At 53.0% G+C, this 46,644-nt stretch carries 39 protein-coding genes; 7 read left to right on the forward strand and 32 right to left on the reverse strand.

Going from position 1 to position 46,644, the window contains the following annotated elements; all coding sequences use genetic code 11:
- Window positions 1-260: 260 nt before the first annotated feature.
- From SBI19_RS24805 to SBI19_RS24820, 4 genes are all read right to left on the reverse strand, one after another.
- The gene (locus tag SBI19_RS24805; protein ID WP_317972213.1) at window positions 261-947 is read right to left on the reverse strand and encodes a zinc ribbon domain-containing protein; all 687 of its coding nucleotides are present in this window, start codon (window positions 945-947) and stop codon (window positions 261-263) included.
- Window positions 948-1,048: 101 nt separating this feature from the next.
- Window positions 1,049-2,671, reverse strand: a complete 1,623-nt coding sequence (locus SBI19_RS24810; RefSeq protein ID WP_317972214.1) for an ABC-F family ATP-binding cassette domain-containing protein — start codon at window positions 2,669-2,671, stop codon at window positions 1,049-1,051.
- A gap of 63 nt (window positions 2,672-2,734) precedes the next feature.
- Entirely contained in the window at window positions 2,735-3,739 is a 1,005-nt protein-coding gene (locus tag SBI19_RS24815; protein WP_317972215.1) for an N-acetylglucosamine kinase, read from the reverse strand.
- A gap of 190 nt (window positions 3,740-3,929) precedes the next feature.
- Window positions 3,930-5,009: a Gfo/Idh/MocA family protein gene (locus tag SBI19_RS24820; protein ID WP_317972216.1), complete on the reverse strand. Its 1,080-nt coding sequence runs from the start codon at window positions 5,007-5,009 to the stop codon at window positions 3,930-3,932.
- Between the two features lie 388 nt (window positions 5,010-5,397).
- Here SBI19_RS24820 and SBI19_RS24825 point away from each other — a divergent pair, with 388 nt between their 5' ends.
- The gene (locus tag SBI19_RS24825) at window positions 5,398-6,555 is read left to right on the forward strand and encodes a virulence factor (RefSeq protein WP_317972217.1); all 1,158 of its coding nucleotides are present in this window, start codon (window positions 5,398-5,400) and stop codon (window positions 6,553-6,555) included.
- A 1,133-nt stretch (window positions 6,556-7,688) separates the two neighbouring features.
- Here SBI19_RS24825 and SBI19_RS24830 read toward each other — a convergent pair.
- The 6 genes from SBI19_RS24830 to SBI19_RS24855 all read right to left on the reverse strand — a co-directional run bounded on the left by SBI19_RS24830 (window position 7,689) and on the right by SBI19_RS24855 (window position 16,220).
- Window positions 7,689-8,870 carry a transglutaminase domain-containing protein gene (locus tag SBI19_RS24830; RefSeq protein WP_317972218.1) on the reverse strand — a complete coding sequence of 394 codons (1,182 nt, stop codon included), beginning with the start codon at window positions 8,868-8,870 and terminating at the stop codon, window positions 7,689-7,691.
- Window positions 8,871-9,393: 523 nt separating this feature from the next.
- A complete protein-coding gene (locus SBI19_RS24835; protein WP_317972219.1) occupies window positions 9,394-11,667 on the reverse strand; it encodes an AraC family transcriptional regulator in 2,274 nt (757 codons plus the stop codon).
- Window positions 11,668-11,856: 189 nt separating this feature from the next.
- Window positions 11,857-13,464, reverse strand: coding sequence for an extracellular solute-binding protein (locus SBI19_RS24840; RefSeq protein WP_317972220.1), 1,608 nt, complete (start codon window positions 13,462-13,464; stop codon window positions 11,857-11,859).
- A gap of 118 nt (window positions 13,465-13,582) precedes the next feature.
- On the reverse strand, window positions 13,583-14,470 hold the full coding sequence (locus SBI19_RS24845) for a carbohydrate ABC transporter permease (RefSeq protein WP_317972221.1): 888 nt from the start codon (window positions 14,468-14,470) through the stop codon (window positions 13,583-13,585).
- 196 nt (window positions 14,471-14,666) lie between these two features.
- On the reverse strand, window positions 14,667-14,918 hold the full coding sequence (locus tag SBI19_RS24850) for a hypothetical protein (RefSeq protein WP_317972222.1): 252 nt from the start codon (window positions 14,916-14,918) through the stop codon (window positions 14,667-14,669).
- A gap of 378 nt (window positions 14,919-15,296) precedes the next feature.
- Window positions 15,297-16,220 (reverse strand): ABC transporter permease, encoded by a 924-nt coding sequence (locus SBI19_RS24855; RefSeq protein ID WP_317972223.1) that lies wholly within the window; start codon window positions 16,218-16,220, stop codon window positions 15,297-15,299.
- A gap of 225 nt (window positions 16,221-16,445) precedes the next feature.
- Between SBI19_RS24855 and SBI19_RS24860 the strand changes: the two genes are divergently transcribed.
- Both SBI19_RS24860 and SBI19_RS24865 read left to right on the forward strand, forming a co-directional pair.
- Complete coding sequence (locus SBI19_RS24860) at window positions 16,446-17,480, forward strand: dienelactone hydrolase family protein (RefSeq protein WP_317972224.1); 1,035 nt, start codon at window positions 16,446-16,448, stop codon at window positions 17,478-17,480.
- 182 nt (window positions 17,481-17,662) lie between these two features.
- On the forward strand, window positions 17,663-17,824 hold the full coding sequence (locus tag SBI19_RS24865) for a hypothetical protein (protein WP_317972225.1): 162 nt from the start codon (window positions 17,663-17,665) through the stop codon (window positions 17,822-17,824).
- A 14-nt stretch (window positions 17,825-17,838) separates the two neighbouring features.
- Here SBI19_RS24865 and SBI19_RS24870 read toward each other — a convergent pair whose 3' ends face one another.
- From SBI19_RS24870 to SBI19_RS24885, 4 genes are all read right to left on the reverse strand, one after another.
- Window positions 17,839-18,594: a stalk domain-containing protein gene (locus SBI19_RS24870; protein ID WP_317972226.1), complete on the reverse strand. Its 756-nt coding sequence runs from the start codon at window positions 18,592-18,594 to the stop codon at window positions 17,839-17,841.
- 191 nt (window positions 18,595-18,785) lie between these two features.
- Window positions 18,786-19,340, reverse strand: coding sequence for a helix-turn-helix transcriptional regulator (locus SBI19_RS24875; RefSeq protein ID WP_317972227.1), 555 nt, complete (start codon window positions 19,338-19,340; stop codon window positions 18,786-18,788).
- 414 nt (window positions 19,341-19,754) lie between these two features.
- Entirely contained in the window at window positions 19,755-21,134 is a 1,380-nt protein-coding gene (locus SBI19_RS24880; RefSeq protein ID WP_317972228.1) for a beta-barrel domain-containing protein, read from the reverse strand.
- Window positions 21,131-23,374: a peptidase domain-containing ABC transporter gene (locus SBI19_RS24885; protein WP_317972250.1), complete on the reverse strand. Its 2,244-nt coding sequence runs from the start codon at window positions 23,372-23,374 to the stop codon at window positions 21,131-21,133. The genes SBI19_RS24880 and SBI19_RS24885 overlap by 4 nt, the downstream gene beginning before the upstream one ends.
- Window positions 23,375-23,785: 411 nt before the next feature.
- Here SBI19_RS24885 and SBI19_RS24890 point away from each other — a divergent pair, with 411 nt between their 5' ends.
- The 4 genes from SBI19_RS24890 (at window position 23,786) to SBI19_RS24905 (ending at window position 25,230) form a co-directional block, all read left to right on the forward strand.
- Complete coding sequence (locus SBI19_RS24890) at window positions 23,786-24,262, forward strand: hypothetical protein (RefSeq protein WP_317972229.1); 477 nt, start codon at window positions 23,786-23,788, stop codon at window positions 24,260-24,262.
- Window positions 24,263-24,363: 101 nt separating this feature from the next.
- Window positions 24,364-24,627 (forward strand): hypothetical protein, encoded by a 264-nt coding sequence (locus SBI19_RS24895; protein ID WP_317972230.1) that lies wholly within the window; start codon window positions 24,364-24,366, stop codon window positions 24,625-24,627.
- Between the two features lie 29 nt (window positions 24,628-24,656).
- Window positions 24,657-24,911, forward strand: a complete 255-nt coding sequence (locus SBI19_RS24900; RefSeq protein WP_317972231.1) for a hypothetical protein — start codon at window positions 24,657-24,659, stop codon at window positions 24,909-24,911.
- 130 nt (window positions 24,912-25,041) lie between these two features.
- Window positions 25,042-25,230 (forward strand): hypothetical protein, encoded by a 189-nt coding sequence (locus SBI19_RS24905; protein ID WP_317972232.1) that lies wholly within the window; start codon window positions 25,042-25,044, stop codon window positions 25,228-25,230.
- A 186-nt stretch (window positions 25,231-25,416) separates the two neighbouring features.
- On the opposite strand, the gene SBI19_RS24910 is transcribed toward SBI19_RS24905, so the two are convergent.
- The 18 genes from SBI19_RS24910 to SBI19_RS24995 all read right to left on the reverse strand — a co-directional run bounded on the left by SBI19_RS24910 (window position 25,417) and on the right by SBI19_RS24995 (window position 46,085).
- Complete coding sequence (locus SBI19_RS24910) at window positions 25,417-26,487, reverse strand: LLM class flavin-dependent oxidoreductase (RefSeq protein WP_317972233.1); 1,071 nt, start codon at window positions 26,485-26,487, stop codon at window positions 25,417-25,419.
- The gene (locus SBI19_RS24915) at window positions 26,484-27,926 is read right to left on the reverse strand and encodes a DHA2 family efflux MFS transporter permease subunit (RefSeq protein WP_317972234.1); all 1,443 of its coding nucleotides are present in this window, start codon (window positions 27,924-27,926) and stop codon (window positions 26,484-26,486) included. Before SBI19_RS24915 ends, SBI19_RS24910 begins: the two co-directional genes overlap by 4 nt.
- Before the next feature lie 5 nt (window positions 27,927-27,931).
- The gene (locus SBI19_RS24920) at window positions 27,932-30,031 is read right to left on the reverse strand and encodes an ABC transporter ATP-binding protein (protein WP_317972235.1); all 2,100 of its coding nucleotides are present in this window, start codon (window positions 30,029-30,031) and stop codon (window positions 27,932-27,934) included.
- A 12-nt stretch (window positions 30,032-30,043) separates the two neighbouring features.
- Window positions 30,044-30,940: an ABC transporter permease gene (locus SBI19_RS24925; RefSeq protein WP_317972236.1), complete on the reverse strand. Its 897-nt coding sequence runs from the start codon at window positions 30,938-30,940 to the stop codon at window positions 30,044-30,046.
- A gap of 22 nt (window positions 30,941-30,962) precedes the next feature.
- Window positions 30,963-31,889 carry an ABC transporter permease gene (locus tag SBI19_RS24930; protein WP_317972237.1) on the reverse strand — a complete coding sequence of 309 codons (927 nt, stop codon included), beginning with the start codon at window positions 31,887-31,889 and terminating at the stop codon, window positions 30,963-30,965.
- 110 nt (window positions 31,890-31,999) lie between these two features.
- Window positions 32,000-33,670, reverse strand: a complete 1,671-nt coding sequence (locus tag SBI19_RS24935) for an ABC transporter substrate-binding protein (protein WP_317972238.1) — start codon at window positions 33,668-33,670, stop codon at window positions 32,000-32,002.
- Between the two features lie 18 nt (window positions 33,671-33,688).
- Window positions 33,689-35,041: an LLM class flavin-dependent oxidoreductase gene (locus tag SBI19_RS24940; protein WP_317972239.1), complete on the reverse strand. Its 1,353-nt coding sequence runs from the start codon at window positions 35,039-35,041 to the stop codon at window positions 33,689-33,691.
- 577 nt (window positions 35,042-35,618) lie between these two features.
- The gene (locus SBI19_RS24945) at window positions 35,619-36,875 is read right to left on the reverse strand and encodes a M20 metallopeptidase family protein (protein ID WP_317972240.1); all 1,257 of its coding nucleotides are present in this window, start codon (window positions 36,873-36,875) and stop codon (window positions 35,619-35,621) included.
- Between the two features lie 2 nt (window positions 36,876-36,877).
- Window positions 36,878-38,206: an LLM class flavin-dependent oxidoreductase gene (locus SBI19_RS24950; protein WP_317972241.1), complete on the reverse strand. Its 1,329-nt coding sequence runs from the start codon at window positions 38,204-38,206 to the stop codon at window positions 36,878-36,880.
- Window positions 38,206-38,805 carry a DinB family protein gene (locus SBI19_RS24955; protein WP_317972242.1) on the reverse strand — a complete coding sequence of 200 codons (600 nt, stop codon included), beginning with the start codon at window positions 38,803-38,805 and terminating at the stop codon, window positions 38,206-38,208. Before SBI19_RS24955 ends, SBI19_RS24950 begins: the two co-directional genes overlap by 1 nt.
- Before the next feature lie 15 nt (window positions 38,806-38,820).
- Window positions 38,821-39,999, reverse strand: a complete 1,179-nt coding sequence (gene solA, locus SBI19_RS24960) for an N-methyl-L-tryptophan oxidase (RefSeq protein ID WP_317972243.1) — start codon at window positions 39,997-39,999, stop codon at window positions 38,821-38,823.
- Window positions 39,996-41,216 (reverse strand): amidohydrolase, encoded by a 1,221-nt coding sequence (locus tag SBI19_RS24965; protein WP_317972244.1) that lies wholly within the window; start codon window positions 41,214-41,216, stop codon window positions 39,996-39,998. Before SBI19_RS24965 ends, solA begins: the two co-directional genes overlap by 4 nt.
- Window positions 41,217-41,250: 34 nt before the next feature.
- On the reverse strand, window positions 41,251-42,267 hold the full coding sequence (locus SBI19_RS24970) for an LLM class flavin-dependent oxidoreductase (RefSeq protein ID WP_317972245.1): 1,017 nt from the start codon (window positions 42,265-42,267) through the stop codon (window positions 41,251-41,253).
- A 12-nt stretch (window positions 42,268-42,279) separates the two neighbouring features.
- Window positions 42,280-43,032, reverse strand: a complete 753-nt coding sequence (locus SBI19_RS24975) for an amino acid ABC transporter ATP-binding protein (RefSeq protein ID WP_317972246.1) — start codon at window positions 43,030-43,032, stop codon at window positions 42,280-42,282.
- On the reverse strand, window positions 43,029-43,739 hold the full coding sequence (locus tag SBI19_RS24980) for an amino acid ABC transporter permease (protein ID WP_317972247.1): 711 nt from the start codon (window positions 43,737-43,739) through the stop codon (window positions 43,029-43,031). The genes SBI19_RS24975 and SBI19_RS24980 overlap by 4 nt, the downstream gene beginning before the upstream one ends.
- Complete coding sequence (locus SBI19_RS24985) at window positions 43,729-44,529, reverse strand: amino acid ABC transporter permease (protein WP_317972248.1); 801 nt, start codon at window positions 44,527-44,529, stop codon at window positions 43,729-43,731. The genes SBI19_RS24980 and SBI19_RS24985 overlap by 11 nt, the downstream gene beginning before the upstream one ends.
- Before the next feature lie 36 nt (window positions 44,530-44,565).
- A complete protein-coding gene (locus SBI19_RS24990) occupies window positions 44,566-45,417 on the reverse strand; it encodes a transporter substrate-binding domain-containing protein (RefSeq protein WP_483312334.1) in 852 nt (283 codons plus the stop codon).
- 128 nt (window positions 45,418-45,545) lie between these two features.
- Entirely contained in the window at window positions 45,546-46,085 is a 540-nt protein-coding gene (locus SBI19_RS24995; RefSeq protein ID WP_317972249.1) for a GNAT family N-acetyltransferase, read from the reverse strand.
- Between the last annotated feature and the right edge of the window lie 559 nt (window positions 46,086-46,644).

A 46,644-nucleotide genomic window follows, 5' to 3' on the forward strand; every position in this document is an offset into this window, starting at 1 on the left:
AACTGGAAATCTGCTTACGAAGCCTTCATGGATGAACTGTCGCACTTGGCTTGACAATCCGTCTAATAAAAATGAAATTACCGTTATTAACATTCGTAATAACATGAATCCGCACTTCATAGCTCGATAAGACTTCTATTTCGCAGGCACAACTGAATACCCCTTTATCCCTATAACTACCATGAATCCCCACTGAACTCAACATATTTCACCAAAACAAAAAGACCCACCCCTTCGGGCAGGTCTCGCAATTCAGTCATCTATTTGTCGTACTTATCAAACGAAAATCCGCTCCAGCCGCCATTGCCGCCTTCGTCGCGGCGCTTCGGCTGCTCTTCCTCATACGAAGAAGGCTGCGCAGATGCTCGGTCCTTCTCCTCATACGTCTCAACAATCGGCTCAGGATCAACATCCACATACGATTCCGGCTCCGAGTCTACTGCTTGAACGTTCGACTTCGTTGGCGATGGCTTCATCTTGCCAAGCTCATGTCCGCAGTCCGTGCAATAGCGAGCCATCAGCTCGTTCTCGTTATCGCAGTTCGGGCAGATGACGCGGATTTCGCCGCTCTCCATCTCGGGCTTCAGATCCTGTTCCGTCGCGAACCGCGTGCCGCAGTCCGGACAGAACTTGGCGTTTAGCGGAACTACGGTGCCGCAGGCGCAGCTTTTCTCCAGCTTGATCGCCTTAATTTTATGATCAATCGATTCGATTTCCTGCTTCATAACCATCAGCTTCTCGCAGCAAGCCTCAATGACCTCCGCCGACGCCTCATGCTCCCCGGACAGATGTGCTTCGAATACGGCTTCTCCGATTTGCGAATACAGTTTGCTCATATCTTTCTCGCGCGACGACTTCTGACCGTTCAACTTCGCGATCTCAAGCGTTTGCTGTGCTTTGCGGGCCGCATCCGAGGCACCTTGCTTCATCTTGTCGAAAATAGACATCTGTATCGCCTCCCTTTCTCTTCATATAACCGTTACGTCTGTCATTCAATCTGGTTGCACAAAAAGCCCGCAAGGCGCTTCCGCCTGCGGGCTTCAGATTCTTACTCAGCCGGGTACATACGAGCGCGCATCGCCTGCACGTCTGCATTCTCCAGGTACTCGTCGTAAGACATCGTACGGTCGATCAGACCGTTCGGTGTGATTTCGAAAATACGATTCGCTACCGTCTGCACGAACTGATGGTCATGCGACGTGAACAGCATCGTGCCGTCGAAGTCAATCATACCGTTGTTGAGCGCCGTAATCGATTCGAGGTCCAAGTGGTTCGTCGGTTCGTCCATGATAAGCACGTTGGAACCGGACAGCATCATCTTGGACAACATGCAGCGAACTTTCTCGCCGCCGGACAATACGCTTGCTTTCTTCATGCCTTCATCGCCTGCGAAGAGCATGCGGCCCAGGAAGCCGCGGATGAACGTCTCATCCTGCTCCTTGGAGAATTGACGCAGCCAATCCACGAGCGTCAGATCTACGCCATCGAAGTATGCGGAGTTGTCCTTAGGGAAGTACGCTTGCGTTGTCGTGATTCCCCATTGATAGGATCCAGCGTCTGCCTCGAGCTCGCCCGTGATGATTTGGTACAAGACCGTCTTCGCCAAGCCGTTCGGGCCGACGAGTGCGATTTTGTCGCCTTTGTTGACCGTGAACGTCAGGTTGTCGAGAATTTTCTCGCCGTCGATCGACTTCGTCAGACCTTCTACGAGCAGCAATTGCTTGCCCGCTTCGCGCTCTGGCTTGAAGTTGATGAACGGATATTTGCGGTTCGAAGGACGAATGTCGTCAAGCGAGATCTTGTCGAGCATCTTCTTACGCGACGTCGCCTGTTTCGATTTCGATTTATTCGCGCTGAAGCGCTGGATGAACGCTTGCAGTTCTTTGATTTTATCTTCTTTCTTCTTGTTCTGGTCGCGTTGGAGCGCAAGCGCCAGCTGGCTGGACTCGTACCAGAAGTCGTAGTTGCCGACGTACATTTGGATTTTGCCAAAGTCGATATCGGCGATATGCGTACATACCGTATTCAAGAAGTGACGGTCATGGCTGACTACGATGACTGTACCTTCGAACTTCGCGAGGAAGTTCTCCAGCCAGTGAATCGATTCCATATCCAAGTGGTTGGTAGGTTCGTCAAGCAGCAGGATATTCGGGCTGCCGAACAAAGCCTGCGCGAGCAGTACGCGAACCTTCTCGTTGCCGCCGAGCTCCTTCATTTGCTTGTCGTGAAGCTCCGGGAAGATGCCAAGGCCGTTGAGCATCTCTGCTGCTTCGGACTCTGCTTCCCAACCGTTCATCTCGGCGAATTCAGCTTCGAGCTCACCAGCGCGAATGCCGTCCTCGTCCGTGAATTCAGCCTTCGCATACAGCGCGTTCTTCTCTTGCATGACGTCATACAGGCGCTTGTGGCCCATCATAACCGTCTCGATGACTGGGAACTCATCGTATTCGTAATGGTTCTGCTTCAGTACCGCCATACGTTCGCCTGGAGCGATATGGACTTCGCCCGTGTTAGGCTCGATCTCGCCGGATAGAATCTTAAGGAACGTCGACTTGCCTGCACCGTTGGCGCCGATCAAGCCATAGCAGTTACCTGGAGTAAACTTAATATTAACATCCTCGAAGAGCGGTCGCTTACCGTAACGAAGCGATACGCCAGTCGTGCTTATCATTGTTTAAATCCCGTCCTCTCAAACGTGTTCATCGGGTTATTATATCACAGAAACGCCCGTTCGTCATAATGACTGCGAATGGGATAAAATGTTCTTTTGCAAATTTGTTATCCATTTCTCGCGATCCGCTTCACCTAGCAGACGGTTTAATGCATATAACGCCGCTCCTGCGACAGGCGGCAGTACCGGTTCTACAATATTGAACTGTTTCACTCGACTGGCAGCCAGCCGCTGGGTCAAGCTTGTTTTGATATATTCGCTGTTAATGACACTGCCAATATAAGAGACTTGAACAGTCTCGTCAGCAAATGCTGCACCCAGCATCCCTATTCCGGTAGCCATCTGATCAACGGCCTTATCGCATACGCGACGAGCGAGCGTGCTGCCCCGAAGGGCTGCTTTCGTAATACGAGGGGCGAACATGCCGAATTGACGATTACGACTTTGGACATCATCCATCCAACCATTCCATGCGAGCTCCCGAAGCTTGGCATCGGATGTCACGCCCCAGTGTTGGAGCATCGCCGCTGCAAGCTCCTGATCCGATTCGTCTACAAGGCCAGCCAATGCTTCATGGACCGCATCATAAGAGAGGAAGCGCGCAGCGCTAGCCGCATAATGCCCCGCATCGTAGTTACGGATCATACGTCCCTCTTCAGTCACAGCCAAGATGTTCGAGCCCGTGCCGGCAATCGCAATAATACCAGGCTGCGCAGTCAATGCGCCGTAGTGAGCCGCGACCGTATCGTTAAAATGCCACCGAGAACAGTTTATGCCTTCCACCGCCGTCAGTGCCTCCACCCATTCCCGATCGGATGGCGCATCATAACCGGCTATCCCCGCTGCAATGGCCCGAATATCATCTAAAGCACATCCCGCCTTGTCGACCGCGTCTCGTATAACCTGTTGTACATTCGCTGCAGCATTAGTATCTTTGTAGATCGATGCAGGCCCCTGCTCCGAATAGGCGAGCATATTGCCTTCCATGTCTACTGCCATAGCCCTTGAATAACTGCCGCCGCCATCTATGCCAACGACGATGCCGGACTTTCCGTCCGTACTGCTCATAGGTTTCCCTCTCCCCCGCGCGCTCTGTAACGTCCATTATCATCTATGCCGAATAGCCAAGCTATCCTCTTACAACCGCTTCTCAACCAATTACAGATTACTATCCGACTATAAAAAAGCTCTCCAGCCGATCGCTCGACCAGAAAGCTTCTATAATTAGAGAATCGATATTCAGATGCCCCCGATGCCCCTATTCCCAGCTCAGCTTCACTTCGCCGCCGCTTGCGGACGACTCATAAATCGCATCGAGAATTCGGTTGTTCGTATAGCCCGTAATTACGGACGAGATCGGCATCGTACCTTCATGGATCGACGTAATAAAATGTCTCGCCACCAGCTCACGCTCGTTGTCGCTGTCCAGCGGTTGAATTACTTGCTTCACAACCTCGTCGTTCTCGTGCTTCACCAGCGTCGCCGCGTTGCCGATGATCGATACGCCTGCTTCCGTGCCCATCAAATGAATGAACGGTTCATCGGTCAAATCCGCAGCATGCGCTGCCCAGCTAACGTCGAGCGACAATGTCGCACCGTTGTCCAGCTTGATAAGCGCAGCAGCCAAATCCTCAACGTCATACTTGCCTTCCCAGTTCGGCGTGCCCCAAGTACCAATCCCGCGCTTATGCGGGCCGAATTCCGAATACGTCGTGCCGAATACGGAGACCGGCTTCGGACTGTCAATCAGATGAAGCGACAGATCGAGCATATGAACGCCGATATCGATCAGCGGACCGCCGCCGGCCATGTCCATCTGGGTAAACCAGGAACCCCAGCCCGGGATCCCTTTCTTGCGGAGCCAGCCTGTTTTGACATTATAAATACGTCCGAGTGCACCATCATCGATCAAGGCTTTCACTGCGCGGGAGAGACCTGTGAAACGCATTTGCTGCGCGATCATAACCGTCTTGCCCGTACGTCTCTGCGCATCGACAATCTCCTTCGCCTTCGCCGAGCTGATCGCCATCGGCTTCTCCAGCAGCACATGCTTACCTGCTTCGAGTGCGGCAATCGTAAGTGGCGCGTGGAACTGGTTCGGCACTGCGACGACAACGGCATCAATGTCCGGGTCTGCAATGAGCGCCTCTGGCGAAACGTGCACCGTCTTGATCGAATGCTCTTCTGCACGTTTCTCCGCAAGCGGCAAATACGTATCGGTTACGGCGCTAAGCTCAGCCACGTCGCCCAGCTTATTCAAAGTTTCCATATGAACGGCGCCGATTGCACCTGCACCGATGATGCCGAAACGAATGCGGGATGGAGATTTTATCGTCATAGTTGTATGCCTCCGATTTGGAATATACGATTATTATAACCTTGTAAAGCAAACGGTTGCACTGTGCCTAATTGGTGTTCTTATGTCCGAATTTGCTGTTATTGTACACATTCATATTCTATGAAGACTCAAGGCAGACTCGGCTTCAAGTTCGCTTATTCGGTTGCAAATGCACCAGTCGATCGTGCAAAGAGCTCAAAAACCGTCGTTTATCATGTTATGCAATCCATAACGCCACTAGGACATCGATGAACTATCACTGGCTTATTGTAGCTTTCCATTACGATGCCTATGGTCCATTGGAGGTACATGCATCCTACATTCGCATCCCGTCCCAAGATCGGGTAAACTACTGTTATCGAACATCTAATGATCGGAGGACTAATTCATGAAATTGTTATCCATAGAACCAACGCCAAGCCCGAATTCGATGAAGCTGAACGTCGACGAAACACTGCCGCGCGGACATCGCCATACCTATCTGCCGGATAAATCAGAAGGCGCATCAGAGATTATTCGAGCATTGCTCGCCATTAATGGCGTTAAAAGCTTATTCCGTACCGCCGATTTCATCGCGCTGGATCGTAAGCCGAACGCGGACTGGCAGAGCATTCTGTCGGAAGCAAGGCGATTGCTAGCCGGTGACGACGCTGACGCTGCGGCTGCTGGCGTCGGAGCGGCTCCGTCCGCCGACGGCTTCGGCGAAGCACATGTGCTTGTCCAGTTCTACCGCGGCATTCCGATGCAGGTGCGGGTACGTATCGGCGAACGCGAAGTTCGCGCCGCTATGGGACAGCGTTACACGGATGCCGTGCAGGCGGCAGCCGGTACGACGTTCATCCGCGAGCGTAAGCTCGAGGAGTTCGGTATCCGCTACGGCGAGCCGGAGGAGATCGCAGCGGACATCGTGCGCGAACTCGAAGCGGCGTACACGGACGAGCGGCTTGCCCAGCTCGTGGAGGCTTCGCAAGCGCAAGGTCCGGATGCGGTCGTGGAAGCGCCGATCCGGCCAACGCCGCTGACAGCCGATGAGGTGCTCGCGAAGTTCGACGCTGCCGATTGGCAAGAGCGTTATGCGGCGCTTGATCGGCTGGCGGAATCGACGCCGGAGGCGCTGCCGATGCTTCAGCGTGCGCTCGCTGATGAGAACGCATCGATCCGCCGCCTGGCCGTCGTCTACCTCGGCGATCTGCGAAGCGCGGAAGCGATGCCGCTGCTGTTCACGGCGCTGAAGGACAAGTCCGTGTCCGTCCGCCGTACGGCTGGCGACACGCTGTCCGACATCGGCGATGCTGCGGCGATCGAGCCGATGATCGAGTCGCTGCGCGACAAGAACAAGCTCGTGCGTTGGCGCGCAGCGCGGTTCCTCTACGAAGCGGGCGACGAGCGCGCCTTGGATGTGCTCCGCGAAGCCGTTAATGACGCGGAGTTCGAGATCTCGCTGCAAGCGAGCATGGCCGTCGAGCGCATCGAACGCGGCGAGGAAGCGGCAGGCTCCGTCTGGCAGCAAATGACGCAGCGCAATCGCGGCGGCGACGCGGAGTAATTCGCCGACAATGAGGCTGCCGCTCAGTTGACAGCAAATGATGCGGCGCAATCGCAGCAGTGATGCGGAGTAATTGGCTGACAATGAGGCTGATTGAGGTTACCTGAGGTTGGCGACTCGTCGGCTGTAACGAACTCAGATGATCTTATTGGCAGCGAAACGTATGCTTTTCTGTTGTAACGGACTCCACAAATGCTATTCGATAAGAAATCGGAATAGGGATTGAGCAAATCACCAATTAGAGTCTTTACAGTCCGTTAGCGCGCATGATGAAGGACTACCACCGAAATAGCATCTCACCTGTCCGTTACAAAGAGGCAGTATTATGCGGCATCGGTTTGGCATCATGGATACGATCTATGTAACAATGCTGATGCGGCATTTTTACAATCTTGTAATAAGCGTTTCAGGTTCATTTCAGCTTCGCCCAGCATGAGAAAACCTCTATCGAAGCCATTCAAGATGAGCGACCGCGTCTAGAGGTAGGTTTTATCGCCAATAAGAATTTGTTCTTCCTGTTGACTCGGAATTCTTAAATTCTTATGTGGTAATAAGTTACAAGATTTCCCTTTATGTATTCAACTAAAATTGATAGCCTGCAGCGATCGCGCTGCAGGCTACTATTTTTACTTTCATAATAGATGCACCTACCCAGCATTATTCTCTGCAACAAACATGCTATCGCTTTGTTACAATCTTGTAATAAGCGTTTCAGGTTCATTTCAGCTTCGCCCAGCATAATAAGTGACAAGACCCCCCTTTATGAAATAGATATTGAAGCCTGCGGCAATCGGTGCCGCAGGCTACTTTTTTTGTCTCTCATCGTACGAGTACCATATACTGCCTATGTAACAAAGTTGATGACACAATGTCACAGACCTGTAATAACCGTTTAAGATTCATTTCAGCTTCGCCCAGCATAATAAATGACAAGACCCCCCTTTATGAAATAGATATTGAGCCTGCGGCGATCGGTGCCTCAGGCTACTTTTTTGCCTATATGAAACTACTTTTTTTAATTGGGTAGCGGCAAACGAGTTTCTGGCCCAAGATAAGATGTTCGTTCTTGAACAATAAATCAGCCTAGCCATCTCCATTAGGAGCGCGGCTAGGCTGTTTACGTTTACTCTTATTTAAGTCGTAAGCTTCACTTCCAGCAGCACCGAACCATCGGTGCCATAAGGCGTGCTTCGTACCTGATAACCATCGCGGATACCAGCCTGTCGGACGGCGGCGCGAATGTCTTCGTTCCAGGAATCGCCCCGCGTGTATCGCACTTGCAGCTCCCGCTTCCCGCGCGCCGACATATCTGCGAGCTTATTCGCCAGCGAAGTGACCGAGCTCGCCGTCCGCTCGGGCTTCAGCCAGTCGAGGCCAATCGCAGACTCGAGCTTCGCTAGTCGCTGGGCATCCTTCGGTGCGGTCTGCATCTTACTCCGCAGTGCATCCGCATACACGGTGGCTGCCTTCGGATAGGACTTCGTCCACTGGTGATCGGCTCTCAGCTGCTCATCGGTCAACAAATAGTACCGATACTGGCTTCGGAGTATCGCCCCTTGAGCTGCATCAACGCCTGCCGTTGATGCGACAGCGGCATCGTCCCATGTGGCGTCGAGATGGTACCATTGGCCATCAAGCTTCACCATATTCCATGCATGCTCGCCGGTGTTCACCGTTCCCGCTGCAATGATATTGTCCAGACCTGCCTTAGTCAGCATGTTGTACATAAGCAGCGCATATCCCTGGCAGACGGCTCTGCCTGTCGTCAGTGCCTCATAAGCGGTATATTTCTGAAGCGATTGATCGTATTCAACGCGATCGACTACCCAATCGTGGATCGCCTTCACTTTCTCGTGGTCGTTCATCCCGTCCTGGATGATGTTGCGCAGCGCTCGATCCGTGATAGCGTTAACCTCTGCAGTCTGTTCTGCCGATTCTCGATAGCGGATGCTCAGATCGACATCCGTGCGAATTGACGTCTCGCGTATGGTGTAATAGTAGGAATCGATAATATAGGCGATATAATCGTCTGTCGCTGTCGCTGCTGCTAACGCCCTCTTAAGAGCTTCCTCCGAGTGATCGGAGCCTAACATCGCAACGGACACGCGGTCGGTATGCGTCTGAAGCTGTTGTTTGATGTAGTCGGTAAGCGATTGCTCGTTCTTCACTTCAGCGGAAGCGGCGGCCAATGCTCCGGTGCCGGATACGGCGCCAACTGCTGCGGGTCGCACCTTCTGCTTCCAATAATTAAACATCTGGCTCCCTCCCAACACACCGGCAATGACGGCCAGCAGCACAATTCGAGTGGCACGCACGGCCTTCCTCTCCTTCCACCAATTTGCTCATTAGCATCATTATAACCGAACGAATCGGAACAGAAACCGTCGGGACAATGCGTGTTTGAGAAGGTGATAAACTGCGGAGATAGAAACGGGGCTGCTGCGGTGTGATAACGTAGGTGGCGGACAAGTGATGAGAATAGGATACTTTTAGGTTCTCCATTCGAGCCCATTGCCTTACTGCGACGAGTTAAGATACTTCATTGTGTTCTATCTACGCCTGACTCCGCCACCCGGCAGGATAGGATACTTTTAGGTTCTCTATTCGAGCCCGTTGCCTTACTGCGTCGAGTTAAGATACTTCATTGTGTTCTATCTACGCCTGACGCCGCCAACCGGCAAGATAGGATACTTTTAAGTTCTCTATTCGAGCTCGGCACCTTACTGCGGCGAGTTAAGATACTTCCTTGTGTTCTATCTATGCCTGACGCCGCCAACCGGCAGGATAGGATACCTAGAGGTATCCTACCCTAGCAACCAGCGTGCCCGGACAAACACGCTACCCCTTCGCCGCTGCCCCGCCTTCGTCAACGGCGATTCGGCGGCGATAGTCGGTCGGCGTAACGCCGTAGTGCTTCTTGAACATGCGGTAGAAGTACGATGGGTTCGTATATCCGATCCGTTCCGCAATCTCCGCTACGGAATAATGCGTGCCCTCAAGCAGCTCGATCGAGCGCTCCATGCGTACGGAATTGATGACATCAATCAGCGCGTTGAGCGTAATCTGCTTATAGATACGCCCCACATAACTTGGTGACAAATCCAGCTTATCCGCAATCCAGTTGAGCGATAGGTTGGAATCGCCGTAGTGCTCCTCAATAATCAAATGAATATGCTTGATGAGATCCTCGTGGCGCATGCTCCGTTTCTCGGCGAGCTTCTCCCTCACTTCCTCAAGCAGCGATTGGAAGGCAGCCTCCGCCTCCTGCAGCGTCTCGAACGGCTGGTCGCTGACCGCCAGCATATGCTCCGGGCTCCGTTCGAACACGATCGCATGACTTCGCTGGAGCGAATGGAGCACATTCGTCAGCACCATTGTCAGGTGGGACAGCAGCCAGCGCGCCACCTGTACGGAGTGACTGCGCGTTTCGTTCACCATGCAGCCGATCAGCTGCATCGCTTCCTCCACCTTGCCAGCCGCCACGCTCTCGATAAGCCGTCTCTCCTTGTCGACCGGATAGACATACTCCTTCAGCATCGGCACAATTACTTCATTGGCACGAATGAGCGAGCCATACCCAGCAAACAGTCGATGCTGCGAAGCTTCCTTCACCTTCTTATACATCGTATGCACATGCACCGCATGACTGTCCGCATCCGTGTATGCAATCGTCACGCCAATGCGCAGATGCTCAAGCACCGCCTGTTGAATATGCTTCAGCACCGACTCGAGCAGCCCCACATCATCGAACGGAGCAGCAGCCGAAGTGCCTAACAGCAGCAGCACGCCGTCCGCATCCATATCGACCGTCTCGACCTTGTACGATTGCGAGGCCAGCTCGTAGCAAATGTTCATGATCGCATATTTGTAAACACGAGCATCTGGCCCGCTCGTATCCGCGAATGACTGGAACCGATCAATCGCGAGCAGCGCCATCCGATACTCATTCTGCAAATCAAACTCGATGCCTAGATCGTCCATCCGCCTGCGAAGCGGCCTAGGATTGAGCGCTTCGCGTCCAAGCACGAGGTTGCGGAGCCAGTCCTGCCGCAGCGTCAGCAGACTGTTCCGCTTCTCCGTCTCAAGCGTGCGCATCCGGCTGGCCATCCGGTCGATCGGCATGTACAGCCGCCGTGACAGAATGAATGAAATGATCAAGCCTGCCGCGAGAATGCCCGCCGCTACCGCAATCGTCAGCGCGCGAATGCCATTCACCTGACGCGTCACATCATGATAAGGCGTAATACGTACGTACCGCCACTCCAGCGAATCGGGTTTCGTGTACGAGACAAGCGATTTGCTCCCGCCCGATTGCCCGATAAAATAACCCGAATCGGCATCGGCGACAATACGCCCAATAAGTGACGTCCCTTCATCATCAGAACCGCCGACCAGCAGATTGTCGCCGGACAGCAGCCTGCCGAGGTTATCGATAATGAACGATTTGCCTTTCGTTGCCTGCCCGCTATGACTGCCGATGTCTCGGTTAATCCATTGTGCATCAATGTTAACGATAATGGCCGAATTGACCTTGTCGGTCAGACCGATTGCATCATAGCACAAATACGTATAAACGGCCTGCCGTTCCGCGGAATCCACATCGACCGGAATCGTCCGCGGTATTGGCGTGAACGGCTTATAGTCCTGGTAATCGTCAAGCATCTTCAATATATCTTGATCGGCAAGCTCGCTTGGCGCGAGAAGGCCGCTTTGTTTCGAATTGGAGGATAAGTACACATAAGGCGAGTTCGGGTTATACACGTAGATGGATTTGATGAAGGGCATCGAGCTCAAATAGTTGTTCAGCTCTCGCATAGCTGCAACGGAGTCGTAGATGGTTGGTTTGGCGTAAAACATCAGCTTCGAGATGGTCAAATTCTGATAGAGCTGGAACGAAAGCGACTGCGCGCTGTCGGTCATTCCAACTACTTCTTTGCTCGTCTGGTTAAGCGCTGCAAGATCGGATTGGTATACCTGCTTCAAGGCGATTCGATTGAACAAGGTGAACAAAATAGCGGAAGAGACGACCAGTGTTACGACTATACAGAGCGTGATGCTCAGGAGCAATCGAATAAACAGTTTGCCATTGTCTTCGCTATGCTTCAGACGCATACGGCTCCTCCTCATCCTATATGTATACCGAGATTGTAAGAGTGAAAGGGGTTTCAGTCAATGTGATTTTAGATGTGTTTATGCTTTTCAGCAGCGTATGAGCTAATCCGGTCTGTATCCCGCTTGAAGGATGATAAGCGCCGACGCCCGCCCGAACGTTCCGGGGGACGCCGACGCTGTCAGAGCCGCTTACTTGATACCGTTAGATGTTACATATTGGTCCCATTGCTTCTTGTATTCCTCGTGGATCTTCTCAAGTCCAGCTTGCTTGGCTTTCGCCATTGCCGTCTGCAAGCCTTCTTGCACATTATCCACTAAACCTGCATAGAGCGGCGCAAAATATTGGCTCTCCACCTGCTCGACCGCCGCTTTCTCCGCTTGGTAAGGCGTGTAGTCTTCAGCGAAGCCGGTGAACTTATCCGGCGATTGAATTTTGTCCAGCGATGCGAAAATCTCTTTCACGCCATCGAAGTCCTTGTCGAATAACATAAACTCTGGATTGCGCCATGCCCATCCGTTCATGCCTTCACGAGGGAAGCCGTTGGACGTGCTGTCGCCGATCATTTGGTAGTAGCCGTCTGCTACTTGGTAGTTCGTGCCCTCTACGCCGTATTCCGTCAGCTGATTGTAGCGTTTGTCGAGAACCATTTTCTCGTAGAACGCGAGCGCACGCTCCGCGTTCTTGCTGCTCTTCGGAACAGCGAAGCCGTTATGGATCGGATGAACCGGCGTTGCATAGCCTTTTGCCAGCGGGAATGGATAGTATGCGAGCTCCCAATCCGGATGAGCCGATTTCATCTTCAGACGAGTATCATTGAAGCGTGTAGGATTGTCGCCGATAATCGCCGCCGCTTTGCCGCTGATAATCGGATCCTGCATCGTGTCCTTCACGTTGAGGACGTTCTTCGCGAAGAAGCCCTTCTGCTGCCAGCGTTGCACGATCGTCAAATCCTGTACTTGCTCGTCGGAACCCCAATACGAGTATACGTTGGACGGATCCTTATATTTGATGCCGACACCGTATGGCGCTGCTCCAATAGCGTCGTGCGTCAGGTCGCGGATCGGCGCGATCAGGTTGTCGCGAACGTTCGAGTTCATCGACAACGGCATCATGTCCGGCTCGTTCTTCTTAATGCCATCGAGGTATTCTTCGAACGTTGCCATATCGACCGGCTTCGGAAGGTTGTACTTCGCACGCAGGTCTTCACGATACACGAAGCCGAGCGTTACGTATTCTTTGTATGTCGCAGGGACGGTGTAAATTTTGCCATCGATTTTCACGGCATCCCACATGTCAGCCGGTACGTAGGATTGCAGACCAGGCGCTGCCTTAGGCAAAATATCCGTAATGTCTTGGAAGGCGCCCTTCTTCGCATACGATTGGAACTGCGTCCAGTCCGCCGTGAAGATGAGGTCGATCGGCTGGCCCGAGGAGAGCAGCAGCTTATACTTCTGATCCCAGTCCGTCCATGTCGTGTAGTTGAACTTAACCGTCGTATTCAACTCTTCCTTCGCCATCTGGTTTACGAGGTCTTGGATCTTCGACAGATCTTTCGGTGCGTCGCCCAGCATGTAGAATTGCAGCTCTACCGGCTTGGATGTGTCGATGCCCGTCTTCGCGCCGTCATCCTCCTTCGGCGTATCCGTCGTCGTATCTGTCTTTGTTTCCCCCGAGTTGTCGGTCGTGGTGGATGCTGTGTCCGTCTTGTCGTCTGATTTGCCGCAGCCGGATAGGATAACGGTTAGAACGAGCATAACGGATAAAACGGACATCCAGAGCTTTCTTTGTCTAAGCATGAATGAATCCTCCCTTTGGATTGGTTCATTGACAATATGTTAACCCCCGAGAAGCCAAGCTGTCGCCATGATTCTTCTCGATGGATGTAACCGGTGGTTACGGTATTACCTTTTACCTTTACCCTTTGACTGCGCCAATCGTAAGTCCTTTTACAAAATATCGCTGCACGAACGGGTACAGCAGAATAATCGGTCCTGTTACGACAAGCGCCATCGCCATCTTCGTCGACTCGGTCGGAATGTCCGTCCCGAGCGATACGCCTGTGCCCGCTCCCATTTGCGTCACGAACGACATCGTGTTGATGACGTTATATAAGTAGAATTGCAGCTGGTACATGCGCTGATCATTAATGAACAGCGACGATAGGAACCAATCGTTCCAGTACGCAAGCGCTAGGAACAAGCCTACCGTTGCGAGGCCAGGCATCGACAGCGGAACTACGATGCGGTAGTAGATTTTGAAATCGTTCGCGCCATCGATCTTCGATGATTCGAACAGCTCGTCGGGAACGGCGGAGCGGATGAAGTTCTTCATCAGAATAATAAGGAACGGCGTCATCAACCCTGGGTAAATGAGTACGGTGTACGTATCCGTCAGCTTCAGGTATTTCGTGATCAAGATGTACCACGGGACGAGCCCGCCGCCGAACAGCGTCGTGAAGTAGATGTAGAAGCTGAAAGCGTTGCGGTATTTGAAGTCTTTGCGCTGCAGAACGTAGCCTGTCATCGATACCAGGAACAAGCCGAGCAGCGTGCCGACGACTGTCGTGACCGTCGTGACCCAGTAGGCGCGCAGCACCTGGTCGGGGAATCGGAAAACCATCTTGTAGCCTTCAAGCGAGAACGCCTTCGGGATGAGATGGAAGCCGTCTTTGATGATCGACTCATTCTGGGTGAGCGACGCCGAGATGACGAGCAGGAACGGGAACAGGCATAGCAAGCTGCCGATGATGAGTACGGTGTAGGCTATCGTTCGAAATAGGCGATCGGTAGTGGTGATGCTCATGTGGGACCTCCTTCTGTTGTGGTGAAAAATGCTGATGGATGCTGCGGTGGTGCTAAGATGAGGCTGCTTCGCAGCAGTTCCGCTGGGCGGCCGGGTCGCTGCGCGGCGGATCATTCTTCCGATCGCTGTTGTCCCCGGATTGTCCTGAATTGGTGAGATCGTTACGATGTAACAATCCGTGGACAAAGGCGAACGCTTAAAGCTTTCCGTAGGAAAGCTGCTTCGGAAGCATAACCTTTGCTTCTCCAGAACGATTCCGCCGCTTCGCTCGCTTGCCGCCCTCCCACTCCCCCACGAGCGTCGTGGGGAGTGGGTTTGGCTCGCCCCTCTCCACCGTCGATGGGCTCGCTGCGCTGCCCTTGGCAGCGCGGGATTCCGTCGCCATGCGACGGGAAAGATTTGCAAGCGGGTGCGGTCGTTGCTTCGCAACGCGAAGCCCGGGCCACATCCGTGGCCCTCTTTTAGGTCGCTGTGCGACCGTAGCCACTGCGTGGCCGACTTGGCGTCGCTGCGCGACTTTGTTCCAGTTTTTTATGCGCTATCCCGGCTAGTTCGCTGTTTTTGGTACAATAGAGTACTTTTATGTGCCCTATCCCCGCCAGTTCGCCAGCGACGGTCGGTTAGAGCACTTTTTTGTGCTCTAACTCAGCCAGTTCGGCGTTGTTGGTACGTTAGAGCACTTTTCTGTGCTCTAATCTCGCTAGTTCGGCGACTTCGGCGATTTAGTGTACTTTTTTGTTCGCTATCCCAGCCAGTTCACCGTTTGCGGCGATTTAGAGTACTTTTTTGTTCGCTATCCTCACGCTGCACGAAGGCTGGGCTCATTTTAGAAGAGAGCGTATTCGTCGTTGATCTTGCGGATAATGTAGTTGACGGTCATGACGAGCACGAAGCCGAAGGCGGATTGGTAGAGGCCGGCGGATGTGGCCATGCCCATATCGAACGTGACTTTGAGCGAGCGATAAACGTAGGTGTCAAGGATGTCGGTCGCATTGTAGAGGACGCCGTTGTTGCCGACGAGCTGGTAGAACAGGTCGAACTGGCCTTTCATGATACTGCCGAGCGCGAATAGCAGCAGGACGATGAAAGTGGTCTTGAGCATCGGGATCGTAATATGCCACACCCTTTGGAAGATGTTCGCGCCGTCGATCTTCGCTGCCTCGTAATATTCTTCGCTTATGCCGGTGATGGCTGCGAGGTAGATGATCATGCTGTAGCCGATGTTTTTCCATAAATAGAAGATGATGATGAGCGGCACCCACACCCATGGCGTGTTGTAGACATCGATCGGCTCCATATGAAGCGCTTCCAAAGTCGTGTTCAGGAATCCGTTCTCGTAGTTGAACAAGTTGTAGACGATAACGCTTAAGATAACGAATGAGATGAAGTAAGGAAGGAACATGACCGACTGGGTCAGTTTCTTAAACCATTTGAGCTTCAACTCGCTGACCAGAACAGCCAAGGCGATGGCAAACACGTTGCTCAGAACGATAAACGCGAGGTTGTATCCGAGCGTATTGAGTGTAAGCCGCTTCAAGATGCCTGATCGCCATAGAAACTTGAAATTCTCGAAGCCGATGAATTCACTGTTGAACAAGCTGGTGTTGAAATCGAACCGGGTGAACGCATAATAGATGCCGACCATCGGGATGTACGAATTAACTAGAAAAAAGATCAGCGCGGGCAGCAGCATAATAAACATCAGCCGGTTTTTGACGAGTTCGTACATAAATCCTCTCTTGCGAAGCATGCTGGTCTCTCCTCTCCTCGATCGTGTATCGATCAGGTGCTGCACTCAGTGTAGTCGGACAGCCGGCAAGCCAGAAAGAGAAGGTTCGCGGAAAATATGAACGAATTCGCCTCTTTTGTTATGAACATTTTCGGCTTTTGTGCACAATTATGCAGTTCACACTTCTCAACTTCTCGTAAATCCCGTTATGATAAGGGCATATGCGACCAACAAGGAGGGCAAGGGATGCGCCAAGGGGATGCAGCGCTGGCACGTTGGTATGAAGAGCAGACGCTCGTAAGGGAGCGGCAAGCTGCGCAGCAAACACCAGAAGAACGGAGATCATGGCTGCTTGGCCAGCTTCGTCATTCGCTCGGAACGTTCGAACGGTCAACAGGGTTCAGTCCGGTTATGCTCGAACGAACGGTGTGTGACGGTTACATTCGGGAACGTGTCGAGTTATCCGCAGTATCGGGGCTGACGTTCGGAGCGTATGTATTGATTCCTGATGGTACGAGCGGCCGCTTGCCAGCGGTAGTTGCCGTTCATGGGCATGGCTATGGCAGCCGGCAGATTTGCGGGATGACGGCAGACGGTGAAATCGATACGTTAAGCACAGGCGGCCACTCCCATTTTGCCGTCCAACTCGTGAAGCGCGGCATGGTCGTCATTGCGCCTGACGTTATCGGATTCGGCGAACGGCGGCTTGCGAGCGATCTAGCGGGCGATCCGAATGCGCCTAATTCCTGCTATGTGATGGCCACAAGACTGCTGATGCTTGGTCGAACATTAACCGGATTGCGTGTAGCCGAAATAATCGGCGCTCTCGATTATTTGGCAGAGCGGCCCGAAGTGGATCCATCGCGGATCGGGATTGCCGGCTTCTCCGGCGGATCCGTTATCAGCTACACCGCTGCGGCACTCGATGATCGGATTCGTGCGGCGCTGTTGATCGGTTATCCGAATACATTTAAGGATAGTATCTGGGATATTCGGCATTGCCTTTGCAATTACACGCCAGGCATTCTGACCGAGGCGGAGCTGCCGGAGCTTCTTGGACTGATCGCACCTCGGCCTCTTTTTCTCGAATCGGGGCGTAACGATCACATTTTCCCAGCGGAAGGGTTTGAGCGTGCGGTGGCGGAGATACAGAAGCTGTATGAGAGGGCTGATGCCGGAGAGCGATTGGCCTACGATTTGTTCGAGGGTGATCATGAGGTCAGCGGCAGGCATTCGTTCGATTGGATGAAACGGCAATTGGAAGCGATTCAGAATTTGTAATATTTCTGTAATGTTCCACTCAGGTTCATTTCATCTAAGGTTCCTATAATAAGAGACAAGACCCCCCTTATTATATAAAACTTGAACAAGCCTGCAGCCCGTTGCTGCAGGCTCCTTTTTTGTCCGAGACCCTAGCTGTGTTATAATGCTCAGTGGCATATATATTCGAAAGGAAGATCGCTGTGTTTAAATACATTCTCAACATCATTCTAAGTCTGGCTGTGCTCGTCTTCTCATTCATCCGCATGGATGACGGCGGCACAATGATCTACATCATTATGGCGTTGGCGGCTATTTCGCTCGTTGCCAATCTGATTCTCATGATTAAGAATCCAAAAAGATAAATTTCGCACGTTACCTACTTTACTTCGATCTGAATTCCGGTGTTCAGGCTCTCTTGTACACCGGAATTTAAATCGTCATTCGCGAGTACAGAATATCTGACACCGACTCCGATCGTATAGGTTCCCTTAGGCAATTGAGCCGGTCTTGGCGTGTTCTTCATATAATCCTCGTAATCTTCGATCTGCTGTTTATTCATATTGTAGGCCAGAGGCACATGCAACGGCAGTTCCTTCATCAGCTGCTCGCCTTCCGTTACAACGCCTAATTGTCCCACTCCAGCTACTACTTCCCCATATTCAAAACCGTCAGCATCTACAAGGTAGTACGTTAATTTCGGCGCTCCCTCACCTGTATTAAACGAATCCTTGGCCGTTAAAGCCGCCCACATATGGATAGGTTCCCCGAATGCATAACTCTTCTTCTCGGAATCCAGCCTCAAAGTGAAATGACTATTCTCCGTCTCGCTATGAACGGTTGACCAAGCGGTTTTAAAATCGTTGCCGTCAATATATACGGACTTCGTCTTCGAATCATAGCTGACGAAGGATTCCAAGCTTTCATCGGCTAAACTTCTAACGGGCACGTAAGTACTGCCATTAACCGTTAGAATAGGCTGTTCGGGTGCAGGCTTCAGTACATTATTGAGATAAATGGAGACGTTGCTGCGGGTTACGCGAAAAAGCTCGTCGGCCTGCGCTGATGCAGCGAACCAAGTTACTCCGAGGAAGGACGTCGCGAGCACTACTTTGCTTAATTTCGATAACTTCAAGGGATCACTCCTTATAGAGTTGATAGAATCCATTCATAAACATAAATCTACCATATTTGTAATATCAATTACACCAACATAGTCTCACTGGTAACTTCATCTGCTGAACTACTGCCCCACTGTACTGACATAGAGAAAAAACCTCTGGCTGCTGCCACAGGCTCTTTGCTTGTCCCCCTTAACTTTCCTCATTACAAATAAATGCTAAACCGCCGAATGAATTCACCTTTATCGCCAATTTTGGTCTTGGCATATACGCGTTTAATCATGTTGCGCACCGTTCCCTCGGTAATTCCCATGTCTGCGGCGATTCGAAGCGTACTGCTATTCGTCAGCCAACCATATGCTGCTTCCTTCTCGCGAGCTGTTAATCCGTACGTATCAAATTGCCGCATGACCCGATTAGCTTTCCTCTCGGAACAACTCGACAGCAACCCACGCTCGATTTCTTCAGCAGCTTTCTCAACCATCGGAACTGCCAGCGTAATATCGAAAGTTTGATAGTAAGATAAACTTAGATACCCCTTAATGCAATCTTCCTTACGTATCGGGACGCACGCACAGCTCCAATCATGGAATAGATGGGCATCATGTTCCTCTCCTCTTACGATAGCCGTCCCCTGGATCTCCATTGCGAGAGAGACACTGTTGATCCCGAGCGACTGCACATTGAATGGAACACCTTCCTTCAGTCCTACTTGGTCGAAGTTGGAAACCAGCTTATCCGGATAATGGAGATGCAGCACTACGCCCTCCTGATCGGTTAGCATGAAGAAATGTGGGATGCCAAGGAGAGAGGACATCCTCTCTAAAACAGGCTTTGCAGATGTAATCAAACTTGCATTTCGTTGCTTACGCGCCTCGATCATTTCTTGTCTCTCCGCAACTAAGCGAATCAAACGTTCATTATTTCCCCCCTTGTTAAATTTGTTTCTTAAACCAATTAAGAAGGATGGTCTGAAGTCCCTAAGTGTCGACCAACTGCGCTCCATTTCATCAGGATTGAATATTACAAGCAATATTTACCCCTCCTATGAAACAAACGTTCATAGGAGTAATATAGTTTAAAACTACTAACATAACAACCTATTATCTGCATTTTTTAGGTTATTTTTAGTATAAATAGCCCATTCATTTCTATCGCTCGTATCTCTCATGAACTATCTCAAATCCAACTTTTTCATCAGCCAAGTCCATATTCGCTCACGCTTGGTAATCATTTGGGCTTCTGCCGTCATACCTACCTTAACGTCGACTTGCTTGCCGTTTCGATCTGTCAAGGTTAACCCCGATAAGCTTGATTGTCCGAGGTAGTAATTGAGTCCGCTCTGTGAATCCATCGTCGCATCCGGACTGATCCAGTCGATCGTTCCTCTTAGGTAGCCGTAATCTTTGGCCGGAAGCGCCGTAAAGTTATATTTCACCGTTGTTCCGGGCTCCACTGAACCGATATCCTGATTACCGATTGCAAGCTGGATGACATACGCTGAATCTTCCTCTGGCACAATCGTTAGAATGCGTTCACCCGATTGAACTAGATCGCCTGGCGCTAACTCTTGTATGACATTAATAACACCGCTTATCGGAGCGTTGAACGTATGCTCGGCTATTTGCAAATTCAGATCTACCAATTCATCGCCCAACTCTTTGGTCTGCTTATCCTGTGTTTCGATTGCCTCTTGCAGCTGCACGCGAAGATTGTCTCGTTCTAGCTGGAGCTGATCGATATGGCTGCTCCCATTCTCTATTGCGGTGTTTAAGTCGAGCAAATACTGATTGCGATAGCTTTCCAGCTCACGCTGTGCATTCGTAATGACTTCTTGCTCTTCCTTTCCTTCGCCTCCACCAATTACCGCCGCTTTATAAGCTTGCTGCGCTTGATGTTGAACGGCTTGCAGCTGCTCGATCTTTATTCTGTAATTCTCATACCGTTGATAATCTAGCTCTGAAGGCTTGAACAGATTGCTTCCCTCTTCAATCGACTTAAGTAACCGCGAATTTCGCGCTAGCGCTTGCTCTTCCTGCTCTCGCTCCAAATTGTTCTGCGCGAATGCTAGCTTCCATTTCGATTGCAGGGCGATAACATCAGACGATGAGGTCTCGCTCGCACCTTCATTCGATCCTTCAAACTTACCAGCCTTTAGATCGGTTTCGATCTGTTTCATGACCAACAAATCCGCTTGCGCCTTCTTGTAGTTGGATTGCAATCTCGATTCCCTGGCATCCATATTATCCAAATCAATACGCAGCAATATGTCGCCTTTCTTCACATGTTGGCCTGATCGATAATGGATCTCTGCCACATTGCCCTGCACATTGCTGGTCAGGGTGCTGATTTTCTCGTTAGGCCTGACCACAGCCTGCGCTTTCACGACGATATCCATGAAACTGAAATAGCTCCAAGCGACTCCTGTTCCCAATAGCACAATGCAAATAACGAGAAACCACGTAATGACCGGGCTTGTTCGCGCCTCCAGCAGCTCGCGGGTATCCGTCATCTCTTTCCATTCGTAAGTTATCCCCTTCACAGCTTTGTTCACCTCACCAATTCTGCTGCCGGCAGCACGTTATCCGATGCGTTTCCGCTTAACTGGTCTTTCCACAACGAGTAGTACTTGCCTCCTTGCTTCAGCAGCTCGGAATGGGTTCCGCTTTCGATTACTGCACCTTGCTCCAGGACGAAGATTCGGTCACACCGCATAATTGTACTTAGCCGATGGGCAATAATGATTGCCGTTATCCCCTGCAACGCATTGATCGTTTCTGAAACCGCCCGCTCTGTCGTCGTATCCAAGTTGCTCGTTGCTTCATCGAGAATGAGAACGTCCGGATTTTTGAGCAATGCACGCGCTATCGCAAGTCGTTGGCGCTGGCCGCCGGACAAGTTCGATGCGTTCTCCTCCAGCATCGTATCGTAACGCAGCGGCATCTGATTAATAAATTCATGGGCTTTCGCCTGCTTCGCTGCATCAATGACCTGCTCCATCGGCGGTTTATCTTCAGCTCCGAGTATTAGATTCTCAGCAATCGTCCCACTAAAGAAGAACGTATCCTGTGAAATGTAGGCCGAGCGAGAGCGAAGGGTGTCCATGTGAATGTCCATGATGTTGTTCTCGTTGATTAAAATATCGCCCTTCTCAGCGTTATAAAATCGGAGCAGCAGCTTCACCAGCGTCGTCTTGCCCGAGCCGCTCTCGCCAACCAACGCGATTTTCTCGCCGGCTCGAATCGAAATATTGATATCCTTCAATGTTAGCTGCCGCGTTCCATAACGAAAATCGACTTGCTGCAGCTTAATATCCCCTCGAAGCGATTGAGGGCGCATCTTCCGATCCTCTTCCGCGCTCTTCTCTGCATCCAGCTCCAATATTTCACCCAACCGGTCCGCGGCGACGATCGCCGTCTGAAGCGACGCTTGCAGATTGATCAGATTTTGAATCGGTTCGAGGAAATAGGCCAGCAGTGCATTAAATGTAATCAGCTGTCCAAGCGTCATATGACCATGCAGCACTTGCACCGCGCCAACCCATAAAATAATGACACCGCCAATCGCCTGCACAAAACCCTTCAGGGAGGACTGCACATTGAACCAAAATCCGAGTCTGAATATGCTCCTCAGCAGCACGATAAACTTCTTCTCCGTCTCGAATGACGCATGCTGCTCCGCCGTATATGCTTTGATCGTCTCAATCCCGTTGACCGACTCCACCAGATAGGAAGTCAGCAGCGCGTTATTCTCCATTTGCTTGCGGTTCATGCGTTCGAAAGGCTTGTTGAATGCCCACACGATGATTGCATATAAAGGGACCAATGTCGCAGTAATGCCGAACAGAAAGGCATTCTGCGTATACAAAATAATGCCCCCGGCCACCACCATTAAAGAGTCGATCATTATCGACAGCGTTGCGCCCGAGATCGCATCCCGAACTTTCGAAGCGTCCATAAGACGGGATAACACCTCTCCGGTTTTCCGTGTCCCGAAGAAGTTCATCGGCAGCGACAATACGTGATGGTAGTAGCCTAGAATAAGCGAAACATCGAGCTTCTGACTGAGCTGAAGGAGCAGATGGCTGCGAAAAGCCGCGAGGATGATCTTAAATAAAGTAAGCGCGATTATGCCGATAGACAATACCGTCAATGTACGCTCCATGTTGTAAGGTACGATTTCATCGAGCAGCATTTTAAAGTAAAAGGATCCTAGTATCCCTAACAACGTGAATAACAGCGAGGTCAAAAAAATGCTGAATAACATCCGGCGCTGCGGCAGCAGCAAATGAAAGAAACGCCCGAACAAGCCGCGCGTGTCGTTCCCCTTCTTAAAAGCCGGAGCAGGTACGAGGAGGATCAGAACGCCTGTCCAGATGTTGAAAAACTCCTCCGGCGTATATGTGACAAGTCCCTTGGCCGGGTCGGCAATGATAACCTTCTTCTTCGTAACGCTATGTATAACGACGTAATGAAGCAAAGACTGATCGATGATCACATGAGCAATCGCAGGAAGCGGAAACTCGCTGAATAAGGCATCCTTGTCGCCCTTTACACCTTTCGCTGTAAAACCGAGCTGCTCGGCAGCCTTAATCATCCCGTAGGCGTTCGTCCCATACTTGTCCGTACCCGCCACTTCCCTGATTCTGGCGACGGATGTCTGAAGCCCGTATTGCTTCGACACTGTAGCAAGACATGCGGCACCGCAGTCTTTCATATCATGCTGCTTAATGCAGGTATAGCGCTTAAATAAGCTGCGAATGATGAGTACCTCCCTTTGGAAAATGCATCCTATTCATAACGCCGATTGAATATTGTCCGCAACCCGCTACCAGCGAATCAATTATGCATACTACTGTCAATCTAATTACTATTAACGTCTAGCATTGTAAACGCTTAGAAGTTTGTCGTATACATCCCATATGGGATATATACATTTAAATACAGAATTATGTATGTTTAGCGTATCGAACAGAATCTACACAGCACTCTCCTAACACTGGAACAATCAGGAATTCCGCTAGTCTTCAGAACACGGGCGTTGCAACCGCCACGACTCGCTGTACCGTGATAATTGTGATTCGCGAGTCCCACAAGCGTCTGGCTTCTGATTGCTGACGGGCTATGGAAAGCGCTGCAAATTTATAAATGGATGTATATACCAATCCAACGGGGCAACGCGTCCTGATTGAAGGGAGATTCACGTATGGGAACGATGAAAATAGGAAGAGAGTTCAAAATTGAGAATGTGTTGTCCTTGAGAAAAAAAATGACTCAAGCAGAAATACAAGAGGAAATGATGGGTATTGGACAATTCCTGGAACAGAATAATTATAAAAAAAATGGTCCCGTTGTAACTGCTACCTTTGCAATTGAGCAATCAAATGGACAGCCGCTATTAGATACGGAGATTTTGGTTCCAATAGACAAGCCTGCAAAACTGTACGGTAAATATACGTTTAAAGATGTCTTTCACCTCATGAATGCGGTATTTGTTCGCCATGAGGGCAATCCCAATACGTTGCAGATTACATATAACGAGTTAAATCAGTATCTTAGCGAGAAAAACTTACAACCGATAACAGCAGCTTACAATGTAAATGTTGTTGATTTACATCCGGGACAATCCATGGATGACATGATTGTGGATGTTTATATAGGCGTGAATCCATCAATCTTATAGATGACGATTTTAGCTGTAATTCCTTGCTGCATAGTGCTAGCCTATGTGCCCGGCTTACAGTTGAAATATATAAAGATGTAAATAATAGAGGAGGATTACAAATGACTGCAATGATTTTGAAGAATAATCATTTTATTGAGTTGACTAATGACGAAATGATGTCAGTAGATGGAGGAGGCCTTTGGAAAGCCATCGTGGCGTCGGCTGGAGCCATCTGCATCGGAACTGCGCCGCTCGTGGGCATAGTAGCGGGGATCGGCGGCAGCGTCGTGGGTACGCCGCTTGTAGGAGTAGGAGCAGGCATTGCTGCAGGGGCAGGCATGGTATCTGCAGGCGCAGCAATGTTGGACTATGCTACAAAATAAATAATTTATAATAAGAAGAGGTGGAAACCATGGAACTAGCTATTTCCCGTAATTTTGTCGAATTAGATGAATTCACATTGTCCGAGATCAATGCTGGCGGTATTTGGGGCATTATTGGTGGTGCAGCACAGGTAGTTGCAGGAGCAGGGATGATCATCGGCGGAGTAGGATTGCTTCTCGTTCCCGAACCTACAATGCTGACCAAATACGGTGGAGCAGCAGGGATAGCAGGCGGAGTAGCATCTGTTGGCGCAGGTATTGCTCAGATCGCAACAAGCAGATAGTATATTACCAAGATAGGTTTTGTGTGCAAGAAGGAACTTATTTAAGATTCCTTCTTGCACACTTTTTTTGAACCTATAATAATAACCCTTGAGGAATTAGAACTCTATTTTAGAGGAGGTAATGATGATAATGGAGAAGAAAATCAAGGCTTATAAATTTTCTATGTTAATGTCTATTATATGCATTATTATTTCGGGAGTTAACTATATCGCTTTCAAGCTTCCTATAGTTGGAGTGGCGTGTATTTTAGTTATCATTGCGTTCATTATCACTTTATTTGGTTATAAAATGGAGACTAAAAACATCAATAAATCATAGTAGTTTCATAACCCTCCCGCCTATAAGAGAAATTCAGAGCTTGGAACCGTCCTCAAGGAGATCGCTTGACCTCTGTTCCAAGCTCTGAAGCAGATATAAGTTTGGTTTCGCCCCATTTCGAAGCTACCCTCTATTTAATATAACTTGAACAGAGCCTGAGGCCGCCGCCTTAGGCTCTTACTCACACTATTGCAATGTCGCCACAGAAGCCGGCTTCCCTGCTTCCTTCCACACCGTGCTCGGCACCTCGCGCCGAAGCACCGGCGCAATGTCCTCCGCGAACCGCTGCATCTGCTCCTGCTGCTCGGCTTCGGTCAGCCCGTCCACGCTCAGCGACAGCACCTGATGGCCGAATGCCTGCTGGTAGTTCAATATTTTCTCAATGATCTGCTCCGCGCTGCCGACCAGACTCGGGCCACGTTCGATTACATCCTCCAGCGATGTAAAAGGAGACTTGTTGTGCTGCGCGGCAGCCGTCGCCTGATGAGCATCGTAATACGGACGGTATCGCCGAATGGCATCCTCCGTCGTATTGGCGATGTACAGGCTGCCGGCACCTGCACCGACAACGGCTTTGCTCGGATCGTGGCCATAATAGGCCAACCGCTCACGATAATGCTCGATGAGATCCTTGTATTTCGCCTGCGGGTGGAAGCTGTTCGAGGAGAAGATCGGTTCGCCATACTTGGCGGCAAGCTCCGTCGACCGCGTGCTCGAGGCGCTGCCGTGCCAGATCGGAATCGGCTGCTGCAGCGGTCTCGGCTGCGTCGTCACGCCTTTAAGCGGCGGCCGATAGCGGCCCTGCCAAGTGACATTTTCCTCCCGCCACAATCTTCTCAGCAGCTCATACCGCTCCTCCATTGAATCCCATTGCTCCTCCTCCGTGATGCCGAACAACGGATAATGGCGCGGATCATTCCCCTTGCCGATAATCATCTCCAGCCGTCCGCCGCTGAGATGGTCGAGCGTCGCATAATCCTCTGCCACCCGCACCGGATCTAGCACGCTAAGGACGGTTACAGTCGTTAACAGCCGGATGCGAGACGTCCTTGCAGCGATTGCTGTCAGCAGAATGGGCGGCGCAGAGGATAAGAACGGCTCGCCATGACGCTCACCGATCCCATAACCATCGAAGCCTAATCTCTCTGCCAGCTCCGCTTGCTTGATAATATTCTCGAACTTCTCGCTCGTTCCGAATTGCTCGCCCGTCACCGGGTTCTTCAAATTCATGACGAGAGAGAACCAGATAAATTTCATAAGCTTTCACTTCCTTTCGGAGTTCGGAATGAGGCCGCTGTCAGCCTTCTGCCCAGCAGCATTGCAATGGGTATAGCACAAGCAACGATGAAGCTGGACAGCAGGAATACGTCATGAATGCTATGAACATAAGCTTCCTTGTATGGCTGCTTCACTTGATGCACGGCCAGACGTGAGTAGAACAACGAGGTGCATATGCCAAGCGCCATCGCATTGAATACCTGACGCAGCCAATTCAGCATGGCCGAGGCATGACCAAGCCACTGATGCGGCACCGATGACATGCTCGCGTTCGTCGCCGGACTTATCGCAAGGCCCGTGCCTACATTGCGGATCGCCAGCCAGATGACAATTGCAATGAGACTCGTCCCCGCATGAATGCCGCTGAAGTAGTAGGTCGTAATGAACAAAATACAACCGCCTGCAATGATCAGCTTCGCCGGACCTACTCGGCTATACCAACGACCAGAAGCGAAAGTAGCGGCCGTGAGGCAGCCTGCCGCGGGCAGGAAGAGCAGGCCGATCTGGAATGGCGCGAGTCCCTTCATTTCCGATAGGAACAGCGGCAGGAAGTATACGACCGAATAGAGACCAAACGATAGAATGAGTGAGGAAGCCAGACTAAGCACGAATCTAGCATTGCGCAGCAGCCCGAGCTGCAGCAGCGGATGATCGCTTCGCAGCGCCTGCACAATAAAGATTGCGAAGCAGCCCGCTCCACCAAGCAGCGTGCTCCATGTAAGCGGACTCTGCCAGCCCCAGTGACTCATATTGCCGAACAACAGGAGCAGCAATAAGCTTCCGACTGTCGCAAGCACCAATCCGAGCCAATCCAGCTTGGCTTCGGCATTGCCCCGATCTTGGGGCAGCACGGCATAACCCACTACTCCAGCTGCAGCACCAACCGGTACTGTAACAAGGAAGATAAGATGCCAGTCGACGCTTTGCAGAAAGCCGCTGAGCGTAGGGCCGATCGTCGTGCCGAGCACCGTCGAGAACGACCAGACGCTGAGCGCGAACGCCTGCCGTTCCGGACGAATCGAGCGATAAATCAGGGCAAGCGATATCGGCGAGATCAGTCCGCAGAACAGCCCTTGTATAATTCGAAACGCGATAAGCGTCTGAACATTCCATGCCAATGCGCACAATATGGAGCTGACAGTTACGCCGCCGATCGCCAGCAAGAACAGCCGCTTGCAGCCGAATCGATCCATGGCGAAGCCGCTCACCGGCACGATAATGCCGCTGGCGAGCGTGAACCCCGTCAGCATCCACTGTACAATTCGAAGCTCTGTATCAAAGATATGGATAAAGCCCGGAAGCGAGACATTAAGCGATACAACGTGGTACATCCCTGCGAAGGAGCCGAGGAAGATCGCGATAAGCACCGGCCAGAACGGCGGGTAAGTTGCAGGCCTCTCTGATGGAATTAACGGCACACGTCTCATACGAGTGAATAATGGCACGCCACATAACGGTCATCATCTAAAGGCCGAAGCGCTGGCTGCTCCTCCTTGCAGCGTGCTGTAGCGAACGGACAGCGAGTATGGAACCGGCAGCCGCTCGGCGGATTGGAGGGGGATGGAATTTCGCCTTGCAGAAGCGGCGTATTGCGGCGCTCGCCTGGCGTTGGCTGGGGAATCGAGTCGATGAGCAGACGCGTGTAGGGATGGGCCGGACGCAGAAACAGCTCCTCGCTTGGTGCGATTTCGACCAGTTTGCCTAGATACATAACGCCGATACGATCTGAGATATGCCGCACGATTTGCAATCCATGCGCGATGAACAAATAGGTCAGACCCAGCTTCTGCTGCAGCTCCTGAAGCAGATTCACAACCTGCGCCTGCACCGATACGTCCAGCGCCGATACCGCCTCATCCGCAAGAATAAAGCTTGGATTGAGCGCTATTGCCCGGGCAATGCCGATCCGCTGACGTTGTCCCCCAGAGAATTCGTGCGGATACTTGTTCGCGCTGGAGGCATCAAGACCGACAAGCTGCAGCAGCTCCTCCACTCGTTCTCTGCTCTCAGCCGCACTCAGCACGCCATGCACCTTAAGCGGTTCGGCGATGCTGTCGCCGACTGTCCATCTTGGGCTTAACGAGCCGTACGGGTCCTGGAAAATAACCTGCATCTCCCGGCGCAGAGGTCTCAGCTTCGCGGCCGATAGAGAAGTCAGCTCGTTTCCTTGAAAATGAATCTGCCCCGATGTCGCCTGCTCCAGCTGCAGCAGTACACGGCCAAGCGTCGACTTCCCGCTCCCCGATTCGCCTACTAAACCAAACGTCTCGTTCCGTCGAATCGAGAAAGACACATCGTCGACCGCCCGAACATAGGAACGCGGAGCCGTTAAGCTTTTTCGTTTGAGCGGATAGTATTTATGTAGATTCACGGCCTCGAACAATATTTCAGGCGACGACAATGATCCCTGCTGCTCGTCTGCTGAATGAAATACGCTGCTAATCGTGGCCAGCACCGAGGTTGGCGCCTCGCGTGTGATCTCTGCTGGCTCCAGCCGCTCATTCCTCTTGCTCGCTGACGCCACGCGGGCTGCATCGTCAGCAACCGCCGAAGCAATCGCATCGATATGCCAGCAAGCCGCTTCTCTGCCTTCTTCCCCAGTCAGCGGCGGCGCCTCGACCCGGCAGCGATCGGTCGCATACTCGCAGCGAGGATGAAATAGGCAGCCGCTCGGCAGCGCGGCTAATGATGGAATCGAGCCCTTGATCGCGTACAGCCTGGATCCCCGAACACTATCCAGCGGCGCGGCCGATTGAAGCAGCCCCCTCGTGTAAGGGTGCAAGGGCTGCGCGAACAGCTCCTTCGTCGTTCCCTGCTCGACAATTTGTCCCGCGTACATCACGATTACGCGGTCGGCAATTTCAGCTGCAATGCCCAGATCATGCGTAATGAGCAGGATGGACATGCCGAACTCCTGTTTAAGCTCCTGCAGCAGCTGTAAAATTTGGGCTTGAATCGTCACATCCAGCGCGGTCGTCGGTTCGTCCGCAATGAGCAGCTCCGGCCCGCAGGAGAGCGCCATCGCGATCATCGCCCGCTGCAGCATCCCGCCTGACAATTCACCGGGATACTGCTTCATCCGAAGCTCCGGCTCGGGAATGCCGACCCGCTTCAGCAGCTGTACGCCTCTCTCCCAAGCCTCACGCTTGCCGGCTCGCTCATGGCGCACAATCGTCTCCGCGATTTGTTGACCGATCGTGAACACGGGATCGAAAGCCGCCATCGGCTCCTGGAATACCATGGCGACTCGCTTGCCCCGTATGCGCCGAAGCTCCGCTTCCGGCAGCTTCGCTACATCTTGACCCGACAGCAGCACACTGCCCGCGGTAATCTTGCCCTGCTCGTGCTCGATCAGCCGCATGATCGCTTTGGACGTGACCGTCTTTCCGCTGCCCGATTCGCCGACGAGACAGACGGTTTCCCCTGGCTGAATGGAGAAGGTTACATCCGTTATGGCCGTCAGCAAACCGTGCTTCGTCTGAAAATCAACGGACAACCTCTGAATATCCAGCAGCGCTACCATTAGGTCTCCTCCTTATCTGGATGCATTTTTCTTCGGATCCATATTGTCGCGCAGTCGATCTCCGATTACATTGACCGCAAGCACGAACAGCGTGATCGCAAGACCAGGGAACGTACAGATCCACCAAGCAACCGTCAAGTATCCGCGTCCTTGCGAGAGCAGCGTACCCCAGTCCGGAATTTCACGAAGTACGCCCAGACCTAAGAAGCTGAGTCCCGAACCTGTCAGAATCGCAGTGCCAACGCCGATCGTCGCCATGACAAGCAGCGGTGATAAAGCATTCGGCAGTACATGCTTCCAGAAGATATGAAATGGCGTCGCCCCGACCGACCGGGAAGCCGCAATGAATGTACGTCCTTTGATGCTAATAATCTGCGCCCGCATAATGCGCGCATAACCTGGTATCGTCGAAACAGCCACCGCCAGCACGATGTTGAACAGTCCTTTGCCAAGTGCGCCTGCTATCGCAAGTGCAAGCAGAATGCCGGGAATCGTCATCAGAATATCGTTGCAGCGCATCAGAACGCTGTCGATCCAGCCGCCTGCATAACCTGCAATCGCTCCGATCGCTCCGCCCGCCAGCCCTCCGACAAGGACGGAAGCGAAGCCGATGAAGAGCGAATCGCGGCTGCCGTAGACAACGACACTGAATATATCGCGGCCAAAATAGTCCGTACCGAACAAATGCGCACTGCTCGGAGCTTGCATAATGCTGTCCGTCAGCATCGCAGTCGGCGAATACGGCGCGATCAGCGAGGGCACAATCGCACAGGCGATGATGAACGCAATGACGATGCCCGCGCCAATCAGGAACGAATCAGCCGCCGCCAGTCGGCGCAGTCTGAATGGAACAAGTCGTCTTCTCCCTGCTCTGCGCCAGACCGTGCTGGCTGTTGCAGCTTCCCGCATGCTTTCCCCAACTCCCCTCTCCTTATGCCGAACGCCGTACTCTCGGATCAATGAACGTATACGACAGATCGACTAGCGTATTCACGATCACATAAACCAACGCAGAGAAGAAAATAACGCCCTGCACAACCGGAAGATCCTTCGCCATCAGGGCGTCGGCGATAATGCGCCCAATTCCTTGGCGCGAGAATACCGTCTCAATGACGACCGTCCCTGCCAACATCTCGCCCACCAGCATGCCGATCATTGTGATCGCAGGTATTAACGCATTGCGAAGCGCATGCTTATACATGACTGCCCGCTCGGTTAACCCTTTGGATCGCAGCGTCAGAATGAAATGCTCGTCAATAATGTCGAGCATGCTGCTCCTGACCATTCGAACAATGAATCCTGCTCCTACCGTGCCGAGCGTAATTGCCGGCAGCACAAGCGTCTTCCAGCCGTCCGAGCCCATGGCGGGAAACCAGCCGAGCTTCAAGCTAAGCAGCACGATAAGCAAAATGCCCGACCAGAAGGTTGGCATCGAGATGCCGAACAAGCCAACTACTCGGGCAACCAAGTCGATCGGACGATTGCGATGAATGGCTGACAGAACGCCGAGCACGAGGCCAATGCTGACCGCGACGAACGAGCTTGCCGCTGTCAGTGCCAGCGTAGCCGGGAAGCTGTCGAGAATCTTGCCCAACACCGACTCTGAATTCATGAGCGACTGGCCGAAATCTCCCTGCACCATATCGCCGAAATAACGTGCGAACTGGATGTAGAAGGGCTGATCGACGCCAAGCTGATGTCTCAGATTCGCCACCATCTCCGGCGTAGCGACCGACGGATCGATAATCGTATCCGTCGGGTCGCCTGGCAGCACGTACAGGATGGCGAACACTAGAATAAGTGATCCGATAATGACAAGCAGGGACGAGAACAGCCGTCTAGCAAGTACACCTGCCATCCTAGTTGACCTCCTAAAATGTTGTGTAAATAGCAAGCCGCTTCTGTGGCTTGTGGATGAAATAACATTGCGTCGAAAGCATCAGCTTCATGTTGTGTAAATAAGCAAGCTTACTTCTTAATCGAAGCTGAATTGAAGATCGGGTAGCCGAGCGTATCGAATACGATGCCTTCCACCGAACGATCCGCCGCTACGGTATAAGGGAACACGTAGATCGGCAGAATGACAGCCTGATCGATAATGGATTTCTGAATTTGTTTATAAATATCAGCGCGTTTCGTGTCATCCGCTTCTACGCGTCCCTGCTCCAGCAGCTTGTCGATCTCTGGGTCCGATAAGCGCGGAAGCGTCGGTCTAGCGTTCGGCGCAGCTGTATGATAGAACGAATACAGCGCATTCGGGTCGGAGTTCACTTGGCTGTTGCCATACAGATCGTAAGCGCCATTCGTGAATACAACCGTCCGAACATCCTTCGTAATTTCCACCTCGACCGCGATGCCGACCGCCTTCAGCTGCTGTTGAATGATGACGGCGATATCATTGCGTTTCTCCCGGTTCGGCGTACCGTCCACATAATGAATCGTCAGCTTTTTGCCGTCCTTCTCCCGAACGCCATCGGCGCCCTTCACCCAACCAAGCTCATCGAGCAGTGCATTCGCTTTCTCAAGATCGGGCTTAATGCTGTTCTCAAGCGACGGATCGTAGCCGAACGTTCCTGGCGTAAGCGGTGACCATGCACGGTCGTATGTGCCCAGGTATAGCGTCTTCACGATGCTGTCCACATCGACAGCCAATTGTACTGCCTGCCTTGCTTTCGCTTCATTCCAAGGCGGACGCTCCTGATTGAAGAACAAAGTATATGGCAGACCAACCGTATTCGCTTCTAGGATCTGCGTCTTCTTGTCGTCCTTAAGCGCAACGATATTCTGAGGCGGCACCGTCTCTGCTGCCAGTACCTGGCCGCTCTGCACGCTGCCGATGCGCGTCGCCTCTTCCGGAATGATTTTGAACGTAATGCCATCCAGATAGGGTGCGCCCTTATTGTCTACGGTCTCAGGTGCCCAGTTGTAGTCGGGGTTGCGTTCAACCTCAATGTCGGCGTTCTGATTCCACTTCACGAACTTGAACGGCCCGGAACCGACAGGATTCAACCCGAATTGATCGCCATACTTCTTCGCAGCTGTAGGCGATACAATACCTAGAAGCGCTTGACTCAAGTTGCCGAGGAACGCCCGTGACGGCGTGGACAAATTCAGTTTGATCGTATACTCATCAATAATTTCGGATGACTCGTAAGGCGCCAGCAGCGCGGCAGCATTCGCCGCTTTGGTCGCAGGATCGAGAATGCGATCGTAGTTGTATTTGACCGCTTCGGCGTTGAATGGCGTTCCGTCCTGGAACTTCACATCTTGGCGAAGCTTGAACGTATAGCTCTTGCCGTCCTCCGACACCGTCCATGACGTAGCAAGCCACGGCTTGATCGTATTATCGGGCAGTTGAACGACAAGCGAATCGTAAATCGTTCGGATAACGCGCACAGCCACTGCCAAGCCGCTGCGATGAGGATCGAGCGAATCAGGCGAAGTCGCTAGCGCGTAGGTCAGCTTTCCCCCTTGCGCCGCGGCAGCCCCCTCGGTCGTTTCTGCCTTCGCATCGGCAGGCTGCGCTGGGTCAGCAGCAGCGTTCGATTCCTTCTCTTTGCCAGAACCGCACGCTGCCAGCAGCAGGGCAAGAACGAGCAATACGGCGGCGGACTGAATGAGTGGTTTTCTTCTATTCATAGGAATGCTCCTTATCGGTTAGTTGACTGCAGCACCCGTCTGTTTACGGGCTGCCGCGTAGCGATTCTCTGGAACGGGAATGCCAAGATTGCCGCGAAGCGTATCTGCTTCATACTCCGTACGGTATACGCCGCGTTCTTGCAGGATCGGAACGACCAGATTGACGAAGTCATCCAGGCTGCCCGGATAACTCGACGCGATAATAAAGCCGTCCGCGCCTTCCTCCTCAAACCACTGCTGCACAAGATCTGCGACATGCTCCGGCGTACCGATGAATGCATTGCGAGGCGTCGCCGCCTGCAGCGCCACTTGACGCAGCGTCAGGTTCTGCTCCTTCGCACGCTGCTTAATGCGATCCGTCCCGCTGCGGAAGCTGTTTGCGCCAAGGTCGCCTACATCCGGGAACGGTGCATCCAGCTCGTATTGCGAGAAGTCATGATGCTCGAAGAAACGGCCCAGATAGTCCAGCGCGTTCTCGATTGTGACGAGGCTTGTGAGCTGCTCGTATTTCGCTTCCGCTTCTTCCTGCGTGGTGCCGATGATCGGTCCGATGCCTGGGAAAATAAGCGTATGATCCGGGTTGCGTCCTTCTTTCGCCACCCGCTCCTTCACATCGCGGTAGAAAGCTTGCGCTTCCTCCAGCGACTCGTGTCCGGTGAATACGGCATCCGCCGTCTTCGCCGCCAGATTGCGGCCGCTGTCCGACGAGCCCGCTTGGAAGATGACTGGCTGCCCTTGCTTCGAACGGGCAATATTCAGCGGCCCTTGCACGGAGAAGAACTCGCCTTTGTGATTCAGACGGTGCAGCTTCTCGGGATCGAAGAATACGCCGCTTTCTTTGTCGCGTACGAATGCGTCATCTTCCCATGAATCCCACAAGCCCTTCGCTACTTCGAGATATTCCTCTGCGATCCGGTACCGTTTGGAATGCTCAGGATGATCCTTGCCGCCGAAGTTGAGCGCACTGCCCTCCAGCGGAGAAGTAACAACGTTCCAGCCAGCGCGGCCTCCGCTAATATGGTCGATTGAAGAGAATTGACGCGATACCGTGAACGGCTCGCTGTACGACGTCGACAGCGTTCCGACCAGCCCAATTTTCTCCGTAACTGTCGCGAGCGCGGACAAGATCGTGATCGGTTCGAAGCGATTCAAGAAATGCGGAATCGATTTCTCCGTGATATACAAGCCGTCTGCAATGAATACCAAGTCAAACTTACCTTCCTCAGCCTTCTGTGCTTGCTGCTTGTAGAAGCCGATATTGACGCTCGCATCCGATGGCAGGTCGGGGTGTCTCCAACCCGATGTGCCTCCGCCTACGCCGTGAATGATTGCGCCTAATTTCAACGATCGTTTATTGGACTTGTTTGCCATGATTACGCACCTCTTTGATTAGATTTGGATGTATACGCATAAATCGAGTGAATTTTATATTCCCCTATGTGTTTAGTAGGAATTAACCTTGGGAATACTCTATCATCCCGATTTCGTCCACACAATGCATTATCAATCTCTTCTATTGATGGTTAGCGATCATCTATCGAACAAGCTTAAGTGTGTTTGCTGGCGGCTAACATTACACTGGCCAAGCTGTACGAGTGATTGCCGATTGGCCGCCGCCGTGCCGAACCAACCAGTTAGCGCACTTTTTTGTGCTCTAAACCCCGCCATCTTGCCGAACCAACCAGTTAGCGCACTTTTTTGTGCCTTAAACCCCACCGTCGTGCCGAACCAACCAGTTAGCGCACTTTTTTGTGCTCTAAACCCCGCCGTCGTGCCGCCACAACCAGTTAGCGCACTTTTTTGTGCTCTAAACCCCGCCGTCGTGCCGAACCAACCAGTTAGCGCACTTTTATTTGCGATAACTCATACGTTCGAGCATAGAGCCCGAACCCAAAAAGCACCAACGAGTTTCGGCATAGCCGAAGTCGTTGGTGCTTCATCGAACTGATTATTCGCCTGCCACAGCGAGGTGGACAAGCAGCTTTACCCCATGCGTCAGCACGGATTCGTCAAGATTGAAACGTGGCCGATGCAGCCCATCGGTGATGCCCTGCTCGGCATTGCCGCAGCCCAGCAGAATGAATGCGCCCGGTACACGATCGAGGTACCAGCCGAAGTCTTCGCCTGCAAGGCTCGGCGCATCCATCCGCAGCACACGGCTTCGTCCAACGACAGCCGTCCCGCTGCGAATGACCTCCTGCACCGCGTCTGCATCGTTGACGACGGCAATGCCTTCACGAAGGGCCAGCTCATAAGAGCCGCCATACGACAGCGATACCGCCTTGGCATGACGATGCAGCCCCTCCGTAATAGCCGTTACCGTCTCCTTGCTGAACGCGCGGAACGTTCCGGAGATTACGCTCCGCTCTGCGATCGCATTGATCACCGTTCCGGCCTGCACCGTGCCGAACGCGAGCACCGCGGATTCAGTCGGATCCACCCCATGAGACATCAAGCCATTGACCGCATGAATGTATGCCGCAGTCATCTGGATCGCGTCAACCGCGAGATGCGGCGTGCTGTGATGCCCGTTCTTCCCTTGCAGCGTCACGTGAAAATGCGACGAGGCCGCCATCGCATAACGCGGATGAATGCCGATCGTACCCGCAGCCAGCTCCGGCCATACATGCAGTGCGAAGCAACGGTCAACGCCGTCGAGAATGCCCGCCTCTATCATATCCCGCCCGCCGGACAGCAGCCGCCCATCCAGCGGACTGGGCAGCGCACCTTCCTCGGCAGGTTGGAAGACGAAGCGGATCTCGCCAGCGAAGCGGTCCCGATGAGCCGCAAGCGTCTTCGCCGCACCGAGCAGCATTGCTGTGTGCGCATCATGTCCGCAAGCGTGCATCACCCCGTCGGTAACGGAACGGTAGTCGATCTCATTCAGCTCATGGATCGGCAGCGCGTCCATGTCCGCGCGCAGCAATACCGTCCTGCCGCCTGGCAGACCGCCGCGCAATATGCCGACAACGCCTTTGCCGAAGTGAGGACCTACGCCGGATACAACATGCAATCCCCATTCTTCAAGAAGCTGAACGACAATGTCGGCCGTGCGATCTGTATCATACAGAAGCTCCGGATGCTGATGCAGATCCCGCCGAATCTCTACGAGTTCGTCATGAAGCGAGTCCGCGAATTCGAGCATGCTGCGAAGCGCCTCTGCTTCTTCCAGTTTTACGATCTCAATCGTCTCACGTAAGCTCAAGCTCACACCCGCTCTGCCGATTTCGCATACCGATTCGCCGGTATTTGCAGTCCCAGATTGCCTCGCAGCGTATCGCTCTCATACTCGTTGCGGAACAAACCGCGCGCTTGCAGAATCGGTACGACATGCTCGATGAAATCCTCAAGTCCGTGCGGAACCGAAGAGCCGACCATGAATCCGTCCGCGGCGCCTGCCTCGAACCAGTCTTGCACCTTGTCTGCCACTTGCTCCGGCGTTCCGATAAAGGATGGGCGAGGCGTGGCTACCGCCAGCGCGACTTGGCGAAGCGTCAAGCCCTTCTCCTTCGCAGTCGCCTTGATCCGATCTGTCGTGCTCTGGAAGCTGTTGCGTCCCAGATCGCCCAGATCAGGGAATGGCGCATCAAGCTCATATTGCGAGAAATCGTGATGCTCGAAGTAACGGCCAAGATAAAGCAGTGCATTCTCAGGCGATACGAGTTCGACGACCTCTTGATATTTGCGCTCAGCCTCTTCCTCTGTGCTGCCGATTACCGGACCGATACCCGGGAATACAAGAACCTCATCCGCATTTCGTCCAAAACCTGCCGCACGGCGCTTCACATCTTGATAGAACGCGATCGCATCTTCTACCGTTTCATGACCTGTGAAGATCGCATCCGCATGCTTCGCCGCGTAATCCTTGCCAACTTCCGAGGAGCCCGCTTGGAAAATAACCGGCTGCCCCTGCTTCGAACGAGCAATGTTCAGCGGCCCTTTGACCGAGAAGAACTCGCCTTCATGATTCAGCTCATGCAGCTTCGCTGGATCGAAGAATACGCCGGACGCCTTATCGCGTACGAATGCGTCATCCTCCCAGGAATCCCACAGGCCACGTGTTACCTCTAAATATTCCGTCGCAATCCGGTAGCGCTTGGCATGATCCGGATGCTCCTTCTTGCCGTAATTCAATGCGGAGCCTTCAAGCGGGGAAGTGACGATATTCCAGCCGGCGCGGCCGCCGCTGATAACATCGAGCGAGCCGAATTGGCGCGCGACCGTGAACGGCTCGCTATAGGACGTGGACAACGTGCCGACGAGTCCGATCTTTGAGCTGACCCCGGCAAGCGCGCTTAGAATCGTGAGCGGTTCGAAACGGTTCAAGAAGTGAGGAATCGATTTTTCATTGATATATAGACCGTCGGCGATAAATACGAGATCGAACTTGCTGCCTTCGGCTTTCTCCACCCAAGATTTGTACAGCTCGAAGTTTACGCTCGCATCGGATTGAATCTCCGGATGCCGCCACAAGGATGTACTGCTGCCGACGCCATGCAGCATCGCGCCAAGCTTCAATTGTTTACGTCGTGCCATTACACATTCCCTCCTTGCGCGGCTGCCGGTGCGATCGAGCACGAGGACGCAGCAGGAGGTGCGGATGATATCGAGCACGAGGATGCCGAAGAAGCGGACACGGACTGTGCAGCTTCAGAAGCCGCCGCAACGTCTTGATTCCGGTAAGCATTCTTAATGCGGTCGATCTGAGCGATATGGTGATGCACATGATTCGTGAACCCGCGAACGATATCGCGAACGCGAACCGTCTCGCCTTTGAAGTTCACGCCCGCCTTATCCCAGTCCTGCTCATTGAGCCGCGCGAACAGAAGCCCGTTGTACTGAATCAGCGACCAGAAGACAGCGAGAATGTCGTCCGCATTGCCATCGTTGGAGCGCTGCCCCGAAACCCACAGATCCTGATTGAAAGCAGGAAGCTGTGCCTTCGTATCGGCCAAAATATCACGAATTCGGAACGATACCACGATGTTATGATCGGCGAGATGAGCGAGCACCTCCGTAACGCTCCATTTGGCTTCCGTCTGCTTCCATTTCAGTTCTTCTTCGCTCAGCCCGGCAATTGCTTGCGTCAGCTGCAGATGCGTATCCAAGTACGCTTGAATGTTCACTTCGCTCATTTCGTTTCCCTCCAATTAGGTATGGCTTGCTGGCGATGCTGACGTCGTGAACCGTGCCAGCGAGAACGGACTGATATCCGCTGCATCTGGCTTCATTCCCTGCACGAGACCCGACAACAGCTCGCCAACAGCGCTCGAGAACTTAAATCCATGACCGGAGAAACCGCCGGCTATATAGACATGCGGGTGCTCCGGGTGATGATCAATAATAAAACCTTCGTCCGGCGTCAGCTCGTATTTGCATACAGCGCTCCGCAGCAATCTGCCCGCAGCAGAAGGCATGAACGCTTCGAGCGCAACACGGAGATCGCCTTCATCCTCGGCATATTCACCGAAGGGAGCCGCCGTCTCGCCAGGCTGCCAAGAAACGCCGCCATCGTGACGTCCAATCTTGAGGCCCGCTCCGCCGATGTTCGGGAAGCCATAGAAGCCTCCGTGCGATGACCCAAGGGTAAAACCGGGAAAACGGCCAGCATCGAAGGTTTCCCCCTTCGTCTCGAACCACCCGACAACCTTGCGGACGGAACGTATCGGAAGCTGTACGAACGGCGCAAGCGTGTTGAACCAAGCGCCCGCGCTTAGGATCGCGCTCCCTGCATGGTAGTCTCCTTGCGCCGTATGCACCGTTACGCTTTCCTCGCGAGCCGTGATGCCTTGTACCGGCGTATTCACGATCAGCTCCGCACCATGTGCCAGTGCGAGAGTTCGATATGCCGCAACGCACTGCTCACTATAGAGGTAGCCGGCGTTCGGCTCATACATGGCCTCGAATGGATCGGACAGCGTCAATCCCGCCCAGCGATGCCGGATTTCAGCGGCACTCAGCAGCTCTGTCACAACGCCAAGCTGCTCGGCATCACCCGCCCGGCCGCGATACGAATAGCGCTCAGGATCGGCTATATTTAGCACACCCGATCGTTCCAGCAGCTTCACGCCTGTAAGCTCTTCGGCTTCTTCCCATAACTGCTGCGCTCGGAGCGCCAGCTTAATGTAGGTCTCGCCTCCGCTATAGGCATGCCTGATGAGACGCGGCTCGCCATGGTGGCTTCCTTCGCGATGCGGCGGATCATAAGCATCGATCAGCAGCGTCCGCACCCCGCTGGCAGCAAGGTAATAGCCAGCGCTCATCCCCATCGAACCGGCGCCGACAACGATAACGTCGTAGACGGACTTGCCAGCGGCAGAAGCACTCATCCGCGCACCGCTCCTTCGTCGAAGTTGACGCCCGTCACAACACCGCCTGCAGCAGTGTTGACGAAGTGGGCCAGCGCTCGTACAGCGATACCAGCGAAGAAATCCGCTGCAATCGGCAGCGCGCGTTCGTCCAGATCAAACGCGGGATGATGCCATTCATGCGGCCCTTCGGTACCAAGGAAGACGAATACCCCTGGCACATGCTGCTGATACACAGCGAAATCCTCGCCCGCAAGCGAAGGAACGGGTACGACAGGAAGCAGTCCAAGCGCCTCTGCTTCCTTCCAAGCAAGCCCTGCCAGTTCCTCGTCATTGCTTACTGGCGGCGGACCTTCAATCCACCGAACGGAAGCGGTCGTCTCATAAGCAGCCGCGACGCCTGCTACTACTTGGTCGAACCGCCGCCGTACCCGGCGACGGACCGTCTCCTCGAACGTGCGTATCGTACCATCCAATACCGCCTTATCGGGAATGACGTTCCATGCCGTTCCGCTGTGCAGCTTCGTGACGCTTATGACCGCGTTCTCCAGTGGACTTACATTGCGGCTTACAACCGATTGCAGCGCCGTTACGATATGAGCGGACGTTACGATCGGATCGTTGCCAGCCTCCGGCACTGCGGCATGCGAGCCTTTGCCGGCAACCTCAACAACGAAGCCATCCGCCGCTGCCATAATGGGTCCACCCTTAATGCCGATCGTTCCGACGGGCAGATCCGGTTTATTGTGAAGTCCGAACACGGCGCTCACGCCCTCCAGCGCACCGCTCTCGACAACTTTGCGGGCGCCGGATGCTTTCTCCTCCGCAGGCTGGAACAAGAGCCGCACCGTTCCTTGCAGCTCGGCTTCCTTCGCCTTGAGCAAATACGCCGCGCCTAGGATCGAAGCCGTATGGAAATCGTGGCCGCAGGCATGCATCACGCCTGGAATAGTCGAAGCGAACGGAAGTCCAGTCTCCTCCTGAATCGGCAATGCATCGATATCTGCCCGCAGAGCAATAATGGGACCGCCGTTTAAGCCGCCAATCTCCGCAATAATGCCGGTGCGCAGCGGATAGCTGGCGATTCGTATGTCAGCTGCTTCAAGCCATTGCCGAATACGTACCGTCGTCTCGAACTCTTCATGCGACAGCTCCGGGTAGCGATGCAGCTCTCTGCGAATTTCACTCAGTCGGCTTGCCAGCGATGCTGCGCTGGGCAGCTCTTGTTCATTACTCATCCCTTCACCTTACCTCCAGTCTTGACGCCTAATCCTACGCCTTCACTTCTTCGAAAGCTTCGCTCAGCAGCTCGTAGGAGCGAACCCGTTGTTCGAAAGGCGCTATGTTCGTCGTAATAATGAACTCATCAATGCCTGCCGCCTCGTGAAGAGCGATCAGCTTATTGCGTACCGTCTCCTTAGATCCTGCAGTCACCTGAGCATCCTTCTCTTCGATCGTGTACGGCTGGCCGGATTGCTTGCCATAATTCTCCGCCTGCTCCACTGTTCCGAGCGTCACCTTGCGGCCATCGGCCAGATATACTTTCACTAGCTTATTGGGCGGTATCAGGTCAATCGCTTCCTGGTCCGTATCTGCCACGATGGCAGCCAGAGCCAAGATCGCGTGCGGCTGCGTGCCATGCTCGTAATTGAATGTATTGCGGTACTTCTTAATCGATTCGATCGCAGCATTCTCATCGCCGCCGATGAAGATGGAGAACACGTAAGGCAGTCCGAGATTGGCGGCAAGCTCCGCGCTGCTGTCCGACGCCCCGAGCAAATACAGCTCCGGCGCCGTCGCCGGAATCGGCGATGCTTTGAGGCCCGCAAGCGGATCGTTCTCAGGCAGCTTCAGCCCGCCGGCAACGTGACCTTGCAGCTCGATGATTTTGTCCGTCAGCGATTGCGGTTCGGACACGCCCTTCTGCAGCGCCTGCGTGCTGCGCGGCAAGCCGCCAGGAGCCCGGCCAACGCCCAAGTCCACGCGGCCTGGCGCCAGTGAAGCTAATACGTGGAAGTTTTCCGCAACTTTATACGGGCTGTAGTGCTGCAGCATAATGCCGCCCGAGCCGATGCGGATCCGATTCGTTTTGGCCAACAAATAAGAGATAAGCACCTCCGGCGATGAACCGGCTACATATTCCGAATCATGGTGTTCCGATACCCAGAATCGACGGAAGCCAAGCGCCTCCGCTTTCTGAGCCAGCGCCACCGTATGTGCGAACGTCTCCTCGGACGTCTCGCCAGGATAAACTGGACTTTGATCTAGAATGCTTATTGCAATCGTCATTGAGTTCCCTCCTTAAATCGAATAGCTGTATTCTGGCGAATAACGTTTCAGGAACTGCTTGGTCCGCTCTTCCTGCGGATTGCCGAACAGCTCGGTCGGCGTACCTTCCTCCACAATGACGCCGCCGTCCATGAACACGACATGATTGGCGACATCCTGCGCGAAGCTCATCTCATGCGTCACGATGATCATCGTAATGCCTTCCTTCGCGATGCGGCGAATGACCGCCAGCACCTCGCCGACCAGTTCAGGATCCAGTGCGGAAGTAGGCTCATCGAACAAAATCACTTCCGGCTCAAGCGCGAGCGCCCGAGCTATGCCGACACGCTGCTGCTGTCCGCCGGACAGCTGGCTTGGATAAGAATCCAGCTTCGCTCCGAGACCAACCTTCTCCAGCAGCTGGACACCCCGTTTGCGCGCCTCGTCTTTGCTCAACTTTTTGACAACGATGAGCCCTTCCATCACGTTCTCCAGCGCCGTCTTATGATTGAATAGGTTATACTGCTGGAACACCATCGCCGTGCGCTGACGCAGAGCGTGAATCTCCTTCTTGCCCGCATGCTTGAAGTCGAGCGAGTAATCGCTAATATGAATCGTGCCTTCGCTAGGCTTCTCGAGATAATTGATGCAGCGGAGCAGCGTCGTTTTGCCCGAGCCGCTCGGACCGAGAATGGCGACGACCTCGCCTTTCTCGACCGTCAGGTCGATGCCCTGAAGCACCTCCTGTCGGCCGAAAGATTTGCGAATACCACGCAGCTTGATCATGCTACCCCTCCTCGGTTGTACACGTTGATTTTCCGTTCGATGAATCCCGTAATGCGTTCGATTAACAGCGTCAGCCCCCAGAAAATAAGCGCCGCCGCCAAATATGCCTCGAAGAACTTCCAATTCGTCGATGCGACGATTTGCGCCTTCGCGTTCAGATCAACGACGGATACGGTAAAAGCAAGCGTCGAGCCATGCAGCATGCCGATCAGCGAGTTGGACAGGTTCGGCAATCCTGCGGCAAATGCTTGAGGAAACACGATCCGGCGCAGCGCCTGCGGCGTCGTCATCCCAACGGAATGCGCTGCCTCCATCTGCCCTCGATCAACCGCGAGCAGGCTCGAACGGACGACCTCCGACATATAAGCGCCGGCTGTAATCGAGAAAGATACGAAAGCGAAGCCGATCATCGGAATGCGCGCCGAGTTCCAGCCTAGGTCGAACTGCGAAGATAGACCATCGATAAGCATCGGCAGACTGAAATAAATGAGCAGCAAATGCGTCAGCATCGGCGTTCCACGAATGAATGTCACATAGCCCGAGGACAGCTGAGCAAGCACGGGGATTCGATAGATGCGCGCAAGCGCCGTTATCGTTCCGATAATGAGACCGCAGAAGACGGATACGAATGTAATCTCGAGCGTGACCGGAATTGCCGACAGCAGCTTAATGAACGCCGTCCAGATAAAAGAAGGATCAAGCTTCATAGCGCGGAACCTCCTTGTTATCCAGATTGAGTTCTCGCGTTAAGCGATTGAGCGGCGGAACGCGGCGGTGAAAGCCGAACCAGCTCCTTCTCGGTGCTGCATCGCGGCGCATATGACGCTGAAGCCTGCGTTCCACGACAAGCAGAATCCGCTCCAACACCATGCTGATAACCAAATAAATGATGGCAAGCGAAATATACGTTTCTAGAAAATGCTGCGACAGCGCGCCGAGAGACTGCGCTTTGCCCGTCATCTCCATCACGCCAAGCGTGAAGGCGAGCGACGTCTCCTTCAGCATCGCGATTACCAGATTGGAGAAGACAGGGACCGCTATAGCCAGCGCCTGCGGCATAATGATACGCGTGAATGCCTGGTACCCCGTCATACCGACCGCGTAGGCCGCCTCCACCTGTCCGCGATTGACGGCGGTAACCGCCGCACGAATCGTCTCGGACATGAAGGCGCCGGCGTTCAGCCCTAAGGTGAGAATGACGAAGTATAAGACCGGCACCTTCGTCACATCGATATAGATCAGCTTCAAGATTTCAGGCAAGCCATAATAGAACAGGAATAATTGAATCAGCACCGGCGTTCCTCGGAAGAAGGATACGTACACCTTCGACAATTGCTGGAGCACCGGCACATTGTACAGACGAGGCAGAGCCACGAGCAGACCGATGATCAGCCCCGTCGCAATGGCCCCCGCCACGATAAGCAGCGTCAGATCCAAGGTGCTCAGCAGCTTGGGTATATATTTGTACACGTAGGCGATATCAAAGCCATACTCCATCTTGCAGTCTCACCTCACATAAGTTCTGCTGTGCGACTACTTCGACGTGTCTGCCGTGAAGTCTCCGCCTAACCATTGCTCACTCAGCTTGCCGAGCGTACCGTCCGCTTTAATGTCCTTCAGCGCCCCGTCAATCGCATCCGACAGCTTCTTCGAATCCGGATCATCCTTACGGAACACGAACAGGATGTCGGCTTCGGACAACCCGTCGCCTACCGTCTTCAGCTTCGTTTGCGGATCGATCAGCGACAGCGTGAAGTCTGCGGCCAGCGTCGCATCTACACGACCGGACGTAATTTGCGCAACCGTATCGTTCGTTGTTCCGCTCTGATACACGATATCAATCTTTTTGTCATGATCTTTGTTGTAGTTCTCCAGAATTTGCGCTTCGGCGCTCGTTGCGCCGGTCAGCACCTTCTTGCCTGCAAGGTCGTCGAGCGTTTGGATCGAGTTGTTATCCTTCGCGACGACGATTTTGTTGCGCCAATGCGCATAAGGCTCGCTATTGAACAGGTACTTCTGTTCGCGCTCTGGGTTCTTCTCCATCTCATGTGCGACAAAATCGATCTTCTTCGTCTCGAGGCTCAGCAGCAGGTTCGAGAACTCCATCGTTTGCAGATCGAATTCGTATTCCGGCAGACGCTTATCAACTTCTCTTACAAGCTCAACGTCGAAGCCTGTCAGCTTGCCGTTCTCATCCAAGAAGCATACTTGCGGGAAGCCCGTACCTGTGCCTACAACGATCTTCGTTACTTTGCCAGAGGATGCAGCCGTCGTGTCTGCTGCAGCGGACGTGTTCTCGGCTTTGTCTTTCGTGCCGCAGCCTGCGGCCACCAATACGAGTGCTAGACTTGCGGTGATCAATAGTGGTTTCTTCAACTTGTTCATCGTTATAACCCCCAACGGTTTAATGGTTTATTGTTTTAATGGTGTTGCTTGTTTGCGGGTGTTGCTCGTTTGCTGCTGCTAGTTTCCTAGTTCTGATTACTGTTCTGTTCTGGTCTCTTGCAAAATGATCAGCCCGCGCTCACTTCGCCCAGCGCTTCTCTCGAAAGCGCGAATGCTTCCGGGTCTACCACTTTGCGCAGCAGATGCATCGTGCCGTCGCCGTTGCCAGGATCGAATGAGCGGATGCTCTCGTATCCTCTTCGCTGGTACATCGGCAGCAGCCAAGGATGCTTCTCTGCTGTTCCGAGCGTCACAGCCGCCGCACCGACTTTGTCGCGGATGATCGAGCTCTCCACCCAACCCAGCAGCTTGTCTCCGTAGCCTTTGCCCTGCTCGCTCGGATGAACGGCGAACCATTTGATGAATGGGAACTCGGTGATTGCTTTCACTTCATCCCCTTTGGACAATGTAATGGTCGCAACGATGCGGCCGTCCGCCTCCAGCACGTAACACTCATTGTCCGTGATGTTGTCCCGAATCTGGGACACATCCGCATTCGCCGCCGGCCAGTGCAGCCCCAGCTCTCGAATGAGCGAATACGCCTCGTAGATCACTTCATGGAGTCTCTCTGCATCTTCAACTCCTGCCTGCCTAAACCGTTCACTCATGCTTTCACCCCTCTAATTTAGCGAATCAAAATAATTCCTATAAACTTAGTGTGAATTAAGATGTTACTAATGTACCATCCGCCGTACATTCTCGCTAATAGACTTTCTCTATCGTTCAATTGATTGTTCGATTGCTGGTGGTACGAATGGCGTGCGAATGGAGGTGAGAAGGCGGATAACAAGGCATCAACGGGAAACGAGGAGCGGCAGCAGGTGATGCGCACGATTGCTGAAGATACTTAAGTGTGGTGGTAACTCACATGATGACCGTTGGAGACAATTAAGCGTGGTGGAGGTACATATAACCTCACACGATCCGACCGTTGGAGATAATTCACTTGTACAAGGTTACGCAGGGCTGTTCTCGCATTGCGGTAACAGCCCTACAGTAGAATGTTGGGCCGGCACGTTGGCGGGGAATAGGATACTTAAAAGTACGCTAACTCAATAGGTCCGCACGTTGGCGGAGTTTAGGATACTTAAAAGTACGCTAACTCAATAGATCCGCACATTGGCGGAGTTTAGGATACTTAAAAGTACGCTAACTCGATAGGTCCGC

This window comes from Paenibacillus sp. CCS19, assembly GCF_033239625.1.
GTDB lineage: Bacteria > Bacillota > Bacilli > Paenibacillales > Paenibacillaceae > Paenibacillus_T.

What these genes read in the sequence shown, in the direction of transcription:
- SBI19_RS24805 (WP_317972213.1), bottom strand. Translation starts at nt 947, where the DNA reads ATGTCTATTTTCGACAAGATGAAGCAAGGTGCCTCGGATGCGGCCCGC.
- SBI19_RS24810 (WP_317972214.1), bottom strand. Translation starts at nt 2,671, where the DNA reads ATGATAAGCACGACTGGCGTATCGCTTCGTTACGGTAAGCGACCGCTC.
- SBI19_RS24815 (WP_317972215.1), bottom strand. Translation starts at nt 3,739, where the DNA reads ATGAGCAGTACGGACGGAAAGTCCGGCATCGTCGTTGGCATAGATGGC.
- SBI19_RS24820 (WP_317972216.1), bottom strand. Translation starts at nt 5,009, where the DNA reads ATGACGATAAAATCTCCATCCCGCATTCGTTTCGGCATCATCGGTGCA.
- SBI19_RS24825 (WP_317972217.1), top strand. Translation starts at nt 5,398, where the DNA reads ATGAAATTGTTATCCATAGAACCAACGCCAAGCCCGAATTCGATGAAG.
- SBI19_RS24835 (WP_317972219.1), bottom strand. Translation starts at nt 11,667, where the DNA reads ATGCGTCTGAAGCATAGCGAAGACAATGGCAAACTGTTTATTCGATTG.
- SBI19_RS24840 (WP_317972220.1), bottom strand. Translation starts at nt 13,464, where the DNA reads ATGCTTAGACAAAGAAAGCTCTGGATGTCCGTTTTATCCGTTATGCTC.
- SBI19_RS24845 (WP_317972221.1), bottom strand. Translation starts at nt 14,470, where the DNA reads ATGAGCATCACCACTACCGATCGCCTATTTCGAACGATAGCCTACACC.
- SBI19_RS24850 (WP_317972222.1), bottom strand. Translation starts at nt 14,918, where the DNA reads ATGTGGCCCGGGCTTCGCGTTGCGAAGCAACGACCGCACCCGCTTGCA.
- SBI19_RS24855 (WP_317972223.1), bottom strand. Translation starts at nt 16,220, where the DNA reads ATGCTTCGCAAGAGAGGATTTATGTACGAACTCGTCAAAAACCGGCTG.
- SBI19_RS24860 (WP_317972224.1), top strand. Translation starts at nt 16,446, where the DNA reads ATGCGCCAAGGGGATGCAGCGCTGGCACGTTGGTATGAAGAGCAGACG.
- SBI19_RS24890 (WP_317972229.1), top strand. Translation starts at nt 23,786, where the DNA reads ATGGGAACGATGAAAATAGGAAGAGAGTTCAAAATTGAGAATGTGTTG.
- SBI19_RS24895 (WP_317972230.1), top strand. Translation starts at nt 24,364, where the DNA reads ATGACTGCAATGATTTTGAAGAATAATCATTTTATTGAGTTGACTAAT.
- SBI19_RS24900 (WP_317972231.1), top strand. Translation starts at nt 24,657, where the DNA reads ATGGAACTAGCTATTTCCCGTAATTTTGTCGAATTAGATGAATTCACA.
- SBI19_RS24905 (WP_317972232.1), top strand. Translation starts at nt 25,042, where the DNA reads ATGGAGAAGAAAATCAAGGCTTATAAATTTTCTATGTTAATGTCTATT.
- SBI19_RS24910 (WP_317972233.1), bottom strand. Translation starts at nt 26,487, where the DNA reads ATGAAATTTATCTGGTTCTCTCTCGTCATGAATTTGAAGAACCCGGTG.
- SBI19_RS24920 (WP_317972235.1), bottom strand. Translation starts at nt 30,031, where the DNA reads ATGGTAGCGCTGCTGGATATTCAGAGGTTGTCCGTTGATTTTCAGACG.
- SBI19_RS24925 (WP_317972236.1), bottom strand. Translation starts at nt 30,940, where the DNA reads ATGCGGGAAGCTGCAACAGCCAGCACGGTCTGGCGCAGAGCAGGGAGA.
- SBI19_RS24930 (WP_317972237.1), bottom strand. Translation starts at nt 31,889, where the DNA reads ATGGCAGGTGTACTTGCTAGACGGCTGTTCTCGTCCCTGCTTGTCATT.
- SBI19_RS24935 (WP_317972238.1), bottom strand. Translation starts at nt 33,670, where the DNA reads ATGAATAGAAGAAAACCACTCATTCAGTCCGCCGCCGTATTGCTCGTT.
- SBI19_RS24940 (WP_317972239.1), bottom strand. Translation starts at nt 35,041, where the DNA reads ATGGCAAACAAGTCCAATAAACGATCGTTGAAATTAGGCGCAATCATT.
- SBI19_RS24950 (WP_317972241.1), bottom strand. Translation starts at nt 38,206, where the DNA reads ATGGCACGACGTAAACAATTGAAGCTTGGCGCGATGCTGCATGGCGTC.
- SBI19_RS24955 (WP_317972242.1), bottom strand. Translation starts at nt 38,805, where the DNA reads ATGAGCGAAGTGAACATTCAAGCGTACTTGGATACGCATCTGCAGCTG.
- solA (WP_317972243.1), bottom strand. Translation starts at nt 39,999, where the DNA reads ATGAGTGCTTCTGCCGCTGGCAAGTCCGTCTACGACGTTATCGTTGTC.
- SBI19_RS24965 (WP_317972244.1), bottom strand. Translation starts at nt 41,216, where the DNA reads ATGAGTAATGAACAAGAGCTGCCCAGCGCAGCATCGCTGGCAAGCCGA.
- SBI19_RS24970 (WP_317972245.1), bottom strand. Translation starts at nt 42,267, where the DNA reads ATGACGATTGCAATAAGCATTCTAGATCAAAGTCCAGTTTATCCTGGC.
- SBI19_RS24975 (WP_317972246.1), bottom strand. Translation starts at nt 43,032, where the DNA reads ATGATCAAGCTGCGTGGTATTCGCAAATCTTTCGGCCGACAGGAGGTG.
- SBI19_RS24980 (WP_317972247.1), bottom strand. Translation starts at nt 43,739, where the DNA reads ATGAAGCTTGATCCTTCTTTTATCTGGACGGCGTTCATTAAGCTGCTG.
- SBI19_RS24985 (WP_317972248.1), bottom strand. Translation starts at nt 44,529, where the DNA reads ATGGAGTATGGCTTTGATATCGCCTACGTGTACAAATATATACCCAAG.
- SBI19_RS24990 (WP_483312334.1), bottom strand. Translation starts at nt 45,417, where the DNA reads ATGAACAAGTTGAAGAAACCACTATTGATCACCGCAAGTCTAGCACTC.
- SBI19_RS24995 (WP_317972249.1), bottom strand. Translation starts at nt 46,085, where the DNA reads ATGAGTGAACGGTTTAGGCAGGCAGGAGTTGAAGATGCAGAGAGACTC.